At 58.4% G+C, this 52991-nt stretch carries 64 protein-coding genes and 3 tRNA genes (1 of these 67 running past the window's edge); 41 read left to right on the top strand and 26 right to left on the bottom strand.

What is annotated here, in order from left to right:
* The 5 genes from meaB to ACR0D9_RS16670 all read left to right on the top strand — a co-directional run.
* Nucleotides 1-191 carry the 3' portion of a methylmalonyl Co-A mutase-associated GTPase MeaB gene (meaB, locus tag ACR0D9_RS16690; protein WP_209598140.1) on the top strand. 781 nt of this gene lie to the left of the window's left edge, so only the last 191 of its 972 coding nucleotides appear in the window; the start codon falls outside the window, past its left edge; the stop codon is at nucleotides 189-191.
* Nucleotides 192-423: 232 nt separating this feature from the next.
* A complete protein-coding gene (gene rpmB, locus ACR0D9_RS16685) occupies nucleotides 424-711 on the top strand; it encodes a 50S ribosomal protein L28 (protein ID WP_008756960.1) in 288 nt (95 codons plus the stop codon).
* A gap of 189 nt (nucleotides 712-900) precedes the next feature.
* Complete coding sequence (locus ACR0D9_RS16680) at nucleotides 901-1050, top strand: hypothetical protein (protein ID WP_209505706.1); 150 nt, start codon at nucleotides 901-903, stop codon at nucleotides 1048-1050.
* 69 nt (nucleotides 1051-1119) lie between these two features.
* Entirely contained in the window at nucleotides 1120-1470 is a 351-nt protein-coding gene (locus ACR0D9_RS16675) for a hypothetical protein (protein ID WP_480539525.1), read from the top strand.
* Between the two features lie 38 nt (nucleotides 1471-1508).
* Nucleotides 1509-1982 (top strand): copper chaperone PCu(A)C, encoded by a 474-nt coding sequence (locus ACR0D9_RS16670; RefSeq protein WP_209505710.1) that lies wholly within the window; start codon nucleotides 1509-1511, stop codon nucleotides 1980-1982.
* Nucleotides 1983-2074: 92 nt separating this feature from the next.
* Here the strand turns inward: ACR0D9_RS16670 and ACR0D9_RS16665 are convergent, their stop codons facing one another.
* The gene (locus ACR0D9_RS16665) at nucleotides 2075-2683 is read right to left on the bottom strand and encodes an HdeD family acid-resistance protein (protein ID WP_209505712.1); all 609 of its coding nucleotides are present in this window, start codon (nucleotides 2681-2683) and stop codon (nucleotides 2075-2077) included.
* Between the two features lie 62 nt (nucleotides 2684-2745).
* Nucleotides 2746-3444, bottom strand: a complete 699-nt coding sequence (locus tag ACR0D9_RS16660; protein WP_209505714.1) for an NAD-dependent deacylase — start codon at nucleotides 3442-3444, stop codon at nucleotides 2746-2748.
* Between the two features lie 27 nt (nucleotides 3445-3471).
* Between ACR0D9_RS16660 and ACR0D9_RS16655 the strand changes: the two genes are divergently transcribed.
* Complete coding sequence (locus ACR0D9_RS16655; RefSeq protein WP_480539524.1) at nucleotides 3472-3915, top strand: low molecular weight protein-tyrosine-phosphatase; 444 nt, start codon at nucleotides 3472-3474, stop codon at nucleotides 3913-3915.
* On the opposite strand, the gene ACR0D9_RS16650 is transcribed toward ACR0D9_RS16655, so the two are convergent.
* A complete protein-coding gene (locus ACR0D9_RS16650; protein ID WP_480484520.1) occupies nucleotides 3912-4865 on the bottom strand; it encodes a LysR family transcriptional regulator in 954 nt (317 codons plus the stop codon). The two genes, ACR0D9_RS16655 and ACR0D9_RS16650, sit on opposite strands and share 4 nt — an antisense overlap.
* Before the next feature lie 65 nt (nucleotides 4866-4930).
* The gene (locus tag ACR0D9_RS16645) at nucleotides 4931-5239 is read right to left on the bottom strand and encodes a hypothetical protein (RefSeq protein ID WP_209598134.1); all 309 of its coding nucleotides are present in this window, start codon (nucleotides 5237-5239) and stop codon (nucleotides 4931-4933) included.
* A gap of 193 nt (nucleotides 5240-5432) precedes the next feature.
* Between ACR0D9_RS16645 and ACR0D9_RS16640 the strand changes: the two genes are divergently transcribed.
* Nucleotides 5433-6446 carry a hypothetical protein gene (locus ACR0D9_RS16640; protein WP_480484519.1) on the top strand — a complete coding sequence of 338 codons (1014 nt, stop codon included), beginning with the start codon at nucleotides 5433-5435 and terminating at the stop codon, nucleotides 6444-6446.
* Between the two features lie 163 nt (nucleotides 6447-6609).
* A complete protein-coding gene (lepA, locus tag ACR0D9_RS16635; RefSeq protein WP_480539522.1) occupies nucleotides 6610-8409 on the top strand; it encodes a translation elongation factor 4 in 1800 nt (599 codons plus the stop codon).
* A gap of 125 nt (nucleotides 8410-8534) precedes the next feature.
* On the opposite strand, the gene ACR0D9_RS16630 is transcribed toward lepA, so the two are convergent.
* The 5 genes from ACR0D9_RS16630 to ACR0D9_RS16610 form a co-directional block, all read right to left on the bottom strand.
* Nucleotides 8535-9497 carry a restriction endonuclease gene (locus tag ACR0D9_RS16630; RefSeq protein WP_480539520.1) on the bottom strand — a complete coding sequence of 321 codons (963 nt, stop codon included), beginning with the start codon at nucleotides 9495-9497 and terminating at the stop codon, nucleotides 8535-8537.
* A 508-nt stretch (nucleotides 9498-10005) separates the two neighbouring features.
* Nucleotides 10006-10770: an SAM-dependent methyltransferase gene (locus ACR0D9_RS16625; protein ID WP_480539518.1), complete on the bottom strand. Its 765-nt coding sequence runs from the start codon at nucleotides 10768-10770 to the stop codon at nucleotides 10006-10008.
* 437 nt (nucleotides 10771-11207) lie between these two features.
* Nucleotides 11208-11624 carry a type II toxin-antitoxin system Phd/YefM family antitoxin gene (locus ACR0D9_RS16620; RefSeq protein ID WP_480539516.1) on the bottom strand — a complete coding sequence of 139 codons (417 nt, stop codon included), beginning with the start codon at nucleotides 11622-11624 and terminating at the stop codon, nucleotides 11208-11210.
* An 831-nt stretch (nucleotides 11625-12455) separates the two neighbouring features.
* Nucleotides 12456-12593, bottom strand: a complete 138-nt coding sequence (locus tag ACR0D9_RS16615; protein WP_209505735.1) for an entericidin A/B family lipoprotein — start codon at nucleotides 12591-12593, stop codon at nucleotides 12456-12458.
* 60 nt (nucleotides 12594-12653) lie between these two features.
* Nucleotides 12654-12995, bottom strand: coding sequence for an ArsR/SmtB family transcription factor (locus tag ACR0D9_RS16610; RefSeq protein ID WP_480473625.1), 342 nt, complete (start codon nucleotides 12993-12995; stop codon nucleotides 12654-12656).
* Between the two features lie 359 nt (nucleotides 12996-13354).
* On the opposite strand from ACR0D9_RS16610, the gene ACR0D9_RS16605 reads away from it, so the two are divergent.
* The 6 genes from ACR0D9_RS16605 to ACR0D9_RS16580 all read left to right on the top strand — a co-directional run bounded on the left by ACR0D9_RS16605 (nucleotide 13355) and on the right by ACR0D9_RS16580 (nucleotide 17239).
* Nucleotides 13355-13987, top strand: coding sequence for an ATP-dependent Clp protease proteolytic subunit (locus tag ACR0D9_RS16605; RefSeq protein ID WP_480484514.1), 633 nt, complete (start codon nucleotides 13355-13357; stop codon nucleotides 13985-13987).
* Nucleotides 13988-14119: 132 nt separating this feature from the next.
* Nucleotides 14120-15388, top strand: coding sequence for an ATP-dependent Clp protease ATP-binding subunit ClpX (gene clpX, locus ACR0D9_RS16600; RefSeq protein WP_209505741.1), 1269 nt, complete (start codon nucleotides 14120-14122; stop codon nucleotides 15386-15388).
* A gap of 195 nt (nucleotides 15389-15583) precedes the next feature.
* Nucleotides 15584-15946 carry a RidA family protein gene (locus ACR0D9_RS16595; RefSeq protein WP_480539515.1) on the top strand — a complete coding sequence of 121 codons (363 nt, stop codon included), beginning with the start codon at nucleotides 15584-15586 and terminating at the stop codon, nucleotides 15944-15946.
* Between the two features lie 80 nt (nucleotides 15947-16026).
* Nucleotides 16027-16410, top strand: coding sequence for an NADH:ubiquinone oxidoreductase subunit NDUFA12 (locus tag ACR0D9_RS16590; RefSeq protein ID WP_480539514.1), 384 nt, complete (start codon nucleotides 16027-16029; stop codon nucleotides 16408-16410).
* Nucleotides 16411-16421: 11 nt separating this feature from the next.
* Entirely contained in the window at nucleotides 16422-16874 is a 453-nt protein-coding gene (mlaD, locus tag ACR0D9_RS16585) for an outer membrane lipid asymmetry maintenance protein MlaD (protein ID WP_480507449.1), read from the top strand.
* On the top strand, nucleotides 16871-17239 hold the full coding sequence (locus tag ACR0D9_RS16580; protein ID WP_480484511.1) for a DUF2155 domain-containing protein: 369 nt from the start codon (nucleotides 16871-16873) through the stop codon (nucleotides 17237-17239). Before mlaD ends, ACR0D9_RS16580 begins: the two co-directional genes overlap by 4 nt.
* Here ACR0D9_RS16580 and aat read toward each other — a convergent pair.
* The 4 genes from aat to ACR0D9_RS16560 all read right to left on the bottom strand — a co-directional run bounded on the left by aat (nucleotide 17185) and on the right by ACR0D9_RS16560 (nucleotide 20416).
* On the bottom strand, nucleotides 17185-17826 hold the full coding sequence (gene aat, locus ACR0D9_RS16575; protein WP_480539512.1) for a leucyl/phenylalanyl-tRNA--protein transferase: 642 nt from the start codon (nucleotides 17824-17826) through the stop codon (nucleotides 17185-17187). The two genes, ACR0D9_RS16580 and aat, sit on opposite strands and share 55 nt — an antisense overlap.
* Nucleotides 17827-17874: 48 nt before the next feature.
* Nucleotides 17875-19224, bottom strand: a complete 1350-nt coding sequence (gene accC / locus ACR0D9_RS16570) for an acetyl-CoA carboxylase biotin carboxylase subunit (RefSeq protein WP_480539510.1) — start codon at nucleotides 19222-19224, stop codon at nucleotides 17875-17877.
* Between the two features lie 9 nt (nucleotides 19225-19233).
* On the bottom strand, nucleotides 19234-19728 hold the full coding sequence (gene accB / locus ACR0D9_RS16565; protein WP_480539508.1) for an acetyl-CoA carboxylase biotin carboxyl carrier protein: 495 nt from the start codon (nucleotides 19726-19728) through the stop codon (nucleotides 19234-19236).
* A 151-nt stretch (nucleotides 19729-19879) separates the two neighbouring features.
* Nucleotides 19880-20416, bottom strand: coding sequence for a LuxR C-terminal-related transcriptional regulator (locus tag ACR0D9_RS16560; protein ID WP_209505755.1), 537 nt, complete (start codon nucleotides 20414-20416; stop codon nucleotides 19880-19882).
* A gap of 209 nt (nucleotides 20417-20625) precedes the next feature.
* On the opposite strand from ACR0D9_RS16560, the gene ACR0D9_RS16555 reads away from it, so the two are divergent.
* The 5 genes from ACR0D9_RS16555 (at nucleotide 20626) to ACR0D9_RS16535 (ending at nucleotide 26526) form a co-directional block, all read left to right on the top strand.
* On the top strand, nucleotides 20626-21918 hold the full coding sequence (locus tag ACR0D9_RS16555; RefSeq protein WP_480539506.1) for a helix-turn-helix domain-containing protein: 1293 nt from the start codon (nucleotides 20626-20628) through the stop codon (nucleotides 21916-21918).
* 77 nt (nucleotides 21919-21995) lie between these two features.
* Nucleotides 21996-22376: a response regulator transcription factor gene (locus ACR0D9_RS16550; protein ID WP_480473617.1), complete on the top strand. Its 381-nt coding sequence runs from the start codon at nucleotides 21996-21998 to the stop codon at nucleotides 22374-22376.
* Entirely contained in the window at nucleotides 22373-22681 is a 309-nt protein-coding gene (locus ACR0D9_RS16545) for a hypothetical protein (protein ID WP_480495074.1), read from the top strand. The genes ACR0D9_RS16550 and ACR0D9_RS16545 overlap by 4 nt, the downstream gene beginning before the upstream one ends.
* Nucleotides 22681-25359 (top strand): ATP-binding protein, encoded by a 2679-nt coding sequence (locus ACR0D9_RS16540; protein ID WP_480539504.1) that lies wholly within the window; start codon nucleotides 22681-22683, stop codon nucleotides 25357-25359. Before ACR0D9_RS16545 ends, ACR0D9_RS16540 begins: the two co-directional genes overlap by 1 nt.
* 78 nt (nucleotides 25360-25437) lie before the next feature.
* A complete protein-coding gene (locus ACR0D9_RS16535; protein ID WP_480539503.1) occupies nucleotides 25438-26526 on the top strand; it encodes a FliM/FliN family flagellar motor C-terminal domain-containing protein in 1089 nt (362 codons plus the stop codon).
* Between the two features lie 12 nt (nucleotides 26527-26538).
* Here ACR0D9_RS16535 and ACR0D9_RS16530 read toward each other — a convergent pair whose 3' ends face one another.
* Genes ACR0D9_RS16530 through ACR0D9_RS16515 form a run of 4 tightly spaced genes read right to left on the bottom strand, consistent with a single transcriptional unit; the run spans nucleotide 26539 to nucleotide 28740 of the window.
* On the bottom strand, nucleotides 26539-26970 hold the full coding sequence (locus ACR0D9_RS16530) for a protein tyrosine phosphatase family protein (protein WP_267366616.1): 432 nt from the start codon (nucleotides 26968-26970) through the stop codon (nucleotides 26539-26541).
* Between the two features lie 9 nt (nucleotides 26971-26979).
* Entirely contained in the window at nucleotides 26980-27414 is a 435-nt protein-coding gene (locus tag ACR0D9_RS16525) for a DUF6691 family protein (RefSeq protein ID WP_209505770.1), read from the bottom strand.
* The gene (locus ACR0D9_RS16520) at nucleotides 27414-27842 is read right to left on the bottom strand and encodes a YeeE/YedE family protein (RefSeq protein ID WP_480539501.1); all 429 of its coding nucleotides are present in this window, start codon (nucleotides 27840-27842) and stop codon (nucleotides 27414-27416) included. Before ACR0D9_RS16520 ends, ACR0D9_RS16525 begins: the two co-directional genes overlap by 1 nt.
* 34 nt (nucleotides 27843-27876) lie before the next feature.
* Nucleotides 27877-28740, bottom strand: coding sequence for an MBL fold metallo-hydrolase (locus ACR0D9_RS16515; protein ID WP_480495066.1), 864 nt, complete (start codon nucleotides 28738-28740; stop codon nucleotides 27877-27879).
* Between the two features lie 244 nt (nucleotides 28741-28984).
* Between ACR0D9_RS16515 and ACR0D9_RS16510 the strand changes: the two genes are divergently transcribed.
* Nucleotides 28985-29200, top strand: a complete 216-nt coding sequence (locus tag ACR0D9_RS16510; protein WP_209505776.1) for a hypothetical protein — start codon at nucleotides 28985-28987, stop codon at nucleotides 29198-29200.
* Nucleotides 29201-29209: 9 nt separating this feature from the next.
* On the opposite strand, the gene ACR0D9_RS16505 is transcribed toward ACR0D9_RS16510, so the two are convergent.
* Nucleotides 29210-29428 (bottom strand): hypothetical protein, encoded by a 219-nt coding sequence (locus ACR0D9_RS16505; protein ID WP_209505778.1) that lies wholly within the window; start codon nucleotides 29426-29428, stop codon nucleotides 29210-29212.
* Nucleotides 29429-29674: 246 nt separating this feature from the next.
* Here ACR0D9_RS16505 and ACR0D9_RS16500 point away from each other — a divergent pair, with 246 nt between their 5' ends.
* The 3 genes from ACR0D9_RS16500 to ACR0D9_RS16490 all read left to right on the top strand — a co-directional run bounded on the left by ACR0D9_RS16500 (nucleotide 29675) and on the right by ACR0D9_RS16490 (nucleotide 32579).
* Entirely contained in the window at nucleotides 29675-29938 is a 264-nt protein-coding gene (locus ACR0D9_RS16500) for a DUF2312 domain-containing protein (protein WP_267366625.1), read from the top strand.
* A 723-nt stretch (nucleotides 29939-30661) separates the two neighbouring features.
* Nucleotides 30662-31234 carry an SLATT domain-containing protein gene (locus tag ACR0D9_RS16495; protein WP_480539499.1) on the top strand — a complete coding sequence of 191 codons (573 nt, stop codon included), beginning with the start codon at nucleotides 30662-30664 and terminating at the stop codon, nucleotides 31232-31234.
* Nucleotide 31235: 1 nt separating this feature from the next.
* The gene (locus ACR0D9_RS16490) at nucleotides 31236-32579 is read left to right on the top strand and encodes a reverse transcriptase domain-containing protein (protein ID WP_480539497.1); all 1344 of its coding nucleotides are present in this window, start codon (nucleotides 31236-31238) and stop codon (nucleotides 32577-32579) included.
* Between the two features lie 43 nt (nucleotides 32580-32622).
* On the opposite strand, the gene ACR0D9_RS16485 is transcribed toward ACR0D9_RS16490, so the two are convergent.
* Both ACR0D9_RS16485 and ACR0D9_RS16480 read right to left on the bottom strand, forming a co-directional pair.
* Nucleotides 32623-33183 carry an HNH endonuclease gene (locus ACR0D9_RS16485; RefSeq protein WP_480539495.1) on the bottom strand — a complete coding sequence of 187 codons (561 nt, stop codon included), beginning with the start codon at nucleotides 33181-33183 and terminating at the stop codon, nucleotides 32623-32625.
* 395 nt (nucleotides 33184-33578) lie between these two features.
* A tRNA-Thr gene (locus ACR0D9_RS16480) sits at nucleotides 33579-33653 on the bottom strand.
* Nucleotides 33654-33736: 83 nt separating this feature from the next.
* On the opposite strand from ACR0D9_RS16480, the gene ACR0D9_RS16475 reads away from it, so the two are divergent.
* The 9 genes from ACR0D9_RS16475 to ACR0D9_RS16435 all read left to right on the top strand — a co-directional run bounded on the left by ACR0D9_RS16475 (nucleotide 33737) and on the right by ACR0D9_RS16435 (nucleotide 39546).
* Nucleotides 33737-33892 (top strand): hypothetical protein, encoded by a 156-nt coding sequence (locus ACR0D9_RS16475; RefSeq protein WP_209505784.1) that lies wholly within the window; start codon nucleotides 33737-33739, stop codon nucleotides 33890-33892.
* Between the two features lie 6 nt (nucleotides 33893-33898).
* A complete protein-coding gene (gene murA / locus ACR0D9_RS16470; RefSeq protein ID WP_480539493.1) occupies nucleotides 33899-35167 on the top strand; it encodes a UDP-N-acetylglucosamine 1-carboxyvinyltransferase in 1269 nt (422 codons plus the stop codon).
* Nucleotides 35164-35640: a DUF2948 family protein gene (locus ACR0D9_RS16465; RefSeq protein WP_480539491.1), complete on the top strand. Its 477-nt coding sequence runs from the start codon at nucleotides 35164-35166 to the stop codon at nucleotides 35638-35640. Before murA ends, ACR0D9_RS16465 begins: the two co-directional genes overlap by 4 nt.
* Complete coding sequence (locus ACR0D9_RS16460; RefSeq protein ID WP_480495062.1) at nucleotides 35641-36162, top strand: GNAT family N-acetyltransferase; 522 nt, start codon at nucleotides 35641-35643, stop codon at nucleotides 36160-36162.
* Nucleotides 36163-36223: 61 nt separating this feature from the next.
* Nucleotides 36224-37525, top strand: a complete 1302-nt coding sequence (gene hisD, locus ACR0D9_RS16455) for a histidinol dehydrogenase (RefSeq protein WP_480539489.1) — start codon at nucleotides 36224-36226, stop codon at nucleotides 37523-37525.
* Between the two features lie 98 nt (nucleotides 37526-37623).
* Nucleotides 37624-38103 carry a UPF0262 family protein gene (locus ACR0D9_RS16450; protein WP_171722821.1) on the top strand — a complete coding sequence of 160 codons (480 nt, stop codon included), beginning with the start codon at nucleotides 37624-37626 and terminating at the stop codon, nucleotides 38101-38103.
* Nucleotides 38104-38106: 3 nt separating this feature from the next.
* Nucleotides 38107-38565, top strand: coding sequence for an arsenate-mycothiol transferase ArsC (locus ACR0D9_RS16445; protein WP_209505795.1), 459 nt, complete (start codon nucleotides 38107-38109; stop codon nucleotides 38563-38565).
* Nucleotides 38562-38960: a ketosteroid isomerase-related protein gene (locus ACR0D9_RS16440; RefSeq protein WP_480488382.1), complete on the top strand. Its 399-nt coding sequence runs from the start codon at nucleotides 38562-38564 to the stop codon at nucleotides 38958-38960. The genes ACR0D9_RS16445 and ACR0D9_RS16440 overlap by 4 nt, the downstream gene beginning before the upstream one ends.
* Nucleotides 38953-39546, top strand: coding sequence for a GNAT family N-acetyltransferase (locus tag ACR0D9_RS16435; protein WP_480539487.1), 594 nt, complete (start codon nucleotides 38953-38955; stop codon nucleotides 39544-39546). Before ACR0D9_RS16440 ends, ACR0D9_RS16435 begins: the two co-directional genes overlap by 8 nt.
* 167 nt (nucleotides 39547-39713) lie before the next feature.
* Here the strand turns inward: ACR0D9_RS16435 and ACR0D9_RS16430 are convergent, their stop codons facing one another.
* Nucleotides 39714-40520, bottom strand: a complete 807-nt coding sequence (locus ACR0D9_RS16430; RefSeq protein WP_480539485.1) for a hypothetical protein — start codon at nucleotides 40518-40520, stop codon at nucleotides 39714-39716.
* A 498-nt stretch (nucleotides 40521-41018) separates the two neighbouring features.
* On the opposite strand from ACR0D9_RS16430, the gene ACR0D9_RS16425 reads away from it, so the two are divergent.
* The 6 genes from ACR0D9_RS16425 (at nucleotide 41019) to ACR0D9_RS16400 (ending at nucleotide 44146) form a co-directional block, all read left to right on the top strand.
* Entirely contained in the window at nucleotides 41019-41894 is an 876-nt protein-coding gene (locus ACR0D9_RS16425; RefSeq protein ID WP_480539484.1) for a carbon-nitrogen hydrolase family protein, read from the top strand.
* A 91-nt stretch (nucleotides 41895-41985) separates the two neighbouring features.
* Nucleotides 41986-42204, top strand: coding sequence for a translation initiation factor IF-1 (infA, locus tag ACR0D9_RS16420; protein ID WP_005978431.1), 219 nt, complete (start codon nucleotides 41986-41988; stop codon nucleotides 42202-42204).
* 11 nt (nucleotides 42205-42215) lie between these two features.
* Nucleotides 42216-42794, top strand: a complete 579-nt coding sequence (locus tag ACR0D9_RS16415) for a Maf family protein (protein ID WP_480539482.1) — start codon at nucleotides 42216-42218, stop codon at nucleotides 42792-42794.
* The gene (locus tag ACR0D9_RS16410) at nucleotides 42791-43813 is read left to right on the top strand and encodes a ribonuclease E/G (RefSeq protein WP_480539480.1); all 1023 of its coding nucleotides are present in this window, start codon (nucleotides 42791-42793) and stop codon (nucleotides 43811-43813) included. Before ACR0D9_RS16415 ends, ACR0D9_RS16410 begins: the two co-directional genes overlap by 4 nt.
* The gene (locus ACR0D9_RS16405) at nucleotides 43810-43992 is read left to right on the top strand and encodes a DNA gyrase inhibitor YacG (protein WP_480488370.1); all 183 of its coding nucleotides are present in this window, start codon (nucleotides 43810-43812) and stop codon (nucleotides 43990-43992) included. Before ACR0D9_RS16410 ends, ACR0D9_RS16405 begins: the two co-directional genes overlap by 4 nt.
* Nucleotides 43993-44071: 79 nt before the next feature.
* A tRNA-Phe gene (locus ACR0D9_RS16400) sits at nucleotides 44072-44146 on the top strand.
* A gap of 309 nt (nucleotides 44147-44455) precedes the next feature.
* On the opposite strand, the gene ACR0D9_RS16395 is transcribed toward ACR0D9_RS16400, so the two are convergent.
* From ACR0D9_RS16395 to ACR0D9_RS16380, 4 genes are read right to left on the bottom strand one after another with little or no spacing between them, the layout of a single operon-like run.
* Nucleotides 44456-45493 (bottom strand): ACP S-malonyltransferase, encoded by a 1038-nt coding sequence (locus ACR0D9_RS16395; protein ID WP_480539478.1) that lies wholly within the window; start codon nucleotides 45491-45493, stop codon nucleotides 44456-44458.
* Nucleotides 45490-47679, bottom strand: a complete 2190-nt coding sequence (locus ACR0D9_RS16390) for a dehydrogenase E1 component subunit alpha/beta (protein ID WP_480539476.1) — start codon at nucleotides 47677-47679, stop codon at nucleotides 45490-45492. The genes ACR0D9_RS16395 and ACR0D9_RS16390 overlap by 4 nt, the downstream gene beginning before the upstream one ends.
* A gap of 11 nt (nucleotides 47680-47690) precedes the next feature.
* Complete coding sequence (locus ACR0D9_RS16385; protein ID WP_209508024.1) at nucleotides 47691-48893, bottom strand: acyl-CoA dehydrogenase; 1203 nt, start codon at nucleotides 48891-48893, stop codon at nucleotides 47691-47693.
* Nucleotides 48890-50062: a pyridoxal phosphate-dependent aminotransferase gene (locus ACR0D9_RS16380; RefSeq protein ID WP_480539474.1), complete on the bottom strand. Its 1173-nt coding sequence runs from the start codon at nucleotides 50060-50062 to the stop codon at nucleotides 48890-48892. The genes ACR0D9_RS16385 and ACR0D9_RS16380 overlap by 4 nt, the downstream gene beginning before the upstream one ends.
* A gap of 101 nt (nucleotides 50063-50163) precedes the next feature.
* On the opposite strand from ACR0D9_RS16380, the gene ACR0D9_RS16375 reads away from it, so the two are divergent.
* Nucleotides 50164-51060 carry a LysR substrate-binding domain-containing protein gene (locus ACR0D9_RS16375; protein WP_480488363.1) on the top strand — a complete coding sequence of 299 codons (897 nt, stop codon included), beginning with the start codon at nucleotides 50164-50166 and terminating at the stop codon, nucleotides 51058-51060.
* Nucleotides 51061-51082: 22 nt separating this feature from the next.
* On the opposite strand, the gene ACR0D9_RS16370 is transcribed toward ACR0D9_RS16375, so the two are convergent.
* Entirely contained in the window at nucleotides 51083-51952 is an 870-nt protein-coding gene (locus ACR0D9_RS16370; RefSeq protein ID WP_480539472.1) for a hypothetical protein, read from the bottom strand.
* 181 nt (nucleotides 51953-52133) lie between these two features.
* Here ACR0D9_RS16370 and ACR0D9_RS16365 point away from each other — a divergent pair.
* Both ACR0D9_RS16365 and ACR0D9_RS16360 read left to right on the top strand, forming a co-directional pair.
* Nucleotides 52134-52209: transfer RNA gene (locus tag ACR0D9_RS16365), tRNA-Thr, on the top strand.
* A gap of 99 nt (nucleotides 52210-52308) precedes the next feature.
* Nucleotides 52309-52452, top strand: a complete 144-nt coding sequence (locus ACR0D9_RS16360; protein ID WP_480484539.1) for a DUF6538 domain-containing protein — start codon at nucleotides 52309-52311, stop codon at nucleotides 52450-52452.
* Nucleotides 52453-52991: the final 539 nt, after the last annotated feature.

Below are 52991 nucleotides of genomic sequence, written 5' to 3'. Positions count from 1 at the left end.
CCGGTATCTGGGAGGCCAACCGCGCTGCCCAGGCCCGCTACTGGTTCGATCAGGAGGTCCGCCACGCCCTTCTCGCCCGCCTCGACACACCGCAGGCCCGCGCCGAGATGGAGCGCCTGAACGACGAAGTCTCGCAAGGGCGACTCAGCCCGGCGGTCGCTGCCGGTCAGCTTCTGGACACGCTCGGCTGAAGGGCCGTCATGGCCGTTTCACCTTTTGCCAAATACTCTTGCCAACGGCATGGCCCATCCGGGCCATTCCTGCATGGCAGGCAAATTGAAAGATTTCGCGCAGCCCGTCTTGACCCCCCGCGCGATTCCCACTACACGCATCCAACCAGTTTTCGGGCGCGACTTCGGGTTGCGCCCCTTGTGATTTGGCCGCGGGTATCCAGCCCGGCCTCCAGAAACAAAGGAAGAAACCATGTCGCGCCGTTGCGAACTGACCGGAAAAGGCCCGATGACTGGCAACAATGTCAGCCACGCCAAAAACAGAACTCGTCGTCGTTTTCTGCCGAACCTGAATGACGTTACCCTGCAGTCCGAAACTCTGGGCCGTGGCGTCAAGCTGCGCATCTCGGCGGCTGCGCTGCGTTCGGTTGACCACCGCGGTGGTCTGGACGCGTTCCTAGCCAAAGCCAAGGATGATGAGCTGTCGGCAAACGCTCTGAAAGTGAAGAAAGAAATCGCCAAGGCGCAAGCTTCGGCCTAAGGTCTTTCAACCAACAGAATTTCAGGCCCTGCACCCTCTCGGTGCGGGGCCTTTTCTGTTGGGCCAGCCCCTTTCGGCCCCCATTGTTCTCAATCTGGAACTAATTTTTCGCCATTGGTGAACTTCTTCACATACAGGTTTCCGAATCTGACCTAACGTCACTGTCATTCATCAGGCGGGGGCCACATTATGACGTTAAAAAGTTTTTATCTTTTCCTGTTTCTGGCCGCGGTATTCCGCAAGGCGATTGCAACCTGCACGCGGATGCAGCGCTGGGTGAACCGGTCTCATACCAGCTTCACGGCAGACACGGTAAAAAGACCCGGACTGGATTACTGAAAAACAGCTTCAAGCGCGACCCTTTGGCGCTTGAAGCTTTTCCCGCTGCTGACCTATAGCTGGGTCAGGATGAGACCTGTTGTTACCAGATTTCTGCCTTATGCGCTGTCCCTGCTGCTGGTTCTGACCGGGCAGGGGCTGGCCATGTCGCGCGGCATGGACAAGGCCGTGGGTCAGATGGTGCTGTGTACGGGCACCGGACCGGTCGTCGTCTATATTGACGAAAACGGGCAACCCACTGCACCGCCGCATTTTTGCCCGGACTATGCAATATCCCTGCTGGGGGCCGTGGCTGTCGCGCAACCAGCACTGCCAGCCGCGCCGGAACGGGCGCAGCCAGCTCCGCTGCGGCATCTGGGCAACCAGATCGCCCTGCCGGTTCCCGCAACCCCGGCCCGCGCGCCTCCTGTCAGCGTTTGAAAACCACCCTTTTCAAACCTTTATACAGGAGAGGCACGATGTCCCTCAAAACCACTCTGCTTGCAACTCTGGCCGCCGTGTCGCTGGCCATCCCCGCCTTTGCCGAAGGCCCCATCAAGGTTGACGACGCCTATGCCCGGTCCTCGGGCAAGACCGCCATCGCCGGTGCCGCGTTCATGATGATCCACAATCAGGGCGACGCCGATGACCGGCTGATCGGTGCAACCTCGGACGCGGCAGCGCGTGTGGAATTGCACACCCACAAGGTCGATGAAAACGGCGTGGCCAAGATGGTGCATGTCGAAGAAGGCTTTGCAATTCCGGCCGGTGAAACCCACATGCTGAAACGCGGCGGCGACCATGTGATGTTCATGGGTCTGACGGCCCCGTTCGAACAGGACGCCATGGTGCCGGTCACGCTGATCTTTGAAAAGGCAGGCGAGGTCGAGATCGAGATCCCCGTCGATCTGGAGCGTCAGGACAAAGGCGGCCACGGATCACATTCGAACTAGGGCAGCGCCTGTCTTCGGGCCGCGCTGCGGCCCTCATCCATGCGTCAGGCCGGGCTCTGCCCGGCCTGTTTTCCACGCGGCTGCGGACAGTGCTATTTGTTGATGGTTTTCATACCGACGCGGTCGCCCGCCTGCCGGAATCGCGAAGCCAGCCAGAACATCACAGCGGCCATGGCCAGCGCCGAGAATGCGATACCCCATCCCAGCGCAACCAGCGCCACCGCCGGCCAGATCATCAGGACAAGCCCGACGACAAGCGCGACAAATCCCGAGACGCGCATGGAACCGCGTTGCGGGTCACTTGGATGCATCTGCCCGGCAGCCGCCAGGGATCCGATCCCGATGATCAGCGCCCATGCGCCCAACAGGAAAAACGCCAGTTTCACCGTGCCTTCCGGCCAGATCAGCAAGATAAGCCCGATCAGAAGCGCGCCGATCGCGGCACCACCCAGCACCCCGCGACGGCCAACACCCAAAAGCGTCAGCCCACCGTCGAGGATCAGCAAAACACCGACCAGCCGCAGCAGCAGCGCGATGCTGCCCGATGGCCAGAACAGCGCCGCGATGCCCACAAGCCCGGCCAGCACCCCGCGCAGCAGAAAAGTCCACCACAGGCTGGAAAGCTGTTCCCCCAGCATGTCGCGCCCGGCCATGCTGCCGTCATCCAGGATTTCACCGGTGCGGGGGTCTTGATCAGTCATGGCGCATCCTCCAGTCGCTATCGCAGATAGTGTACACAAATTAAGCCAGCGTTGTCTGTAGCTTAAGAATTTTCCGCAAGAAGCTGACCGACCCATCGCGGAACCGTTTCGGATGCCCTGCCGACAATGCGCTCGTCAAAGCCCGAGGGCCCGGTCGTCGGTTCCAGATTGATCTCGACCGTCCGCGCACCCGCCGCCTGCGCCTCGTGGACAAAGGCCGCCGCCGGATAGACCTGACCCGAGGTGCCGATGGCGGCAAAGATCGATGCGCTGGCAAGGTGGTCGTAGATGTCGTCCATGTAATAAGGCATCTCACCGAACCAGACCACATCGGGCCGGGCGGTGGGCTGGCCGCAGGCGGGGCAGGGCTCGGCAACGGCCATCTCGGGCGGTGCCGGCCAGCGATGATCACACCCGGAACACAAGGCACCCGCCAATGTGCCATGCATGTGGATGACACCCGTCGCACCGCCCGCTTCATGCAGGCTGTCGACGTTCTGGGTCACGATCACGACCTCTGCGGGCCAGCCCTGCTGCAATCGGGCCAGCGCCATGTGGGCCGCGTTGGGCTGCACAGCGGCGGCCTGAACGCGGCGCGCATTGTAAAACCCCTGCACCAAGGCGGGATCGCGGGCAAAGCCCTCGGGCGTGGCCACATCCTCGATCCGGTGCTGCGCCCACAGCCCGCCTTCGTCGCGGAAGGTGCTCAGCCCGCTTTCAGCCGAAATCCCGGCCCCGGTCAGAATGACGATCTTTCCCATATCCCCTCCGCGCGTTACACCTTGGCCATGACACACCGTATCCTCTTTGTCTGCCTGGGCAATATCTGCCGCTCTCCCGCGGCCGAAGGCGTCTTTCGCGCCCGCGCGCCGCATCATGCAACCGACAGTGCAGGAACCATGGGCTGGCACGCGGGCAATCCGCCCTATGGCCCGATGCAGAAGGCCGCAAACCGCAGAGGCATCGACCTCGGCGACCTGCGCGCGCGCCAGTTCACCGTCGCGGATTTCAACCGGTTCGACCTGATCATCGGCATGGATGCCCAAAACATCGCTGATATCGAAGACCTGCGCCCACCGGGCAACGGCACACCGGTTCGCCTGTTAACGGATTTCGCCCCTCAGACCGGTGCCGATCACGTACCCGATCCGTATTACACGCGGGATTTCGACGGCGCGCTGGACCTGATCGAGGCAGCGGTTGACGGGCTTGCCGCCCATCTGGACACCTAGCCGCCGGTCACCCGCAACTGGCCGCTCAGCCAGGGCAGCTTGGCAACCGCCGGGTCCACGATCTGGTTCTGCATCAGACGCCGGGTCATGCCCGCAACCTCCTGCGGGACCTGATCGGACCACTCGGTGCGCGCCAGCAGCGATATGTTGCGCGAGAACTCTCCGAACGGGGCAGGGTGCGCCTCCAGCCCCTCATGGAACCGCGCCGCGCGCATGAAGCCCAGCGGCGTGGTGATCGCCCAGCCCAGACCCCGCGCCACCATGGCCATCAGCGCCATGTGCGAGCCGATCTCGAACCGTTCCTCGAACACCTGCGAGCGGCGCGCCAGATGCGCCTCGATCTGGCGGCTGATCAGCTGCTCGCGGGCATAGCGCAGAAACGGCAGCCGCTCCTGCACGGCCTCGACGCCCCCCGATCCCTGTGGGGCCACCAGAATGAACGGATCGTGGACCAGCGGGTATTCGACCACCCCCTCCAGCACTTCGCCGCTATGGGCGGTGACCGCCATATGCAGGCGCTGCTCGGCCAGCGCCTCGAACAGATCAAGGCTCGACAGGGTGATCAGCTTGAATTTCGACCGGGTCAGGCTGTCGGCCAGCAAGGTGGCCAGCCGCGGCGTCAGATCATTGTCGAAATCGTCGATCAGCCCGATCGACAGCGTGGTCAGATGGCCCAGATCCATGACCGACAGCTCGCTCTGGGCCATGTGCAGCTCGGACAGAACCGCCTCGGCCCGCGCAAGGAAACTGCGCCCCGCCTGCGTCAGCCGCATCGGTCGCCGCCCGTGATCGACCAGTTCGGTCCCCAGCGCGTTTTCCAGATTGCGCAATTGCTGCGAAACGGATGGCTGGCTGAGCCCCGTGATCTCGGCAGCCTGCGCCACCGATCCCGTCCGCGCCAATGCCTCGAACACTTCAAGGCCCCGCAGGGTCAGCCCTTTCATTACCATGCAATACACCTTTCGCTGCGCCTTTCTGGGACGCAGCGTGGATCAGGTCAAGCATTCTGAACGGGTTAGCTGCAGATCGCCTGCGCCATCTGGCCAAAGTTCTGGTACCGATCCCACAGCGCATCATCGCGCGCGGTTTTCGACATCTTCAACACCTGCGCCTGATGGGGGTCCTTGAACCATTTCGCCACGGTTTTCTGATCGCTGCGCGTCAACGCCTGATCCGCCACGCGCTGAATGCAGCTGCACCGGTCCCGCGTCGCCGCCGAGCGGTCCGACGCCATGCACGCCTGCCTGATCTGCGCCGCATCCGCGACCTGAGCCACCGCCGTCAGCGATGCCGCACAAAATGCGATAATGAGGAACTGTTTCATACTCGAGCCTCGTTTTTGCCTGCCCGGACGGGTCTTGCGCCCCTCTCGGTCTGCGGCGGAGTATGAATCAAACGGGCCCGCGGATCAATTGTTTTGACAGGCAAATCAAACGGTGTTGATTTGACGAGGACAAAAGCCGCGCATCGGGAAATGCCGGAAGCGAATTTGAGCGGCGAATACAAGGGGTAGGGCAGTGATTTCGATAAAAAAGCTGATTCTGTCAGCCGCAGTTTGGTTTTATCCAATGGTGGCTTTGTCGGAAGTGCCCTCTTTGCAAGGTCAAGACGCGCCGGAATTCAGAGAAGCGGTTCTAGCTTGGTTGGGTGGCGAAGATCTGGCTGCATTGCAAAGCCTTTCTGCTCAGGCCCAAAATGGAAACGCTGCAGCTCAAATATTGCTGGCGAACATCGCAAGTCGAAGTAGTTTTCATGCGCATGTGACGTCCGAAATGGATCGCAAGGATCGCATAGCTCTACTGCGAAAACCTGGTGGTCTGTCGGGCAAATCATGGCTAACGGAAGTGCAAAACTCCGAGCCTCTGGCCCTTGCCCTGCTACAAGTTGCCAAATTCGAGAATAAAGCTCCTGCGATTGCAGTGTTGGTCGAACTTGGTGAACCAATTACCGCGATGCTTGCAGCGCAATCTATGCTCTACGATGGTGAAGGGGCTGATTTGGTTGAGGTTTTGCAAGGCCTCGACCACAAACTACCCCAAGACGCCAGTGTCTTTTTGTTCTGGGCATTGTACCTGCAGAAACATAATTCGGAGGGTTCCAATCTGGGAGGTTCGGCATCGCTCGCTTGGCTGAATACTGGAGATGATCGCTTCTTATCTTCCGAACTAGCTTGGGGCCTATTTACTCCAAGAGAATTGATTAGTGACGCCGGCATCAGGGAAAAAGCAACGAAACTTAGCTCAGAGATAGTGGCCTGGACCCCCATTCGTAACTTTTGTAGCATTTACTGTGCGGATGAGGTCGCCGATTGTACGGTAACTGCTGCTGCGTTGCTCGCCTCACCTTATTCTCCAAGAAGCCCGCTACAGAGCTTGATCGCCAATGAAGACTATTGGTCGAGTGATCGCATTGAAGGCGACGTTGCGCGTTCAATTCTTGACATCCGGGATGTGGAGTTTGCTTCAGAGTATACGTACAATCAGTGCTTTACATCCAACATGCAGGCCCTTCAGCGAGCGCATTGGCCTTGAAACGGTGTTTCGCCGCAATGCAAGTTTATCTCCTGCATCAAGTTTGGTGCTAAGTACATTCCTTGAAGCGATTTGTATGCGATTGGCAATGAAGTTGTATTGGTCGCGGCAGATCATCTTGAACCATTGACCACAGCCCATTTCCGACGCATATCCCCACTCCATGACAGACCTCGCTCATATCCGCAATTTCTCCATCGTCGCGCATATCGACCATGGCAAATCCACCCTTGCTGACCGGCTCATCCAGGAGACCGGGACAGTGCAGGATCGTGACATGAAGGAACAGCTGCTCGACAGCATGGATATCGAGCGCGAGCGTGGCATTACCATCAAGGCCAACACGGTTCGCATCGACTATACCGCCGAAAATGGCGAGACATATGTGCTGAACCTGATCGACACCCCCGGCCACGTGGATTTCGCCTATGAGGTCAGCCGGTCGATGCGCGCCGTCGAAGGCTCGCTGCTGGTCGTGGACAGCACCCAGGGGGTCGAGGCGCAGACGCTGGCGAACGTGTATCAGGCCATCGACGCCGATCATGAGATCGTGCCGGTCCTCAACAAGATCGACCTGCCCGCCTCCGATTGTGACCGCGTGGCCGAACAGATCGAGGACGTGATCGGCATCGACGCAAGCGACGCCATCCGGGTCAGTGCCAAGACCGGGCAGGGCATCCACGAGACGCTGGAAGCGATCGTGCACAAATTGCCCGCGCCGCAGGGCACTCTGGACGCGCCGCTCAAGGCGATGCTGGTGGATTCGTGGTACGACGCCTATCTGGGCGTCATCGTTCTGGTCCGCATCATGGACGGCACGCTGAAAAAGGGGATGCGGGTCAAGTTCATGTCGAACGGCACTCTGCACCATGTCGACCGCGTCGGTGTCTTCCGCCCGGAAATGCAGATGATCGACAGTCTCGGCCCGGGTGAGATCGGGTTTCTCACCGCCTCGATCAAGCAGGTCCGCGACACCCGTGTCGGCGACACCATCACCAATGACCGGGGTGGCGCCGAAGTCGCCCTGCCGGGCTTCAAACCCGCGCAGCCGGTGGTGTTCTGCGGCCTCTTCCCGGTGGATTCAGCCGAATTCGAAGACCTGCGCGACGCGATCGAAAAGCTGGCGCTGAACGACGCCTCATTCTCGTATGAGATGGAAACCTCGGCCGCGCTTGGCTTTGGTTTCCGCTGCGGTTTCCTTGGCCTGCTGCACCTCGAGGTCATCCGCGACCGGATCGAGCGTGAATATGATATCGACCTCATCACCACCGCGCCCAGCGTGATCTATCACGTCTACATGAAAGACGGCGTGATGATCGAGCTGCACAACCCCGCCGACATGCCCGACCTGTCCAAGGTCGACCATCTTGAGGAACCGCGCATCAAGGCGACCATTCTGGTGCCCGACGAATATCTCGGCGACGTGCTCAAACTCTGCCAGGACCGCCGCGGCATCCAGATGGACCTGACCTATGCGGGCCAGCGCGCCATGGTCGTCTATGACCTGCCCCTGAACGAGGTTGTCTTTGACTTCTACGACCGCCTGAAATCGGTGACCAAGGGCTATGCCAGCTTCGACTACCAGATGACCGGCTACCGTCAGGACGCGCTGGTCAAGATGTCGATCCTTGTGAATGACGAACCGGTTGATGCGCTGTCGACCATGGTTCACCGCGACCGGGCCGAGATGCGGGGCCGCGCGATGTGCGAAAAGCTAAAGGACCTGATCCCGCGCCACATGTTCAAAATCCCGATCCAGGCCGCCATCGGAGGCAAGGTCATCGCCCGCGAGACCCTGTCCGCCCTGCGCAAGGACGTGACCGCGAAATGTTATGGCGGCGATGCCACCCGGAAACGCAAACTGCTGGACAAGCAGAAGGCGGGGAAAAAGAAGATGCGCCAGTTCGGGAAGGTGGATATCCCGCAGGAGGCGTTTATTTCCGCACTTAAGATGGATTCCTAATCCATCTTAAGTGCGCGTGCGCGAAAGCGTTTGGCAAAGCCAAACGCGTGCGGCACCCGGTGCAGTTTTAGTGCAGATGGACAGCTGAGGCTGTCCATAAACTAATTCGGCAACTTTCACGAATCTTACGTATTAGATGTCAAAGTACCTTTTCCAAAATTGACAACCTGACCAATATTTGGATCGAATGCCGAAATAGAAAAGCTTGCGCTTTTATAGCTTCTGGGAATGCTTAAGACTTGAATGTGAAAATCTTTGATATTCTGAGGTAGCGCGTCAATTTTTTCATACTTTATGAAGTAATTCTGAGAAGCATGTAGCTCATCGTTTTCAAAGATGAGGTCCGTAATATTCTCTCCTAACGTCTCTTTTATGAATGTTGATGGGAGGTCCGAGGCGAATCCGAAAAATACTTCCGGCGATACATTCATTGACAAGTCGCATTTTGAAATCGGAATAATATCCCCATCGGCACCGTCAATCCAGAGTGGCTGCCCCACTTCTTCTTTTGTGATCTCCTTAGTTACTTTGCTATTATAGAAAATCTCATTGAAGGGTAGGAGCGAGAGTAAGTCTTTCACGCTCATTCCGCATAGATAACGATCTAACGAAGCTCTTATCCTTTTGTGCGATTGGTTCTCTTGGAAAGTATAATTTAAACTGAGGTTTTCGATTGCGAAGAATTTCACAATAATTGGCAGGCTGGCAAGTGGGTTGCTGAGATTGTTAGATAACTTGTCGATCGTACAAAGGTCGATTCCCAATCGGCGAGCTTTTTGGATAGCGTTTTTGCTAAAGCCGGATCGGGAAACTAAAATGCCTTTGTTTGCTCGGACGTCGTCTAAAAGTGAGTGAAATGCGTCTACAGTTGGCAAATCTACTCTTCGAAGCTTGTCCTTGCACTCAACTATAGTGAGGAGTTCATGCCCTGCCACATGTGTCTTGATCAGAAGGTCTATTTGTCTTGGACCTTCCGGGGATTCAAGTCGAGCATCTTTTTCAATAACAGACACCCCTTCTAGAGCGGAAATGGTTTTAAAAACATCTTCGACCTCGTTCTCAAATTTTTTCCCATCGTTTTCGTTCATCTTTTAATCTCTTTTGAACTCCGGAAATTTTTTAATTGTAGTTTTGCGATTCTGGGGTGTGTTGAACGGAAAAACGGTAATCTTTTTTAACTTAGTTTAGGTCAATAAAGCCATCAACCCGCATGTTTCCGCTTTCAACCAACCCGCCCGGCGGCACCGCCGGGCCGCGTCATGCTGAAAGCATGCCTCCGGCATGACCCGCCCGTCGAACCGAAGGTTCGCCTTTGGCGAAACAAACCGAAGGTTTGCCTCCGGCAAAACGGGCGGCGTGTTTGCGCCCCTCTTCGGTTCCATTGAACACCCGTAGGGCGGGCTTCAGCCCGCCAATCCTCCACTCCCCCATTTCCCCGACCCCAAACCAACGCACATGGATCAGCTGTGTCCGGTGGCGGGCTGAAGCCCGCCCTACGGGGTGGGGTTGGTTTGGCGGTTGTATCTGCGCTTGCGTCCTTGGGGCTTTGGCCATTTGGGGCCCTCGGGTCTGCGGGTCAACCGTCTGACCCGCACCTCACCCGCGCGGCACCAAATGCAACCATTGCATCGGAAAACCGCGCCCTTCGGACAGGATCGGCCATTTGAAATCATCCCCCAACCGGATAATCTCATCCATCTCGGACGTGTCGCGCACGCTTCCGTCCACATAGGCGATATCAAAATACCCGGCGCAGAACGCTTCGATCGCTTTCAGTTTCGCATCGCCATCCTCCACCATTTGGGGGTGCAGTTCGATCAGGAATTCCGATCTGCGGAAATGCGTCAGAAAATCTTCGGTCAACAGGCTGAATTCAACGCCCTCGATATCGATCAGAAAGAAGATGTCCGCCGGGTCAGGGGCCACGCTTGCGATGTTTTCAACCGTGTCCGTCAGCGCATCCCCAAACACCGTCACACGGTCGCCCACGCCGTTATGTTCCGCCGTTTCCCGGATGACATCCCGGCCTTTTGCCGAAACCTCAAAGCACACGCTTTTTTCGAACTGCCCGGCGGCCACCAGCCCGACGCCCCAAAAGCCGTCCGCCGCCCCGATATCCACCAGCACCGGCTTGTCCGAGCTGCTCAGCACCTTCAGGTTCTGCTGCTCATACAGGCCAAAGATTTTCGTGGCCGTATCCGAATGCCCGCCCCAGAATGCGTTTTCGACAAAGCGAAATCCCTTCATCGGTCCGCACAGCACCTGTCCGCGGCTTTGTTCCAGCACGAACAGTGAAAACTCGTTGCGGAACCTGCGCACAACGCTCTTGAACTCTCGATGTTGTCGTTTTGGAAATCGCATGTTCTGTCTGGGGCTTTTCATGTTGGGTCGGACGCCCCGGATGAGGGGCAGTTGCCTGAAATCCCTGTTTAAGTTGTGACGGGCGGTGTTGGAAGGAAAAACGCAATGCGCAATACCGGGCAGGATGGGGTTTTCTCCTTGTCCACCTTTCCCGCGCATGAACCCTTGATGAAGTTTCCTTCAGGCAGGTTGCAACCGCCGCGTGCCCTTCCAATCTCAGTCACAGGCCAGCACGGCCCGCACCCAAAGGAGGGTGCCGATCATCAGATCAGAGATTTCCGTAGCCTGCGCACCGGGACTGTTTTCGACCCCGTTCCGGCCCGTCAGGTGAACCGAAGCGTTTCCGGCCCGGTCGGGTTGTTAAGGGGTATAAGCCGCCGTTGCTCACGGATTGCGGCGGAGGGGGTGTTGGTACCACCGCCGGGCCGGAACGCTTCTCAGAAACGGAACCAGCGTCTCCATCGTGCGGAGACAGGCCGGGCGGCCAGTTCACCGCCTGCGACAGGGTCCAGACCGCCCCGCGCAAGAATGCGGCGTTCCTCGGCGCGGGTCATCTGGATCTCGCGGACCTTCAGCGCGGCCTCGCGCGCGGTGACATAGCGGCCGTCCGGTCCCGGTTCCATGCCGGGGATGTTGCGCCCCTTCGACCACATCCCGCGCAGCCCCGACAGCGGGTGTTTCCATCCGATCTCCTCATCATCCTGCAACTGCCAGATCCGGTTGGCCTCGGTCATCGAGACCAGCGCGGCCAGCGGCTTGCCGTGCCGGGTCAGGATGATCACTTCACGCGGGTCCTGGGCGCGGGTGATCAGCGGCCCCAGATGGGCGCGGGCATAGGAAATGGTGCAGCGCATCGGCGAATCTCCGTCTGTACGATTCGTAAGATTGGAGGTCCGAGCGTTGTACAAATCGCACAATTTTGGCCTAACGGCCCGCGCGGAGCGTTTTGCACCCGCAGCATCGCAGGAATTTCGGGCGCCGGGGTCATGTCCGGTTTTTTCCGCCCTCAACCCTTCGCGGGATCGGGGATTCTCGGGTTATCCACAAAACTCTCCCGCCGGATATCAACATCTTATCCCCGTCTAATTTTCATGCTGCAGTGCTATTTTCTTGTCGGATGCAGGGCGTGGTGCAACAGTCATCTCACCGCACAGGGTCTTCGGAACCGGGGCGGGACGCAAAGGCCAAGGGGGTCTGGGCAGAGGAAGGCGGATCTTAGGATTTGCGTTTGACTGCAAAGGCTTACCGGTGGGTGATCAACCAGATATGGGTCTCAGACCCAGGTCGGGTGGCCATCTTCTCAGACGGCCAATGCATGTCGCGATGAACCTTAGGGGACAAAGCGGCGGCTACAGTCTCTCAGGGGGCTGGGGCGACTGGATCGGAGTGCTCCTCGGGGTACGTCGACCCGGTAAGGCGTCAGGGCGTATCCGAAAGGGTACATGCAAAGACCGCGTCTGCGCACCTGACGCCTTTTCCTTTGCCGAAATTCGGTTTCATACAGGCTACCACTCACCCCTGCCGAATGGGAACGGGGCTCTTCTGCGTGCGCGAAAGAGCCCCGATTTAGTGTCAGATATGCAATGCCGCGTCTATGCACCTGTAGGGCTAGACTACTGCGTATGGGCGCACTCTTCAACCATATATTGCGTTTATGTTCGGGTTGCCCGCAAGATAAGCGCGTTTTACAGGCTTTCCTGCACGTCCGAAGCTGCGTTCTGGATTGCATCCCCGGCCTTTTCGATATCTTTGCCCGCGCCTTTGGCGGTTTCGCAGGCGGTCAGTGCAAACAGGCTCAGGCCAATCAGAATTACGCGGATCATGTGTGTCTCCTCAGTGCTCGATACGGATTCGGTAGCACCTTTCTCGACACCAAGCCAGAGCTAGCCTTTGTCCTCACCGCAGAACAGCTCGTACACCACCTCAAGCATCCGGCGCGGGCGGTCATCGGCCAACCGGTAGAAGATGGTTTTGCCCTCTCTGCGCGGTATCACAAGCCCCTCCAGCCGCAGGCGGGAAAGCTGTTGTGAAACAGCGGCTTGTCTGGCGGACAACAGCTCCTCCAGCTCGGTAACCGACTTCTCACCTGATACCAGGTGGCACAGGATCATCAGCCGGCCTTCGTGACTGATTGCCTTGAGGAAGTTGGACGCGCGTGTCGCATTATCGACCATACGATCCAGGTCGTGTTGCGACATGTCCTGAGACAGCTGTGGAAGTGCCATCGAATGTGTTCCTTGTGAACCCGTTGACCGGGCGTAGTTTCCGTTACGTAAAGCTCGTCGCCTGCGAGCCACTTCAGTACATGTTTCGATCAATTATTGCTATATGTATGAATCAAAAAACCGTGATGAAAAAAGGGGAACCCGCAGCCGTTTTCCCCGCAGCCCCTTTAGCGGGGCGCAATCATGGATAGGGTACTGCTGCGGGACAGCGGCAGGTGTGACAATCTTATTGACGGCGATCCACATTCATTCCGCGTTCTCACCGACACCCCCTTGCAGCCCCCCGGAGCCAACACTAAGACTCAGGTAACACTTGTTGGGATAATGTCCCGATCCACAGCAAAACAGGCAGGTTACGAATGTTCGATCCCGTAGATACCTACATGAATACGCTTGTTCCCATGGTCGTTGAACAGACCAGCCGGGGCGAGCGCGCGTATGATATTTTCTCCCGCCTGCTGAAAGAGCGGATCATCTTCATCAACGGCCCGATTCACGATGGCATGAGCCATCTGATTGTGGCGCAGCTGCTGCACCTTGAGGCGGAAAACCCCAACAAGGAAATCTCGATCTACATCAACTCGCCCGGTGGCGTGGTGACCAGCGGTTTGTCGATTTACGATACAATGCAGTATATCAAGCCGAAATGTTCCACGTTGGTGATCGGTCAGGCGGCCTCGATGGGATCGGTTCTGCTGGCCGGCGGCGAGAAAGGGATGCGCTTTTCGCTGCCCAACAGCCGGATCATGGTGCACCAGCCCAGCGGCGGATATCAGGGTCAGGCCAGCGATATCATGATCCACGCAGCCGAGACGCAAAAGCTCAAGGATCGCCTTTATGATATCTATGTGCGTCATACCGGGCAGACAAAAAAGGCGGTTGAAAAAGCGCTGGACCGTGACAATTTCATGAGCCCGGAAGAGGCCAAGGAATGGGGTCACATCGACGAGATCGTGGAAAACCGCGCAAAAATGGACGCGGATGAGGTCTGAGTTTCGGAGCCTGCACCACCAGTGCAGGAACCATTTTGAGATTGTAGCGGCCAAAGCGCTGGCCTAAGCTGCACGAACAGGCGAAAACGCATTCCCGCCGGGGGTGCTGGGATGAGGCCCGAAAGGTAGATCATGGCGACGAATTCAGGCGGTGACGGGAAAAACACGCTCTACTGCAGCTTCTGCGGCAAAAGCCAGCATGAGGTGCGCAAGCTGATCGCAGGCCCGACCGTTTTCATCTGTGATGAATGTGTCGAACTTTGCATGGACATCATCCGCGAAGAGACAAAGGCCAGCGGGCTGAAATCTTCGGACGGCGTTCCGACGCCCAAGGATATCTGTGAGGTGCTGGACGATTATGTGATCGGTCAAGCCACCGCAAAACGCGTCCTGTCGGTCGCGGTCCACAACCACTACAAACGTCTGAACCACGCCCAGAAAGCGGGCAATGATATCGAACTGGCGAAATCCAATATTCTGCTGATCGGCCCCACCGGCTGTGGCAAGACATTGCTTGCGCAAACGCTGGCCCGGATACTGGATGTTCCCTTTACCATGGCCGATGCCACCACGCTGACCGAAGCCGGTTACGTGGGCGAGGATGTTGAAAACATCATTCTCAAGCTGTTGCAGGCCAGCGAATACAATGTCGAACGCGCGCAGCGCGGCATCGTCTATATCGACGAAGTCGACAAGATCACCCGCAAATCCGAGAATCCGTCGATCACGCGCGACGTGTCCGGTGAAGGTGTACAGCAAGCGCTGCTGAAACTGATGGAAGGCACCGTGGCCAGCGTTCCGCCGCAGGGCGGCCGCAAACACCCGCAGCAGGAATTCCTGCAGGTGGACACCACGAACATCCTGTTCATCTGTGGCGGCGCTTTTGCGGGTCTGGACAGGATCATTGCGCAACGCGGCAAGGGCTCGGCCATGGGTTTTGGCGCCGATGTGCGCGACAATGACGAGCGCGGCGTGGGCGAGATATTCAAAGATCTGGAACCTGAAGATCTGCTGAAATTTGGCCTGATCCCCGAATTCGTCGGTCGTCTGCCGGTTCTGGCAACGCTGGAGGATCTGGACGAGGAAGCACTGGTCACCATCCTGACCAAGCCAAAGAACGCCCTGGTCAAGCAATACCAGCGCCTGTTCGAGCTGGAAGATGTTGAGCTGGGCTTCACCGATGACGCGCTGAAGGCAATTGCCAAGAAAGCCATCGAGCGCAAAACCGGTGCACGTGGTTTGCGGTCTATTCTCGAGGATATCCTGCTGGATACCATGTTCGAACTGCCGGGCATGAAAAACGTCAGCGAGGTTGTGGTGAACGAAGAGGCGGTAATGTCCGACGCGCAGCCGCTGTTCATCTATGCCGATGCGGCCAAGGAATCGGCCTCGGCGGGTTGAGGCCGGGCTTTTTACCGCGACGGTGGAACTTCAGTTGAACCGGTTCAGGGGGCTCTGCCCCCGCTGCCCTTCGGGCATCTCCCCCGGGATATTTATAGCCAGATGAAGCTGGGGATCCGTTACTCGCACATGAGGGTCGGTGCGGTCAGGCGGTGGGAGCTTAAGCAAGTTTTCGAACGACAAAGGTGACGGATTATGACGGTGAAGCGCATTTCTTCGGGCGGTGAGTTTGAGGCAAAAGTCGGCTATTGCCGCGCAGTAGTTGCGGGCGGCTGGGTTCATGTCGCCGGGACCGTCGGGCAGGGCGAGGACGTGGTGGCGCAATGCCGGTCTGCGCTGGATGTCATCGGCAATGCCCTGGCTGAGGCGGGCGCGGGTTTTGAAGATGTGGTTCGGGTCACCTACATGTTGCCGGACCGCAATGAGTTCGCGCCGTGCTGGCCGGTTCTGGCCGAGACGTTTGGCGCCAACCCACCGGCTGCGACGATGATCGAATGCGGTTTGATTGATCCGAAGTACCGGATCGAGATCGAAGTGACCGCCTTCCTGCCGCAGTGACGCTGGAAGCCCAAGGGGCACTGGACCTTGGCGAGCCTTTGGTCCATACCTTCTCTCGACCGAAATGCCGGAGGCAGCCGATGGGAATCCTGAACAGTCTTTTACGAGCCGTGACCTGGTGGAACGGGTCAACACTGAACACGCAGCTCTATACGGCGCGCAAGGGTGTGAAAGTGGGCGAAGACAATGAAGGCAATGTGTTTTATCGCACCGCCGACGACAGCAAGCGCTGGGTGATTTTCAATGGCGAGGCCGAAGCCAGCCGGGTTGACCCGGAATGGCACGGCTGGTTGCACCGCACCTGGGACGAACCCCCGACCGACAAACCGCTGCCGCACAAAGCCTGGGAAAAACCGCATCAGGAGAACCTGACAGGTACGGCGCTGGCCTATGCGCCTGCCGGGTCGCTGCGGCGGGCCCAGCCGGTTGAGCGCAAGGATTACGAGGCCTGGAGCCCGGAATAAACGAGGCGAAGATGTCGACCCATAACTGGACCGAAGTTGTTGTTGGAGGCGTCGTATTAGCCGGTGCCCTTGCTTTTGGTGTTTATGCCAGCCAATCAACCGGCCTGTCGCAAGGTGCTGCGGGCTATGAGCTGGGCGCCTCGTTCCGGTCGCTGGAAGGGGTTGGCGTCGGCACGGATGTCCGTCTTGCCGGTGTGAAAATCGGCACCGTTACCGGGGTCAAGCTGAACCCGGATACTTATCGTGCTGACACGACTTTCTCTGTTGCCGAAGGCGTTCTTGTGCCCGATGACAGCGCCATCGTGATCTCGTCCGAAGGGTTGCTGGGTGGAAACTTTGTCGAAGTTATGCCCGGCGGTTCGCCCTTCTTTTTTGAACCCGGAGACGAGATTCAGGATACCCAGGGTGCGGTCAGCCTGATCTCGCTGCTGGTCAAGTTCGTGGCCGGAGATGGCGGCGAATGATGCGCGCCGCCCTGATTGCCCTGTTGCTGACTGGAACCGGCGCCGCCGCGCAGCAGAAAGTCAACTCTGGCCCCGGCGCCATGCTGCGGGGGCTCGACAAAGTTAGTGGCCAGACGGTTGATATCGAATTGCAGACAGGTCAGACCGAACCTGTGTTCGGGCTGGATGTGGCGCTGGGGGATTGCCGGTATCCGGTGGATAACCCGACAGGCGATGCCTTCGCCTATCTGACCATTTGGGAAACGGGCAAAGCGGATCAGCTATTTGATGGCTGGATGATCGCGACCTCTCCGGCGCTGAATGCGCTGGATCACGCGCGGTATGACGTTTGGGTCATCCGTTGTATCACGCCTTCTGCGGACTGAGTGATCGGCGCAGCAAAGTCGGCGCTCTGGTTCAGGGCTTCTTCCAGTTCTTTCTTGTAAGCGCCACGCGGGATTTCGATCGCCCCAAGGGATGCCAGATGCGCGGTCAGGAACTGCGTGTCAAACAGGTGAAAGCCGGTTTGCCGCAACCGGTCCACAAGATAGGCGAGCGCGATTTTCGAGGCATCCGTGCGGCGCGAAAACATGCTTTCGCCAAAGAACGCGGCCCCCAGCGTCACACCATATACGCCGCCCACCAGCGCCGCTCCGTCCCAGACTTCCAGTGAATGCGCATGACCGGATTGGTGCAACTGGCGATAAAGGACGTGCAGTTCCGCGTTGATCCAGGTGTCGGACCGGTCAGCGCACCCATCAACAACGCCGGAGAAATCCCGATTGATTGAAATCTCGAACCCGCAGTTCCGGATGCGGCGCGCAAGGCTGCGCGAGATGTGGAACCCGTCCAGCGGAAATATCCCGCGAAACTTGGGATCAACCCAGAACAGTTCAGGATCGTCGCGGTGTTCGGCCATCGGGAAGATACCGATGGAATATCCGTGCAGCAGCAGTTCGGGGGTCAGGCTCATGCCGGTGATAGGGCGACCAGAGGGCGCGGGCCCTCTGGCACATGGCCCTTATTTTTCCATGTTCTCCGCAAGCCAGCGCTCCAGCCAGTGGATGTTGTACTCGCCGCTGTGCAGATCGGGCTCCTGCAACAGGGCGTGGAAAAGGGGTACGGTGGTGTCGATACCGTCGACGATCAACTCTCCCAGCGCGCGTTGCAGACGCGCCAGCGCCTCGGCCCGGTCGCGGCCCTGCACGATCAGCTTGCCAATCAGCGAGTCGTAATAGGGCGGGATCGAATAGCCGTCATAAAGCGCCGAGTCCATCCGCACGCCCAGGCCGCCCGGCGCGTGATAGGCCGTGATCTTGCCGGGGCAGGGCGAAAAGTTCGGCAGCTTCTCCGCGTTGATCCGGACCTCGATGGCATGGCCGTTGATCTCAAGATCGTCCTGACCGAATGACATCGGTTCACCCGCTGCGACAAGGATTTGCTCGCGCACCAGATCGACGCCGAAAATTCCTTCGGTGACAGGGTGTTCCACCTGCAGGCGGGTGTTCATTTCGATGAAATAGAACTCGCCCTTTTCATACAGGAACTCGATGGTGCCTGCGCCGATATAGTTGATCTTGGCCACCGCGTCGGCGCAGATCTTGCCGATCCGGGCGCGCTCTTCGGCGGTAATGCAGGGGCCGGGGGCCTCTTCAAAGACCTTCTGGTGACGGCGCTGCAACGAACAATCGCGCTCGCCCAGATGCACCGCATTGCCCTTGCCGTCGCCAAAGACCTGAATCTCGATATGGCGCGGCGTGGTCAGATATTTCTCGATATAGACCTCGTCATTGCCAAAGGCGGCCTTGCCTTCGGCGCGTGCGGTCATGAAGGCGCTTTCCATCTCGTTCGCGTTCATCGCGACTTTCATGCCGCGCCCACCGCCGCCAGCCGTGGCCTTGATGATGACGGGATAGCCGAATTCCTCACCGATGCGCTTGGCGTCGGCCAGCGTGGGAACGCCACCGTCCGAACCGGGAACGCAAGGCACACCCAGCGCCTTCATCGTGTCCTTGGCGGTGATCTTGTCGCCCATGACGCGGATATGTTCCGCGGTGGGGCCGATGAACGTGATGCCATGATCTTCGACGATCTGCACGAACTCGGCGTTTTCGGACAAAAAGCCATAGCCGGGATGGATCGCCTGCGCGCCGGTGATCTCACAGGCCGAAATGATCGCGGGCACCGACAGATAGCTTTGCGGGCTGGGCGGGGGGCCGATGCAGACCGATTCGTCCGCCATGCGCACATGCATCGCGTCGCTGTCGGCGGTGGAGTGGACGGCAACCGTTTTTATCCCCATCTCGCGCGCGGCGCGGATGACGCGCAGGGCGATCTCGCCTCGGTTGGCAATCAGGATCTTGTCGAACATGGGCCCGCCTTACTCGATGATGACCAGAGGGGTGCCGAACTCAACAGCGTCGCCATCGCCCACCAGCACGCGCTTGACGGTGCCCGATTTGGGGGCGTGGATGTGGTTCATGGTCTTCATCGCTTCGACGATCAGCAGCGTGTCGCCTTCAGACACCGTCGCGCCGACGGAAATGAACGCGGGCGCGCCGGGTTCCGGCTGCATATAGACCGTGCCCACCATGGGCGAGGTGACAGCGCCCGGATGGCTGGCCGGATCTTCGGCAGCAGCAGGGGCCGCCGCGGGGGCCGAAGCCGGTGCCGCAGCAGGGGCGGGCGCTGCCGCAGGAACAGCCATCTGAACCGGAGCGGCCACGGTCTGTGTCATACGGCTGACGCGCACGTTCAGGCTGTCTTCTTCGCCATATTCGCGTTTGACCTGCAACTCGGTCAGATCGTTTTCGCGCAGCAACTCGGCCAGAGCCTTGATGAATGCCACATCCGCTTCGTGTTTGGTGTCTGTCATGAGTATCCTCGACGGTTCCCCTTTGGCCCGTCTGTTTCTTGCGGGCTCTGATCAAATTACGCAGGGTTATAGGCTAAGCGGCGGTGCATGAAAAGCGCCGACTCGCACCATCTGGCATGCGTTTCACGCGTAATTTAAGGGGTCGGACAGGTCACAGGGGCATCCCCGATAATTTGGCGACCAGTTCAGACAGCTTTCGTGCGCCGAATTTTTCAAGCAAACGGGCGCGGTAAGCCTCAATTGTGCGGTAACTCAGGCCCAGCTCTGCTCCGATTTCCTTGGCCGACAGGCCGCGGCAGGACAGGATGGCCACTTCGCGTTCACGGATGGTCAGTTCAACCAGCGGTCGTTCCTCGGATATGTCGGAAAAGCTCCAGATACCGTGGCGGAACGGGTCGTCGGGCGTCAGCGACCGGCCCCGGGCGCGGCACCAGAACAGATCCCCGCTGCGGCGGCGCATGACGCGCTCATCCGTGTAATACCCGGTGCCGCGCATCACCTGCAGGCTGCGTTCACCGATCCTCTCCCAATCCGCGACCGAAGGGTAAAGGTGCAACAGCGGCATGTTGCGATAGTCGTTTTCTTCTCCGCCAAAGGTGCGGGCAAATTGCAGGTTGCAGCGCCGGATGATCCGGTTTTCCAGCTCAACAAGCCCGATCGGCGCATATTCAAAGGCGGGGTCGCTCATGCGTGTATGGTGCCGGGAAAGCGCGCGAAAATGAAGGGGGGATGCGATGTCTTGCGCCAGATTGACGCCCGAAACCGATGCTGTGGTCTGCGCCAAGTTGTCAAAGTTGTAAATGTCATCTGAAAAGAAATGATTAACCTGCGGAAACAGATGCTATAATCTGAAAACGAGCGTGAAATTCGACGGGTCTGAATTCAGGGAAAGTAAACATGCGCGACACGTTGACAGGAAGTCGCATTCGCGAAAGACGGCAGATTGCCGGGCTGCGGCAGGCGGAACTGGCGCGGCAGGCCGGAGTATCGGCGTCTTATCTGAACCTGATCGAACACAATCGCCGCAGGATCGGGGGCAAGTTGCTGGTCGATATCGCGGCGGCGCTGGGCGTTGAACCTTCGGTCCTGACACAGGGGATCGAGGCAACTCTGGTTTCCGCCCTGCGCGAGGCGGCCGAGGATGCGGTCGGGCAGAAGGCCGAGATTGACGGGCTCGAGGAGTTCGCCGGGCGCTTTCCCGGCTGGGCCGGTGTTCTGGCGCAAATGCATCGCCGTGTCGTGTCTTTGGAGCGGAACGTCGAAACCCTGTCCGACCGCCTTACGCACGACCCGCAATTGGCCGCGTCGATGCACGAGGTTCTGTCAACCGCCGCCGCCATACGCTCGACCGCCGCGATCCTAGCGGATACCCAAGATATCGAGGCCGAATGGCGCGAGCGTTTCCACAAGAACCTGCATCAGGATGCCGAACGGCTGGCAGGCAGTTCCAAGGCGCTGGTGACCTTCCTCGACGAAAGCGACTCGGCGGTTGATCCGCGTGCCGTTCCCCTGGAAGAGGTCGAAGCCTTCTTTGAAGCCCGCGCCTACACGATTTCCGAACTGGAAGACGGGGGTGATGTGGACGCGGTTGACCTGAGCGGGCTCAATACCTCGGCGGCGCGCACCGTCGCGCGCGAAGTTCTCAGGATCTATCGCGCAGACGCGCAGGCGCTGCCGCTGGAGGCCGTCAAAGCGGTTGTTCAGCAGGGTGATCCGAACCCCATCGAACTGGCGCAGCGGTTCTCGGTTGATTTTGCCACCGTCCTCAGGCGCCTGGCCTTTCTGCCGGATGGTATCCTGTCGCAACCGGTCGGCATGGTGCTGTGCGACGCGTCCGGAAGTATCCTGTTTCTCAAGCCGATTCAGGGGTTTACCTTGCCCCGACACGGCGATGTCTGCCCGCTTTGGCCGCTGTTTACGGCCCTCAGCCGTCCGCTGGTGCCGGTGCGCAAGCAGGTCGTCCTGACCGGCAGGTCCTCGGCCGTGTTCGAATGCGTCGCTTATGCCTGGCCGCATGCGGTGTCGGGATACGATCAGGACCCGGCCTATCGCTCGGTCATGGTGGTGCGCCCGGTCAGGGACCCGTCAGACGAGGTGCCGGTCACTCAGGTCGGGCCAAATTGCCGTGTCTGCCCAAACCGCGATTGCAAAGCCCGGCGCGAGCCGTCGATTTTGAGCGAAGGTTTTTGACACGTTCATGACAGACCGCTTAATCTGGCGGGAACCGGTCTCGGGATGGAAGACCGGTTATGGGAGGAACTGAACATATGAGCCGAAAGGTTCTGCTGATTGAGGACGAACCGAACATCGCCGAGGCTATCCGGTTCCTGCTGTCGCGCGAGGGATGGCAGGTCGAAACGCATGGCGACGGAACGGATGCGGTTCAGGTGATCCAGGGGGCGCAGCCCGATCTGGTCATTCTGGATGTCATGCTGCCGGGCAAGAACGGCATGGATATCCTGCGGGAACTCAGAAAAATGGAGGAACTGGCAGGCTTGCCGGTTCTGATGCTGACCGCACGGGGTCAGTCGCGCGACCGGGAAATGGCCGAAAACGCAGGCGTCAGCCGCTTCATGACCAAACCGTTTTCCAATGCCGAAGTTCTGACAGCGGTGCGTGATCTTCACGCGCAGGCGACGCGCATATGATGTCCGGCGAGGGCAACAAGACCAAACCACCGGGCGCACGCCCCTCGCTTTTTCTGGAACGTCAAAGCTATCGCCGTCACAGGTTGACGGATGCCGCCCGGATTTTGCCCTTTCTGGGCGCGGCGCTGCTGGCGCTTCCTTTGCTGTGGCCGGACCCGTCTGGCGGGGATGCGGCGGTGCCCTTGTCTTCGGCGATGTATTACATATTCCTCTGCTGGGGCGCGCTGATCCTGGCCGGGTTTGTCTTTGGGCTGGCCGCCCGCCGCATGGCCGCGCGCGAGGGATCGGACACGGGCGCTGAGTGATGGCCACCATAAACGTTCTGATTCTGGTTTGCCTTGCCTATGTCGTGTTCCTGTTTGCGGTGGCCTTTGCCGCGGATCGCATGGCTGCGGCCGGGCGCGGCAAATGGCTGCGTTCACCTGTGATCTACACGTTGTCCCTGTCGATCTATTGCACTGCCTGGACATTTTATGGCGCGGTGGGCAACGCCGCTCGGTCGGGGCTGGAATTTGTCACCATCTACCTCGGTCCGACGCTGGTGATGGTCGGCTGGTGGTGGGGGCTGCGCAAGCTGGTGCGCGTCGGGCGCAGCCAGCGGGTCACCTCGATCGCCGACCTGCTGTCGTCCCGGTATGGCAAGTCGAACACGCTGGCGGTCTGCGTGACCATTCTGGCGGTGCTGGGCGGCACGCCCTATATCGCGCTGCAATTGCAGTCGATTACGCTGTCATTCTCGATCTTTGCCGAGGCTGACCCGTCAGGCCTCTACCGCGAAGGGTCCAGCGTGTTCTGGGTCGCGGCTGGACTGGCCGTTTTTGCCATCCTGTTCGGCACCCGCAATCTGGACGTGAACGAACGTCATCACGGTGTGGTCACGGCCATCGCGGTCGAGGCCGTTGTCAAACTGTTTGCTCTGATCGCCGTGGGCGTTTTCGTGGTGTGGGGGATCGCGGGCGGCATCGGCCCGATGATGGACCGGATCGATGCCTCGGAAATCGGCCAGTGGAACGTCGATGCCGGGCGCTGGACGACGTTCATCTTTCTGTCGGCCGCCGCCTTCATCTGCCTGCCCCGGATGTTTCAGGTGATGGTGGTGGAAAACGATGACGAAGGCCATCTCAGAACCGCTGCCTGGGCTTTCCCGCTCTACCTGCTGTTCATGAGCCTGTTTGTCGTGCCCATCGCCGTGGTCGGACTGGACCTGCTGCCCCAGGGCGCCAACCCCGACCTGTTCGTGCTGACCGTGCCGCTGTCCCAAGGCAATGACTGGCTGGCAATGCTGTCCTTCATCGGCGGGTTTTCCTCGGCAACCTCGATGGTCATCGTCAGTGCGATGGCCCTGTCGACAATGGTGTCGAACCATGTGGTCATGCCCATCTGGCTGAACACGCAGGAAGGCACCGGCTCGGTATCGGGCGATGTGCGCAACATTGTCCTGATGGCACGCCGTGTTTCCATTGCCGCCATCATCGCGTTGGGCTTTTTCTACTACCGGCTGTCCGGGGGCGGTGCGGCGCTGGCCTCGATCGGGTTGATCGCCTTTGCCGGTATCTCGCAGATTCTGCCAGCGCTGGTTGGGGGGCTGTTCTGGCGCAGGGCGACCCGGACCGGGGCGCTGGTCGGGTTGACCGTGGGCTTTGTGCTGTGGATATACACCCTGCTGCTGCCGGGAATGGGCGGCGCGTGGATGCCCGAAACCGTGCTGCAAAACGGCTTGTTCGGCCTTGGCTGGCTGCGCCCTCATGCCCTGTTCGGGATCGAGGGGATCGATCCGATGGTGCATACGGTGATGTGGTCCTTGTCCCTGAACACGCTTGCTTTCTGCGTCGCGTCCCTGCTCAGCTTTCCCAGCCCGTTGGAGCGGTTGCAGGGGGCGCAGTTCGTCAACGTCTTTGATCACTCGGTCGCGCCGCGCGGGTGGTCCGGGTCGGTGGCGCAAAGCGAAGACCTGATGATCATGACGCAGCGCATTCTGGGCACCGGCCCCACGCAGGAATTCTTTCAGGCCGAGGCGCAAAAACAGGGTGGCCGTTCGCACCTGCCGGAACCGACGCCGGGCTTTCTCAACCGTCTGGAACGCGAGCTCAGCGGCTCGGTCGGCGCGGCCATGGCCCATGCGATGATCGGCCAGATCGTGGGCGGATCGTCGGTCTCGGTCGAGGATCTGCTGGCCGTGGCAGACGAATCCGCGCAGCTGCTGGAATATTCCGGCCAGCTCGAGGAAAAGTCCTCCGAACTCAGCCGAACCGCACGCCAGCTGCGCGAAGCCAACGCGAAGCTCACCCAGATTTCCGAACAGAAGGACAGCTTCCTGAGTCAGGTCAGTCATGAATTGCGCACGCCGATGACCTCGATCCGGGCGTTTTCGGAAATCATGCGCGACACCGATGGCCTCAGCCGCCAGGAGCAGACCCGCTATGCCGCGATCATTCATGACGAAGCCTTGCGCCTGACCCGGCTGCTCGATGATCTGCTGGATCTGAGCGTGCTTGAAAACGGGCAGGTCAGCCTCAATCTCAGCGATGACAGCCTGCGCTCGGTCCTGGACCGCGCCGTGCCCAGCGCTCTGGCCGGGGCGGACCGAAAGATCACTGTCCGCCGGACCCGCGCGGCCGAGCGCATCTTTCTGCATACGGATCTGGATCGGTTGGGACAGGTGTTCATCAACCTGATCTCGAATGCGCAGAAATACTGCGACGCGGACGATCCGGTGCTGGTCATTTCTGCCCATGATGTTGGCGGGCGGGTCATCGTCGACTTCATCGACAATGGCAGCGGCATCCCACCGGGCGCGCGTTCGATGGTGTTTGAGAAATTTGCCCGCGTGGGCGGCGACAAGGCTGGCGGAGCGGGGCTTGGTCTGGCCATCTGCCGCGAAATCATGCAGCGGCTGGGGGGTGAGATCACCTATCTGCCGGGGCAGGGCGGCGCGGCCTTCCGGATCAGCCTGCCACAGGCCTACCAGCAGGCGGCGCAGTGACGCGGCCATAAAGAACTTGGTAACGCCCGCGGGTGTAAACCGGTTGCCAGGTTCTGGAACAATTGGTGATCGGGCGTCATGTCACAAGATGTCAATGCCGCGTTGGCGCGCAAACTGTCCGTCGGGCAAAAGGATCTGGGGGATCGCCCGCGCTCGGTTCTGCGGGCGCTGCGCCTTGGGTTCGCAAGGGCGGCGGGCGACCGGCTGAACCTACCTCTGGCAATTATCGGGGCAAAGCAATCCAACCAGTCGCAGGAGGTGCCGGGGGACGCCGCGGGGCAGGATTGGCTGCTGCTGGTGTTTGACGGCCCCGAAGGCCGCGCCGCGACCTGTCTCAACCCGAATGCGGTCTCGGCCATTGTTCAGGCCCAGACCATTGGTCAGGTCCTGTCCGGTGATCCCGGCGCACGCACGTTTACTGATACCGACGCCGCCATCGTGGCCCCCTTGATCGAAGCCGCGTTGACCGGTTCCGCCGCTTTGTTCGACGCCTCAAGCGATCAGATTTGCCTTGCAGGGCTGGAATTTACCTCGCGCGCCAAGGATTTGCGCACCCTGTCGCTGGCGATGACGGAAGAGGTGTATCGCATTTTCGAACTGACCGTCGATCTCGCAAACGGAGAGCAGCAGGGCCGCATATCTGTGTTTCTGCCTGAACATCCCGCCGCCTCGGATGAAGCAGAAGATAACGGGGACAAGGCTGATCTGCGCATGGATCAGTGTTCGGGCGTAATGCGGGCGGAACTGACCGCCGCGCTGTGCCGCATGTCGTTGCCGCTGTCCGACCTCTCGGGACTGCGGATCGGGGACATTCTGCCGTTGCGCGGGGCGCGTCTGGACCGGACCGAGGTTCTGACGATTGACCGGACACGCGCCGGTATCGGTCGCCTTGGCCAATGCGGTGGTCTCCGGGCTGTGCGGCTGAATGAAACCGCTGCATTGCCAGCCCTGACTGGTTCTGACGCGCAGGACTTCATCGCCAGCAAAAGTGGAACACCACCGCAGGATCACCCGATTGAACCGGCTGTGCATGATGCGCACGCCCAGACCGTCCTGGCCGGGGTGTCAGATCTGACAGATAGCGATCTGATCGTGAACGATTCCGAACGGATGGTCGCTGAAATCACGCAGCTGGCGGGGTTGGCACCCCCGGAGTCCACCAGCTAGGTTGAGGGGCACTCAGCCGCCAGTGCCGCGGATCTGGTCCAGCATGGGGCGCAGATTGTCCAGCTGATACCCGGCTTTGCCGGTCGCACTCAGGATGTCGTCTGTGCTCATGTGGTCGCACTGGCCCAGCGCCCAAACCACCGAACACCGCGTGCCCGAGGCGCAATAGGCCAGTACAGGACCACTGCCGTTTTCCGCCATGTCGCGCTGCCGCTTCACGTTCTCAGGCGTCATCGTCTGGTGGGTCAGCTCCAGCACCTCGTATTCCATACCGGCAGCCCGCACCGCTTCGCCGATCGCGTCGGATTGCATGGCCGGGGGAACTTCGGCATTGGGCCGGTTGCAGATCACCTTGGCAAAGCCAGCCTCGGCAATGGCCGGAACATCCTCGACCGTGATCTGCGGCGAGACAGCATAGCGGGGGGTAATCTGTCGAATCTCCATGCCAATTCCTTAGGCCGCGTTTGCCGCCCTGTCCAGTTGCGCGCCCAGCGGTGGTGCCACGAACATCCCGGCCGCCATTGCAACCAGAAAGACCAGCCCGCCCAGCCCGCCATAGCTCAGCGAGGCCATCGCCGGTCCGGGGCACAGTCCGGCCAATCCCCAGCCCATCCCGAACAGAACCGAACCCACGATCAGCCTGCGATCAACCTCGGGCTTGGCAGGGGGTGGAAAGGCTCCGCCGGTCAAGGCGTTTTGGCGACCTGTTGTCATCCGCCATGCCACAAGCATCGGCAGAATGGCACCGCCCATCACAAAGGCCAGCGTCGGGTCCCAGTTGCCAAACACATCCAGCCAGCCCTGAACTTTTGTGGTGTCTGTCATGCCCGAAATCAGCAACCCGGCGCCGAACAGTGACCCGGCAATCAACGCAATGATAAGACGCATCAGATCACTCCCATCACATGACGCAGCAGCACAAGGGTGACGCCCCCGGCAAGGATATAGAAAACGGTGGCCACGATGCCGCGCAGCGAGAACCGAGAGATCCCGCACACCCCGTGCCCCGAGGTGCAGCCATTGGCAATCCGTGTACCGATACCGACCAGCAGACCGGCCAGAATGACAACGCCCAGATTGCTGGTAAGATGCGTCTGGGCCTCGGGCAGGATCAACGGGTGCAGAAGAATGGGCATTCCGACAAGCCCCGCAATAAAGGCCAGCTTTTCGGCCATGCTCCCCTTGGCGCTGCCATCGACAAGGCCGCCCAGAATGCCGCTTGCGCCCATGATCCGGCCGTTGCCCAGCAGGTAGACCGCCCCGGCCAGACCGATCACCAGACCGCCGCACAGCCCCCAGATCCACTCAATATTCATGTGGGAATTCCCTTTGTGATTTGTTGTGACCGCGTCACAGCTTGTTGACCGGCAGTTTCAGGAAAACATCGCCCTGTTCATCCGCCGGGGGCATCTGACCGGCCCGCATGTTGACCTGCAAAGACGGCAGGATCAGGCGCGGCATGGCCAGCGTGGCGTCCCGCGCGTCGCGCATTTCCACGAAGTCTTCGATGCTGCGCCCCTGTCCGATATGGACGTTCAGCGCCTTCTGCTCACCCACCGTCGTTTCCCACGCGTATTCGTCGCGGCCCGGTGCCTTGTAATCATGCCCGACATAGATTCGGGTATTGTCCGGCAGCGACAGAATCTTCTGGATCGACTGGAACAGCGTGGCCGACGATCCTCCGGGAAAATCGCAGCGCGCCGTGCCGAAATCGGGCATGAACAGCGTGTCACCAACAAATGCCGCATCGCCAATCACATAGGTCATGCAGGCCGGTGTATGGCCGGGAGTGTGCAGCACGTCGCCCCGCATCTGGCCGATGTGAAAACTGTCGCCTTCCTTGAACAGCGCGTCAAACTGGCTGCCATCGCGCTGAAATTCGGTTCCTTCGTTGAAAACCTTGCCAAACGTGTCCTGCACGGTGACGATCTGATCGCCAATCCCGATCTTGCCGCCCAGCTCCTGTTGCAGATAGGGGGCCGCGGACAGGTGATCGGCATGGACATGGCTTTCCAGAATCCACTCGACCTTAAGGTCCTGCGCGCGCACAAAATCGATGATCCTGTCCGCCGAGGTTGTCGACGTCCGCCCCGAGGCATGGTCGAAATCCAGCACGCTGTCGATGATGGCACAGGCCCGCCCCTGAGGTTCATGAACCACGTAGGAAACCGTAAAGGTCTGCTCGTCAAAAAACGCTTTCACTTTCGGTGTCATGATCTTCTCCGTTTCGGTCACGCATATCATATATGTGAATTGGAATGTGATGCAATATCGAACCTGCATTTGATGCCGGTCAAAGCAACCGCTGAAATCCTGGCTTAATCTTTAACCTATCCGCGTCAGATTGCCGAAACTTCGACCATGGCAGGCAATTTCCCGCACAAGGCTACGATATTATCTGCGGGTCGTAATCCCGTTACGTATATTGGGGATACTGGCGCCATTTGGGAGGATGGTTATGACACCGACTGGTCTTTATTCCGAAGCCGAGCAGCTTGAACGTAAGCTTGTGAACGCGGGTCTGGAAACGCGTTTGGCGCTTCAGCCGAGTGTGAGTAAGATTGTTGACCGGATGCGGCAGCAGGGGATGGAGGTGCCTTCGCGCCTGCGTCGTCTGGATGCGGCCTTGTGCGAAGATGCGATTGAAGCGCAGTTTGATAACTTGCCGGTGTGAACCGGATGGTCATCCAAGGGAAATCCCGAGGATGACCAGCATCAATCCAAGCACCGACAGAAACAGCGAGGCTAGGTTCCAGGGCAGAACCCCCTGAACCACCGCGCGCAGCTCGTCATCCGACAGACCGGCCTTGCGCGCCCGCATCACGCGAAGAATGCACCAGACCAGACCGGCAAGCCCGGCCACAGACAGGGCCGCACCGCCCCAGGTGATGAATTCAAACATGGTTCCCCGCATATCCTCGTGACCTGATCACGCGCTTAACGGATCGGTTGGGGTCATACAAGTGCGCCGGCCCAATGGGTGCTTGCGACCCGGGCGGCAGCACTGTATCCGGCATTCCACACCAGGGTTTCAGCCTCTGGGACAGGCGTGTTTCGAAGGTGCCCCCGATGATCGGGCCACCGCCGTTCACCGCCAGCCGTAGGCTGACCTCTTCTGGTTGCAGGTCCATAACCGGGAACAAAAAAGATGAGCATGTCTGAAGAAGCAGAAGCAAATTACAAGGTCACCGCGGGCGAGCTGCGCCAGTTTGTGGAACGTATCGAGCGCCTGGAGATGGAAAAGAAAGACATCGCCGACCAGATCAAAGAGGTCTACGCCGAAAGCAAGTCGCGCGGCTATGACGTAAAGGCCCTTCGCAGCATCATTTCCCTCAGAAAAAGGGACAAGGATGACATCGCCGAGCAAGAGGCCGTCATCGAAATGTACAAAGAAGCGCTGGGCATGAACTAAGCCCGACCGCCGCGAAACGATCTATGGCTCTGGAATGGGTTCAAAGCCCGGAAAGAGCCACCGGCCGGGGGGATGCAACGGGCGCGCAGCGGCTCCCCTTGCCAAGCGCATGGTACTACCACGCGCAGCGCTCGACGCCTCCGGGCTGTATCGAACCGCCCATAAACCATACGCGCACCACAAAAGTCTCTGACACGCCAATAGCCAAAGACGCCGGAACACCCAAACCCTTCCGGATAAAAGCGCGCTTTTTCGCAGGAATATGAAGGATGGTGCTGCTGGAGAGAATTGAACTCTCGACCTCTCCCTTACCAAGGGAAAGATCAGATCTAATTTTATGTTTTAAAAACAATGTCTTAATGGGAATTTCGATTTACCTTGCACGGATTTTGCACACATATTGCTAACCTTTTATGGTTAAACAGTACATTTCTAGGTGAAGTTCACCTTGCGGGGTCTGGCCAAAAATGGGTCATGAGCAGAGGCTCTATCGGCAGTTTTTTTCGTGGGATATGGACAAGGTGACGGATCCGGTGCACGTTAAGATTGTGTGCGGGGGAACGGTAATTCCGCCGTTAGCTCTTAGGGGCTGAACTTAGGTAAGCAAGTGGAAACACTTGAGCATTGGGCAACCTTTGCTGCCTTCTTCGGAGGGGATAACGCTTAGAATTTTTTGCTCCGCACACACATTTGGGAAGTGCAAGAATTGAGTGAACAAGATTGATGGCAGTAGATAACGCTGTTGAGAACATAAGAAACCGAATCTGGTTGACCGCAAAGACTAGAATGTGCGCTGAGAAAAGGTTTCGTCGGTATGATATTCTATCCCATTTGGTGCTTTCGCTACTGTCGGTGGTTGTGATCGCCATAGCTTTGCTACGCGATCAACTGCCACCGAATGCACCGTTGGAAGCGTACACGGCGGTTTTCTCAGTATTTATCTTAGCGGCGTCGATTATTGTGTTCGGTTTCCGGTTTGGTGAAACGGCGATCCTTCATCGCGAATGTTACCTGCGTTTGCAAAAGCTGTACGACAGCAATGAACCACTGCAGACACTTGTGGATCGATACCACGACATTCTGTCTTCGTACCCAAATCATTCTGATCTAGACTACGACGCTTTGGTACTTTCTCGAACGTTCCCCAATGGCGAGAAACTGACCTCGCCTAGCGGATCTAAGGTATCATGGACGGTTGTGATGCTAATTAGATTTTGTACTCATTTTCTAATTTTGTGGGCGCTGCCGGTTCTGTTGCTGACAATGAGCGTCGGATCGATTTTCTGGATCTGGTAAATTGAAACCCGCTGAACACTTTCATGAGCGCTTCACAAAAGCGCATTTTGTCGCTCTATATCAAGAATTTATAGAAGATGGCTCTGCTGTTGGGCGTGACGGTATGCGCCCAGCAGCATTTGGTGCGAACCTAGATGCAGAAATCGATATTATATTACGAAAGGTCAAAGCTCGTACTTATAAGTTCACTCCTTACCGCGAAAAACTCATTTCAAAAGGAGCTGACAAGAAACCTCGGCAGATATCCATACCAACTGTTCGCGACAAACTGGTTTTGAAGTTCGCATCTGAACTGCTTGCTACGATATTTCCAGATCATGTTTCGCAGCCCCCACATAAGTTCGTGAAGCAGATACACCAGTCTTCAAAGTCTCGGCCAGGTTCCGATTTCTATCTACGGCTCGATATCGAGAGCTATTTCCCTTCTATTGACCATAAGATTTTAATGCGCGTTCTGCGAAGAACCATACGGCAAAAAAACTTGCTTTATGTTATCGAGCAGGCTCTCAAGACGCCTACTGGTAAGAAGCCTTCCGAAAGTGAGCCGATCACAAAGGGGGTTCCGCAGGGGTTAAGCATCTCAAACATATTGTCTTCACTCTATTTGTCGGAAATCGACAAGAAGTTTTCTGCGTTGAGCGGTGTTGAGTACTGCAGATTTGTTGATGATATTCTTGTTATTGCGGATCATCCAACAACTCTGAAGCTCGCAAACGACATCCCAGTAGCTATGAAGTCTTTACGAAAGATTCACTGCCACACTGTAGGAGCCGGCAGCAAAAGCACAATCGTGTCATTGTCCGAAGGCATCGACTACTTGGGCTACAATTTCAGGCAGTCGAGTGTTCAGGTTCGCAAGTCATCCTTCAAGAGAATGTTCACTAACTTGATGAAGCTATTCTCTGCAATGAAGTACAAAAAGAACAAAGGCCCCCTGATCTGGCGGATGAACCTTAGAATTTCTGGTTGCCTATATTTGGAAAAGCGTGTTGGTTGGCTCTTCTTCTTTTCCCAATCAAATAACAAGCAGCAGCTTAAGCAGCTTGACGCTTTCGTAGCCGCTCAAGCAAGAAAGGTCCTAGAACCTGAAGACTGTGCTCGACTCAAGACTTTTACCCGCGGCTACCACGAGATCAGATACAACTATGAGAAATCTCGGTATTTCCCCAATTTTGATAATTTTCAGGAAGCCGACAAGAAGGCTCAAATTGGTCTATTGCTGCCGAACTATGATCTGGATCGATTGGAAGGAATGTCTCCAGAAGACTTAGATAAACTCTTCCGCAAGTGCATAAGTAAAGAGATCTCTGATCTTGAGAAAGACATGATGGAAGTATTTTCGTAGCTGCCGCTAATAGTAGCTAATGCTACCTGTCGTTAAGGGCACATCATTTCCGTTGTGAGTGAAGCTGTGGTTGCTTGTTTCGAATGTCCGACGCTAGATCGTCAGCCTCAGCCAAAAGCAGAAAAACTTCCTTCCGAATTTCCAGAAACCGCTCCAACTCTGATCCAGCCAACGACCTCATGTCGTCGATCGTAAAAGGAGCTGCTTCCTCGGTACTTAGAAACTTCTCTATGCGAGCAATTCGCTCACTCTTTTGCTCTGGTGCAAGCTGCTCCAAGAAGTTCCTCCAGTGTTTCTTGCCTTTGCGCTCGTTGCAAGTCCGACAACTCGGGACCAAGTTTCTTATTCTGTGGCCATGACCCGAGTATTCACCATCGACGACCAGATTAAATACGTGGTCCCATGTAGCGGCATCGGACCCGCAATAAACGCATTCCAGATCTGCTTCTGGGTCTTGTCCAAGATCCTTGAGTGCTGACGCGACGGCTTCGACTGAATAGTCGTCGTATGAAGCAATTGCCGAGGCAAATGCGCCAGAGAAAGTACTCTTGCGTGACATTATTCTTGAAGCGCGAAGGTATTTTTTTATTTTGTCCGCTTTCATGCACTTACTCTGAATTTTACATCGACGAAGTCTTCTGTTGGCATGTACTAGAGCAGTTTTGTTTAGGATAATTCAAGAAGTTAACCCGGCGTTGTGGTGAACAAACCCTCTAAGTCTGGTTGCTGCAGTTGGTAACTGCTTTCATCAACGAGGTAAGGTGTAATTTTTTGCCTGCCGGTGATGTAAGGTTTTGTATCAGAGGGTTTCGAAGCTTGGGTCCAGAGGGCAAAAGATTGATTCGCAGACTGAAACAGTCCGGATTCAGCCAAGAAACTGTGCACGGATTTTGCACGGATTTTTCAAGATTTCATGCGAGATAGTCGACATTAGATGACATTCCCGGACATTTGGCTCAATCGCACGAGGAGGTTTTATTTATATTTTTCAATGATTTATGGTGCTGCTGGAGAGAATTGAACTCTCGACCTCTCCCTTACCAAGGGAGTGCTCTACCTCTGAGCTACAGCAGCGCTGTGGGCGGGTGATTAGACTCAAACGAAACGCGGCGCAAGGGTGTCTGGACGGTTTTTTTCGCCTCCTGTAGAGAAAGATCATGACGGATAAAAATTCACCCAAAAAACAAGGTAAACCCGGCGATGCGCGCGAGGCGCGGCTGAAGGCGGCGCTGAAGGCCAACATGGCGCGTCGCAAGGCGCAGGCCAAGGCGCGTGCGGCCGCGGGGGACAAGCCTGACAAGGACGAGGGATAAGAGCAGATGGATTCGATTCTGGTAACGGGCAATGGCCCGCTGAACGGTCAGATACCGATTGCGGGGGCCAAGAATGCGTGCCTGACGCTGATGCCCGCAACATTGCTGAGCGAAGAACCGCTGACGCTGACCAATGCGCCGCGGCTGAGCGACATCAAGACCATGACCGCGCTGCTGCAATCGCTGGGGGCCGAGGTGTCGTCGCTGCAGGACGGTCAGGTGATTGCAATGTCCAGCCACAGCCTGACCAGCCAGACCGCCGATTATGACATCGTACGCAAGATGCGCGCCTCGAACCTTGTGCTGGGCCCCTTGCTGGCGCGGTTCGGGCAGGCGGTTGTTTCTCTGCCCGGCGGGTGCGCGATCGGCGCACGGCCGATGGACCTGCATGTCGAAGGGCTCGAGGCGCTGGGCGCCGAGATCGAGCTGAAGGACGGCTATCTGCACGCCAAGGCTCCGGGCGGTCTGAAAGGCGCCGTGCATCAGATGCGCTTTGCCTCTGTCGGAGCAACAGAAAACATCGTCATGGCCGCCACGCTGGCCAAGGGCACCACGGTGCTCAAGAACGCCGCGCGCGAACCCGAGATCGTCGATCTGGTTGAATGCCTGCGCAAGATGGGTGCCCAGATCTCTGGTGAAGGCAGCTCGACCATCGAAATTCAGGGCGTCGATCGGCTGCATGGGGCCACACATCAGGTTGTCACCGACCGGATCGAGCTGGGCACCTATATGCTGGCCCCGGCGATCTGTGGCGGCGAGGTGGAATTGCTGGGCGGGCGCATGTCGCTGGTCGAGTCCTTTGCGGCCAAGCTGGATGCGGCTGGCGTCAGCGTTTCAGAAACCAAAGGCGGTCTGAAAGTGGTCCGCAAAAACGGGCGCGTGCGCGCGGTGGATGTGGTGACCGAACCTTTCCCCGGCTTCCCGACCGACTTGCAGGCGCAGATGATGGCGCTGATGTGCACGGCTGAGGGCACCTCGGTTCTCGAAGAACGCATTTTCGAAAACCGCTTCATGCACGCCCCCGAACTGGTGCGCATGGGCGCGCATATCGAGGTGCATGGCGGCACCGCCACGGTCGCCGGTGTTGAACGCCTGAAAGGGGCGCCGGTGATGGCGACCGATCTGCGGGCTTCGGTCTCGCTGATCCTTGCCGGATTGGCGGCAGAAGGCGAAACAACGGTCAGCCGGGTCTATCATCTGGACCGCGGATATGAACATGTGGTGCGCAAGCTGGAAGGCGTGGGTGCAAAGATTGAACGGATCAAGGGCCAATGACAGACGCAAGTTTTGAAGACGGGCGCGAGGCGCCGCTAAATCTTGGGGCCGAGGATGCAGATGACCTTCAGGTAATCTCGACCCTCGCGCAGGATGCCGTGTTTCCTGTGACCGAGATGAAGTGGCAACCGGCGCAGCGCCGCTTTGGCCTGCTGCTGAACCGCTTCCGCTGGGAAGACAAGGATGCCGCCGCCCGCCGCGACCGCCCGTTTGAACGGGTGCAGTCGGTGCTGGTCTTCGGTTCGGTTCTCTCGGTGTCCAGTCAGGGCATTGATCGCGGTGACACCGACATGATCATGTCGTTGATGTCGGTCGTTTTCGAACCCGGCGAGGATGGCGCGGGCCATGTCCTGCTGACGCTGGCCGGTGACGGCGCGATCCGCCTGACAGTCGAGGCGCTGGATGCCACCCTCAAGGACGTCACGCGCCCCTATCAGGCCCCATCCCGTCAGGCCCCGCATCACCCCGAATAGATGCAGAACAAGCGCGGGATTTCTCAGGCGTTTTCGAAGGTGCCCGAAGGTGTCACTCTGCGTCGCGCCACCGTTTTCGACGTTTTCGACATCAGTCGGGTTCTGATCCGTTCGATCACGCAGCTCTGCGGGGCCGATCATCAGGGTGACCCGCAGGCCATCGCGCAATGGACCGATAACAAGGACCCGGCCTCGATCCGGGGCTGGATCAAACCTGGATCGCAGATCTGGCTGGCTGAACGGGCCGGGCAGGTGGCCGCCGTAGGCGGTTTGTTGGAAACCGGAGAGATCACTCTGCTTTACATCGACCCGGATCATAAGGGCTGTGGTCTGGGGGCGGCGGTTTTGAATCGGCTGGAACGGGAACTGCTCGCGGCGGGATGTTCCTCAGCCTCGCTTGAGGCAACAAAAACCGCGCAGGATTTCTATCTGCGCCACGGCTGGCAGGCTACCGGCCGGTGCTGCGGCCACGGGGATCTGTCCTGCTTTGCCATGCACAAATCGCTGCACCCCGTGGGCTGAGGGTTGAGGCCGCGCGCTCCGGGCGATATGTCCCAATGCGCAACGCCCGGAGTGCCAGATCATGCCCGTTTTCCTTGATACCAAATCGCCCGATTTCGAACCCGCCTTCCGGACCCTGCTCTCGGCCAAGCGCGAGGACAGCCCGGATGTGGATGCGGTTGTGGCGCAGATCATCGACGACGTGCGCAACCGGGGCGATGCGGCGGTGATCGAACTGACGGCCAAATTCGACCGGCTGGCGCTGACGCCCGAAACGCTGGCCTTCAGCGCACAGGAGATCGCGGATGCGGTGGCGCAGGTCGGGGCCGACGATCGCGCGGCGCTGGAACTGGCCGCTTCCCGTATCCGGGCCTATCACGAAAGGCAATTGCCCGAGGATCAGGAATGGACGGATGCGACGGGCGCAACACTCGGCTGGCGCTGGTCTGCTGTCTCGGCCGCAGGGCTTTACGTGCCGGGTGGGCTGGCCTCGTACCCGTCATCGGTGCTGATGAACGCCATCCCGGCCAAGGTGGCCGGTGTGGAACGGCTGGCCATCGTGGTGCCCACGCCCGAAGGGCAGGTGAACCCGCTGGTGCTGCTGGCGGCACAGCTGTCGGGTGTGGACGAGGTCTATCGCATCGGCGGCGCGCAGGCCGTGGCGGCGCTTGCCTACGGCACCGACACCATCGCGCCGGTCGACAAGATCACCGGACCGGGCAACGCCTTTGTCGCCGCCGCCAAGCGGCGCGTCTTTGGCAAGGTCGGCATCGACATGATTGCCGGCCCCTCGGAAATTCTGGTCATCGCCGACAAGAACAACGACCCTGACTGGATCGCGCTGGACCTGCTCAGCCAGGCCGAGCATGACGAAAGCGCGCAGTCCATCCTGATCACCGATGACGCCGCATTCGGCCAATCCGTCGCGCAGGCGGTCGAAAAACGGCTGGAAACCCTGCAACGCCGCGCCATCGCTGGGGCCAGTTGGCGTGACTACGGCGCGGTGATCACCGTGCGCAACCTGGACGAGGCCGCCGCCCTGTCCAACCGCATTGCCCCGGAACATCTGGAACTTTGCGTGGCCGACCCGCGCGCGCTGAGCGAAAAAACCATCCACGCCGGAGCCATCTTTCTGGGTCAGTACACACCCGAAGCCATCGGCGACTACGTCGGCGGTCCCAACCACGTGTTGCCCACCGCCCGCTCGGCACGGTTTTCGTCTGGCCTCAGCGTGATGGATTTCCTCAAACGCACCACGCTTAGTCAGATGACTCCCGAAGCCCTGCGTGCCATCGGCCCTGCTGCCGAACAGCTGGCGCAATCGGAAAGCCTCGAGGCGCATGGCCTCTCGGTCACCGCGCGCCTGAACGGCCTGAATGGCTGAAATGACGCAAAGACCGGGCGCATATGGCGTTTCTGTGCGTTGCCCGTTGAATATCATTGTTATAGGTCTGTGCTGACGCAAGGAATGTGACTGTAAAGATGACCCGCATCTCGCATATCGAACTGGATGATAGAAATCTGCCGCCGCCCACGCCCGAGATCGAGCAGGAGCGCAAGGTCGCCATCTATGATCTGCTTGAAGAAAACAGCTTCTCGCTGCCCAAACGCGACGACCGCGTTGTGCCCGAAGGCCCCTATCGCCTTCAGCTTTCGATCCGCGACAAACGGCTTGTCTTCGACATTGAAACCGAGGCCAACGAAAAAGCGGCCGAGTTTCACCTGTCGCTCGGTCCCTTCCGGCAGGTGGTCAAGGATTACTTCCAGATCTGCGAAAGCTATTTTGACGCGGTGAAATCGCTGCCGCCCAGCCAGATCGAAACCATCGACATGGCCCGCCGGGGTATCCACAACGAAGGCAGCCGTGTTTTGCAGGAACGGCTGGAAGGCAAGGCAGATGTCGACACCGACACCGCCCGTCGCCTGTTCACGCTGATCTGCGTTCTGCATTTTGGGGGCTGACGCGTGAAGCCTCTGCCGCAGTCGGTCTTGTTCTGTTGCGACCACAACGCGGTTCGGTCCCCGATGGCCGAGGGGCTGATGAAGAAATTCTATGGCACCGGCACCTATGTTCAGTCCGCCGGTGTGCATAACGATCTGGAAATCGACGGCTTCAGCATCGCTGTCTGCCACGAGGTCGGCGTGGAACTGTCCCGCCACCGCTCGCGCTCCTTTGACGAGATGCAGGAATGGGGCGATGACCTCAGCTCGTTCGATCTGGTCGTGGCGCTGTCGCCCGCCAGCCAGCGGCAGGCGCTGGAACTGACCCGTGTTTTTCACCTCGATGTCGATTATTGGCCAATAATGGACCCTACCGGGATGGGCGAGACCCGCGAACAAAAGCTACATCACTACCGACAGACCCGCGACCAGATCATTCAGCATCTGAAAGACCGCTGGGGCGAACCAACGGAGGGGACATGAACCAGACCGTCAAAACCTATTTCGATGCCTTCAACGCCGGTGACGTCGATGGCATGCTGGCCTGCCTGTCCGATGACGTGGCCCATCACGTGAACGAAGGCCAGATTCGTGTCGGCAAGGACAAGTTCGCCGCCTTTTGCGCCCATATGAACCGCTGCTACCGCGAAAACCTGACCGACATCGTCGTGTTCGAGGCGCAGGGCGGCACCCGCGCCGCGGCCGAGTTCATCGTCAACGGCACCTATCTGGAAACCGACGAGGGCCTGCCCGACGCGCACGGCCAGACCTATCGCCTGCCTGCCGGGTCGTTCTTTGATCTCAGGGACGGCAAGATCACCCGCGTCACCACCTTCTATAACCTTGCAGACTGGACCAAACAGGTCTCGAATGGCTGACGTCACCGACGTCCGCCCCCTGACCGGAGCGGCACTCGGGGCCGCTCTGGACGATGTCGCCCGCCTGCGGATCAGGGTGTTTCACGCCTGGCCCTACCTCTATGACGGCGATCTGGAATACGAGCGCAAATACCTCCAATCCTACCGCGACAGCGACAAGGCCATCGTGGTCGGCGCCTTCGATGGCGACCGCCTGATCGGCGCCTCGACCGGCGCGCCGCTGACCGATCACGCCGACGATTTCGCCGCGGCTTTCGCAGGCACCGGGCTCGACTTGTCGCAGATCTTCTATTGCGCCGAATCCGTCCTGCTGCCGGACTATCGCGGGCAGGGCGTCGGCCACAAATTCTTCGACACGCGCGAGGGGCACGCCCGCGCTCTGGGCTTTGCCAAATGCGCCTTTTGCAGCGTGCAGCGCCCCACCGACCACCCTCTGCGCCCAGACCACTATCGCCCGCTCGACACCTTCTGGCGCGCCCGCGGATACAAGCCCTTACCCGGCGCAATCGCCCAATTCTCGTGGAAGGATATCGGGGAGGAGGGAGAAACGCTGAAGCCGTTGCAGTTCTGGATCAGGGATTTGTAGGGTTGGGGGCGGTGCAGCGGGGCTTTTCTGTGTGTTGCAAGAAGTGAGGCCACCTTCCGGACATTCTCTGCAAGTGGCAAACCAACTCCTTAGACTCAAATCATCAATGATATCCAGAGCCGACGAATTCTCTTTTGGATTCCCCGAAGCTTGGTTCCCACCTAAAATTATTCATCTGGTTCCTCAGTCAGCGTGGCAGTCCCCTCTACTCCGCGATACCAAGGCGCAACCGTTGTAGACGGGGTTTGCTGTGATTTAGGCTGAATTCCACTTTGGCCCTTGCCACAAAAACCTGTTTTTGAGTTATAGTTTTTCTTGGAAAACTTGATTGTTGCTTTGTTTATGGAAGTGCTCTTCGAGGATGTACCCGCACCAATACTAAATGGAGGAAACTCAAAGCTACCCCCAAATTGAGCGTCATAGATGTATTTGAACTCAAAGTCCGTCGTCAGCCCATCAGTCTTTGTCCTAAGGGCGGCTGGTGTGCCATCGAACACCCTTCGGGCAGCGATAACATCTCGACGTACAAGAAACAGATAGAGGGCCATCTCATTTCCAATGTCGAACAGTTGCAGAGGGATTTCATCTTCGTTGAATCCTTTCCATCCGCTGTCAGACTGGATTTCTCTGCTGTAATCGGGTGTTTTCTCGATAACAACAAGGTTTGTGTTGACGTTGGTTTCCGTGAACTTGGTGGTCAGAGAAAGCCCAGTTGGAAGGCTCGCACCACCCTCGGCGTTGCCACTCCTGGATTCTATCGCACTCATTTTGATAGTGACGTTTTCGAGACAAACCCCGATTGGGTTGGGCTTAATTTCTGGGTTCGCCGCCAACTCATTGATTGCGCTTTGATAAACACTCAAGTTTTTGTCGACCGAGCCGATAAAGTCATTAATGCTAATATTGCTTGATCTTGGAACGACAAACGCACAACCAAAAAGTGCAAGAAAACAAATCAGACTAGGAAATTTCATCAAAGTAATCCCCCAAAAAAACAATAGAATAATCTGGGTACGCTATCCGCAATGCAGGTATTTTGCAACTTCTATCCCAAAAGCAAAAATGCCCAACCGCAAGGGTTGGTTTAGATGATGGGCCGGTATATGGACAAGAAATTCTCGGGTTAAAATCCTTTCCTGATTTGAGAATATCGCGCCCGTCCCCCCAGGGTCAGGATCAAGCACCCTCCAGATCTTCGTAAATACTGATCTGATAAATTTCGGCGGAGCGATTGCGCGGAAGAAGCTTCTACCCGAAGCTTTATAAGTTTCCATTTCGGGGAAAACGCTGGGCAAAAATAGTGCCCACATTCCACAGTGGAATGTAGCCTGAGTGCTTGAATGGAGAAAATGACCATCGGCTGCCTAGGGCTCTTCCTCCCCTTCACCCATCCCCCCGCACCAGATTGATCTGTACACGCGGCGGCTCTCACGGTTTAGTGCCACGACACATCGGCTCAGGGGACTCCATCAATGAAAGTCGCAACCGCAGCGTATGATCTCGACTGGCTCGACAGCTGGGCGCAGTACGAGGACAAGCTGGACCGTTGGGTTGCCGAAGCTGCCGGGCAGGGGGCCGGGCTGCTGGTGTTCCCCGAATACGGCGCGATGGAGGTGTCGACGCTCGATGGTGCCGAGGTGGCGGGTGATCTCGAACGCTCGATCCGCGCGGTTTCGGACCGGTTCGAGGATGTACAAAATTTGCACTCGCGCCTCGCAAGCGCGTACAAAACGTACATTCTGGGCGCATCGGCCCCGGTTGTGGATGGGTCCGGTCGCCCGGTGAACCGCGCCGCGTTCTACGCACCGGACGGTGGCCGCGACCATCAGGACAAGCAGATCATGACCCGCTTTGAACGCGAGGACTGGGACATTGCGCCGGGTGGTCCGCTCAGGCTGTTCGACACCGCGCTGGGTAAAATCGGTGTTCTGATCTGCTATGACAGCGAGTTTCCCCTGCTGGGCCGCGCACTCAGCGAAGCGGATATGATCCTTGTACCGTCCTGCACCGAAGTGCTGTCAGGGTATTGGCGTGTTCGCATCGGGGCAATGTCAAGAGCATTGGAAAATCAATGCGTTACGGTTATGTCGTCACTGGTCGGAGCCAACGACTGGTCCGAGGCAGTGGACATGAACACCGGCATGGGCGGCGTTTTCGGCCCGCCGGACAAGGGGTTTCCGGCCACCGGAGTGCTGGCCGAGGGCACTCTGAACCAGCCCGGATGGACCTATGCGGATGTCGACCTGTCCGCCATCGCCGCGGTCCGCGCCGATGGCCATGTGCTGAACCGGACCCATTGGCCAGAGCAGGACGCCCGAGTCGAAACGGTCACATTATCCACCCTTTAGATGAATCCGCCCTTGAAATAAGGGAAAAATAGGCTCATTTAAGCGCACATCCCCGCAGATTCTGCGGGCGCAACCTAATGATGGAGACAACATGGCCAAGGAAGATACGCTCGAATTTCCCGGTGTCGTGAAGGAACTCCTGCCTAATGCGACGTTTCGGGTCGAGCTGGAAAACGGCCATGAAATCATCGCACATACGGCAGGAAAGATGCGCAAGAACCGCATCCGTGTTCTGGCCGGCGACAAGGTTCAGGTCGAGATGACCCCCTATGATCTGACCAAGGGTCGGATCAACTACCGCTTCAAATAACGCCTGCCGAGATGGCGTTTATCCTGGGATCGGGCAGCCCAAGGCGGCTGGACCTGCTGGCGCAGCTTGGCGTGCAGCCCGACTCCATCCGCCCCCCTGACATCGACGAAACACCGCTGAAGGGTGAGCTGCCGGTTCCGTATTGCAGCCGCATTACGCGTGAAAAAGTAAAGGCAGTTCAATCGGATAGCGGTGACATCACGCTTTGCGCGGACACGACAGTTGCACTGGGGCGGCGTATTCTGGGCAAGCCCGAGGACGAAGGTCAGGCCGCAGGGTTCCTGTACGCTTTGTCCGGTCGCCGCCACCGGGTGATCACTTCGGTCGCCGTTCGGCGCGGGGATCGCATCCTGCAACGCGATGTCGTCTCGCAGGTCAAGGTCAAACGCCTGTCTGACGTTGAAATCAACGCTTACCTGGCGACCGGTGATTGGCAGGGCAAAGCCGGGGCCTACGCGATCCAGGGCCCTGCTGGCGCATTCATCCCATGGATTTCGGGCTCGTTCACTGGCATCGTGGGGCTGCCCCTGTCCGAGACCGCCGCCTTGCTGCAAGGGATCGGCTACCCACTATATCGCGAGGCATCATGAAGGGTCGCACCATCGTTCTGGACCATATCCAAGGCCGCGAGGCCGCGGCATTAATGGTCGACGGAAAGCTTGATGATCTCCTGATTGCCGCCGACGCGCCGGCACCGGGCACCATCTATCGCGCCCGCGCCGATCGTCCGGTCAAGGGGCAGGGCGGCATGTTCCTGACGACACCCGACGGCCCGGCTTTTCTTCGACAGGTCAAAGGGTTAGCGCCGGGTGCCACGCTTCTGGTGCAGGTGGGCGGATATGCCGAGCCCGGCAAGGCCATCCCTGTAACCAACCGAATCCTGTTCAAAAGCCGCTTTGCCATTGTCACACCCGACGCACCGGGCCTGAACATCTCGCGCAGCATCAAGGATGAAGACAAGCGGGATCAACTGCTTGAAATCGCGCATGAACAAATGGGCGACAGCCCCTACGGGTTGATCCTCCGCTCCTGCTGCATGGATGCGGATGCCGGTGACATTGCCGACGACATTTCGGCCATGCTTGCGCAAGCTGAACAAGTGATGACGGACGAAGGGTCCGACGTCGAACTGCTGAGCGAAGGTGACAGCCCGCATATTCTGGCATGGCGCGACTGGACCGATCCTGCCGAGGTTGTGACGAAAACCGGCAGTTTTGAAACCCATGGTGTGCTGGATGCGCTGGATGTCGCCCGTGGCATTTCCGAACCTCTCCCCGGAGGCGGATATCTATTTATCGAACCGACCCGCGCATTGGTGGCCGTTGACGTGAACACAGGCGCGGATACGTCGCTGGCGGCCGGAACAAAAGCCAACTTCGCTTGTGCCAAAGCTTTGCCACGTGCATTGCGTGTGCGCGGGCTGGCAGGGCAGATCACACTGGATCTGGCTCCGATGCCCAAGAAAGACCGCCGAGGGTTCGAATCCGCCCTGCGTGCGGCCTTCAAGTCGGACCCGGACGAGACGATACTGGCGGGATGGACACCTCTGGGGCATTTCGAGTTGCAGCGCAAACGCAGCCGGTTACCTGTCGCAGAGATCCTGAAATGAGCTGTCCGATCTGCGGAGAAGAAACGCAAAAGAAGTTCCGCCCGTTCTGTTCGAAACGCTGCGCAGACATTGATCTGGCCAAGTGGCTGAACGGCTCTTACGCGGTCCCGTCTCAGCGCGAAGACGACCCTGAGTCCGAGGCCGAGGCGGACGAACACAATACAATGCGACCGCACTGAAAAAATGTAAAAAAGCCTCTGGACACTGCCGGTAGCAAGTCATAGAACGCCTCCACCCAACGACAAATGTCGTTCCCGTGCCCGGGTAGCTCAGGGGTAGAGCAGTGGATTGAAAATCCTCGTGTCGGTGGTTCGATTCCGCCCCCGGGCACCATTTAAGTCAGAGAAATGAGTGCTGGATATCAAACGCTTAGGTTCAATGTCTGGGCCTTTGGCTCGTCTGCAAGATGCTTGACCGAAAGTGTCCTGATTTGCGTGAAGATGCCATTTGACCCGGAGCATTCGACAGTAGTTGCCGTCTCAGGCCGAGCGCTCCGTCGCCTTTTCCGGTTCCGGAATCGTGGAATTGAAATGCAGGGCGCTTGCTCGGGTGGGATCTGAACAGATGGTTCGGTGCACAGAGTGGAGCGGAGTGCCCGCGATAGATCGGTTTGCGCCGGGCGAACCGCCAAGGTGTGCAAGATCAAGTCACACGTGTGCGTTGATCCTCGATCCCCATCGAGATTAACGAAGGTTCTTCGCGTTGGATGGTCTGAAAGCTTGCTTTGTCCTGCATCTTATCCCAATTGCTCAGGATCAGGCACTGCGCGACGGCTCCGCCCAGTGTGGTTCCCGGTCCAGTGACGATGAACATGTCGGGTGCAAACTCTTTCGCGGCTTGTGATACGGCCTTTGTGAAATCATAGGTTTCGGTCACCTGATGACCCAAGGTGTAGTCCCAAAGCGCGTCCAGATCACAGGCGCCGGGCCACCAGATCTGACCGCGGCCATCTATCATGGGCAAATTGGGTTGCCGGAACAGATCTGCGGCAAGGCGGGTACGACCGGCTTCGGCAACTGGGCGTTGCAGGTGTGAATGAAACCCTGCGTGGTTGGCCAGCCGCATCGGAAAGCGTTCCTGCACCACAGGCACCCTGTTTTCAAAGGCGGATAACCCAGCTTCATCCCCGGCCAGAACCAACATCCCGCCCAGATCAATTGACAGGGTGAGGGTCGCGCCAGTGCCGTCAATCTCAGCGACCAGAGCCAGCAGTTCGGCCTTGCGTTCCGGGTTCGGCTGCCAGTCGGCATCCATGAACGGATAGATCAACTGGCCGCCAATCAGGCTCTGCTGCATGAGTGTTCCCATGGTGTTGACCACCTCGAACCCTGCCTCGGCGGTCAAGGCACCCCCGCAGGCCAGGGCCGAATACCAGCCCATCGAGTTTCCGGTCACAGCCACCACGTCGATCTTCTCTGGATCAATGGCACGAAAATCGCCCAGCGTCGCGGCATAGATCAGGGCCGAGGCATTGTCGCCGCGCGTGTGCTTTGCCACGGAATACCGCGTTGCGCCGTCCAGTTCGCTTAGGGTTTCCTGACCCTGCGCGCGGCGCATGTCGTCGAATTGTGCCAGCAGGGCCTTGTCGATAAAATGGCGGCCCAGAACCCCCAATTCGGGTTTGTTATAGGTGCCGCGCCCCGGACAGATGACAACAGCGGTTTGTTTTGCTAACCTCATTTGCCCGTCTCCATCAGGGATCTTGCTGCGGCCTCGATGCTGTCTTTCGATGGCATGGTTGCGGCATAGGCCGGGCCGGTGGCGATAAAGCTGTCTTCGGCGGTAATACGTGCCATCGGCACATCTGTGGTTTCGTGGAAATGGGCCATCAGGGCTTCGGCCACGCCACCGTGATGCCGGGTTTCATCGACGATCAATATCCGCTTGGCGCCGCTTACGGCCCGGGTCAGCGCGTCTTTGGGCAGCGGTGACAACCAGCGCATGTCAATGATCCGGGTTTTTATCCCGTCGGCCTCGAGCGGTTTGCGCGCCTGATGGCTGAGGTATACGCCATTGCCAAAGGTGACAATCGCCAGATCGTCGCCATCTCCATCCACGCCGACCTCGCCGAAACCGATCCTTTCGGATGGGTCGGGGTAAGTGTGCATCCAGCCTGCGTCCCCGGCTTCGTGCAGGTCCCGCATCGGATAGAGTGCAATGGGTTCCAGAAACACGACCAACCGCTGTTCTTCCCGGGCCAGCCGCACGCATTCACGCAGCATTCGTGCAGCGTCGGCGCCGTTTGAAGGGCAGGCCAGGATCAACCCCGGAATATCACGCAGAACCGCGACCGAGTTGTCATTGTGGAAATGCCCGCCAAAACCTTTTTGATACCCCAACCCGGCGATGCGCACGACCATCGGGTTGGTGTACTGACCGTTCGAGAAGAAGGGCAGGGTGGCCGCTTCGCCGCGCAACTGGTCTTCGGCGTTATGAAGATAGGCCAGGAACTGGATTTCCGGCATGGGCGTAAACCCGTTTTGGGCCATCCCGATGGCGAGGCCCAGAATCGACTGTTCGTCTAGCAGCGTGTCGATCATCCGGTCGGGTCCGAAACGGGCCTGAAGCTTTTGCGTCACGCCATAGACACCGCCTTTGCGCCCGACATCTTCGCCCATCATCACGATCTCACCGTGTTCAAGCATCAGGTCGCTCAGGGCCCAGTTGATCAGGCGCGACATGATCTGGGGTTCAGCATGTGCTTTGAGGTCGCCGCCGAATACTTCAGCCCGATGTTCGGGTGTCGGGCCATTGGTCGGGGCGCAGGGGCGTGCGGGCGGGATCAGGCTGGCCATCACGTCACCTGCGGTTTTCAGGCGAGGGCGGGTGATCGCCTTGTCGGCGACGCGGGTGACGCGGTCGCAGGTGTCGGTGTATACCTTCAGCGCGTCATCCGCTTGCATCGCACCGGATTGTTCCAGCAGGCGGACGGAGTGCAGAAGGGGGTCGTTCGCCTCTTCGGCTTCGACCTCGGATTTTGGCATATAGGTGGTGGGCATGTCCGCCCCGGCGTGGCCATACAGGCGCACCGTGCGGATGTGCAGAAATGCGGGTTTCTTACGGCTGCGGACATAGGCGGCGGCTTCTTGTGCGACACGGTAGGTTTCGAAAATGTCGAGCCCGTCACACGTGAAATACTTCAGTCCCGGTCGATGAGAGAATGTTGCGGCAATCCAGCCTTGTGGTGTCTTGGTCGAAATTCCGATCCCGTTGTCCTCGCAGCAGAACAGCAGTGGCAGGGGAACCGACTGGTAAGACGTCCACTGCGCGGTGTTGAATGCGCCTTGCGCGGTGGAATGGTTGGCCGAGGCATCACCAAAGGAACAATAGACGATGGCGTCGTCCGGCATTTCCGCATGTTCGGGTTTGTGACGGCGGGCTGCCCCGATTGCATAAGCCGCGCCGACTGCTTTGGGCAGGTGGCTGGCAATGGTCGAGGTCTGCGGCGGGATGCAAAGCGCTTTTGACCCCAACACCTTGTGCCGCCCACCGCTGATCGGATCATCAGAGGATGAAGCGAAGGACAACAGAATATCCCATGTCGGGCTCTGCCCCGGCACCTGATCGGACCGGGCGATCTGAAACGCGGCGTCGCGGTAGTGTAGAAAAGCAGGGTCTGTCGGGCGCAGGGCTGCCGCCACGGCGGCCATCCCCTCGTGACCCGAGGAGCCGATGGTATAGAATCCCTGACCCGCTTTCTGCATTGCCCGGCTTTGGCGGTCCAATGCGCGGCTGAGACATTGCGCGCGATATAGCCCGACCGCTTCGGACGCTGTCAGTGGGCCAGACGGCGTCGCGCCAGCGGGGAAATCCCGTGCCGCAACCCGGCGCAGGAAGTTGTCATGCACAATGGTTGCGCGATCCATTTTTGTCGTCCTCAGGCGAAGGCTTGCAGGCCCGTTTGTGCGCGACCCAAGATCAAGGCATGAACATCATGCGTGCCTTCATAGGTGTTCACGGTTTCCAGATTCACCATGTGGCGGATCACGTGGAAATCCTGGCTGATGCCATTGCCGCCGTGCATGTCACGTGCGTGGCGGGCGACCTCAAGTGCCTTGCCGCAATTGTTGCGCTTGATCAGACTGATCATTTCCGGCGCTGCGCGGGCTTCGTCCATCAGACGACCCACGCGCAGAGCGGCCTGAAGGCCCAAGGCGATTTCGGTCTGCATGTTCGCAAGCTTCAGCTGGAACAGCTGCGTTTGCGCCAAAGGGCGACCGAACTGTTTTCGGTCCAGACCGTATTGCCGCGCGGCGTGCCAGCAGGCCTCGGCTGCGCCCATCGATCCCCAGGCGATACCGTATCGTGCGCGGTTCAGGCAACCAAATGGCCCTTTCAGACCTTCGACACCCGGCAACAGAGCATCTTCCCCGACCTCGACATTGTTCATCACGATCTCACCGGTGATCGAGGCGCGCAGCGACAGTTTGCCTTCGATCTTCGGAGCTGAAAGACCGGGTGTGCCTTTTTCAAGAACGAAACCCTTGATCTTGCCGTCATGCGCGTCTGATTTGGCCCAGACAACAAACACGTCAGCAATGGGCGCGTTCGAGATCCACATCTTTGACCCGTTGAGGACATAGCCCCCATCAGTCTTTTTTGCGACGGTTTTCATGCCGCCGGGGTCCGAGCCTGCATCGGGCTCGGTCAGGCCAAAGCAGCCAATAGACTCACCGCTGGCCAGTTTCGGAAGGTATTTCCGGCGCTGTTCATCCGTTCCGTAGGCATAGATCGGATACATGACGAGGCTGGACTGCACCGACATCATCGAGCGGTAACCGCTGTCGACCCGTTCCACTTCGCGTGCGACCAGACCGTAAGTGACATAGCTGGCACCGATGCCGCCGAATTCTTCGGGGATAGTCGTGCCCAGAAGGCCCATTTGACCCATCTCGCGAAAGATTTCGGGGTCTGTTTCTTCATTGGCGAAAGCCTGGGTCACACGGGGCAGCAGTTTGTCCTGCGCGTAGGCGTTGGCCGCATCGCGCACCATGCGTTCGTCTTCGGCCAGCTGGTCTTCCAGCAGAAAAGGGTCATCCCAAGTGAAAGGGCCAAGCTGGGGGCGGGATTGTGGTTTCATGAGAGTTTCCTTTCTACAGCGGCTTTGAGACGTGCAAGCCCCGCTGCAATTGTATCTTGGGCATAAGCAAAGCTCAGGCGAAAATGTCCGGGCAACCCGAAGGCGCGACCGGGAACCAGAGCGACACCGGCATCTTCCAACAACCAGGTGCAGAAGTCAGCGTCATTTTTGAACGGTCCTCCCTGATCCTCAAGCAGTCCGGCGCAGGAAGGAAAGGCGTAAAACGCCCCGTCGGGAGCCGCGCAGCGCAACCCCGGAACCGTGTTCAACCCTGCAACCACCAGATCACGGCGTTCGGAAAAAATGACCCGGCGTTCTTCCAACAGGTCCGGGCTGCCGGTCAGCGCCGCAAGCGAGGCCCATTGTGCAATCGAACAGGCGCCCGATGTAACCTGCCCCTGAACGGCCACCATCGCCTTGATCAACTCGACCGGCCCGATCCCCCAGCCGATGCGCCAACCGGTCATGGACCATGCTTTGGCGACACCGTCGACGATCAGCAGACGGTCGGCAAGGTCAGGGGCCGCCTCGGCCACTGAAACAAACGGAGTGAAGCTGAGATGGCGATAAATCTCATCCGCAAGAACCCAGACCTGTGGATGCCGAGACAGAACAGGTGCGAGGGCGGCAATTTCATTCTGCGTATAGATTGCCCCCGACGGGTTCGACGGCGTGTTGAGCATCAGCCAGCGCGTGCGCGGTGTGATTGCGGCCTCTAACTGTTCCGGCAGAAGCTTGAATCCCTGATCCATCGGGCATGGCAGAATGACGGGCGTCCCACCCGCCATCCGCACAATGTCAGAATAGCTGGTCCAGTAGGGCGCGGGCATGATGACCTCGTCGCCGGGGTTCAGGCTGGCCAGCATCGCATTGGCAATCACCTGCTTGGCACCGGTGGACACAATGACCTGAGCCACTTCGGCTTTGGCCTGCCGGGCAACTTCGGCGCGCAGGTCGGGCACCCCGGCCGTCGGCGGGTATTTCGTCTTGCCGTCCAGCGCTGCCGCGTGGGCAGCTTCGACCACATGGGGCGGGGTCGGCAGGTCAGGTTCACCGGTCGACAGCGCCAGAACATCGCGCCCTTCCGAACGCAAGCGTGCGGCGGCCTCGGATATCTGCACGATTTCGGACAATTCGATACCGTTTAGTCGGTTTGCGCGGTGAAACACTGTCAATCTTCCTCTGGAGGTGACTGAGGTTCTATCTGCAAAGTAACTTGATAAAAATACGCTGTTTTGTATCGTTTCTGTGACTAAAACTCATAAGTGATATGCCCAGAATCAGCTCCCTCCCGTCTTTTGCCCTCATGCGCAGCTTCGAGGCTGCCGCGCGCCACGAAAGCTATACCATGGCAGCAGAGGAGCTTGGTGTGACGCAGGGCGCGGTTAGCCGCCAGGTGCGTGAACTTGAGGCTGCGCTGGGGGTGACGCTGTTTCGCCGGGTCGGGCGTGCCGTTCGCTTGTCGAAAGCGGGTCGCGCTTTGTTTGAAGAACTTGCAGGCGACCTAGAGCGGCTGAACGGTACGATCAATCGTGCGATCGCGGCCGGTGACGGTGCGTCGTTGCTGACCTTGGCGGTCCTGCCCACCTTTGCTACACGGTGGCTGGTGCCAAGACTGCCGGATTTCAAGCACCTGCATCCGGGGATCGAACTGGATTTGCATTCCTACACAACACCGTTCAGCCTGGAAGAGCGGCGCGTGGACCTTGCCATTCACTTTGGCCACGAAGACTGGCCCGGTGCGCGGCTACGCAAGCTGTTCCCGGAAAAACTTGTCGTGGCAGCCGCGCCCGTGTTGTTGGGCGACCAACGGCCTTTCGAGGAACAGCATGTGTTCGATCTGCCGCTGTTGCATCTGACCTCACGGCCCGGGCTATGGTCCGAGTATCATGCCAGCCTTGGGCTTGACGCCAGAGCGGTTTTTCCAGGGATGCGCTTTGATCAGTTCTCGATGCTGATCGAAGGCGCAGTTGCAGGGCTTGGGGCTGCGATTTTGCCGTCCTACCTGATCGAGGCCGAGTTGGCGTCGGGCGCGCTGGTCCAGACCGGGCAATTGGTGAATGCCTCGGGCAGCGCATATTTCATTGCAACGCCGACCGGGCAGAGGAACGAAGCCGTACAAGCATTTGCGGACTGGATCATCCGGCAAACGAAAAGGCATTTGTAAGGGTGCGGGCGCGACAGAAGGGTTACAGCATCCGGATGCCCTGCATGGTCTGGATGATTGCCAGATCCTGCTCGTAAAGCTCTGTAAATGCGTCAACGATGTCTGCGTTCCAGCCGGGCAGATCAAGTTCTTCTTCGACCTCATCGGGCCGGGCATAGTCTTCCAAAACCAGCGCAAGGTCTTCGCGTTGAGCGTCCTTGTCGAGGCCGACGCCGCCCCGCACGATGTCCAGAACATGCTGTTGACCGGTTTCAGTCAGAAGCGACGACAGCAACGCATATTCATCCACCAGAGGAGCGTCACCGGGCAGGCCCGCCATTGCGCGCGTGATATCCCCCAGAATCAGTGGCAAATGTTCCTTCTTCCACAAAGTGAGCTGCACCTGAGGTGCAAGATCGCGCAGATCTTCGATCATACTCAACCAGCTCAGGCAACTCAGATCGGTGCTGGTCAGAATCTCCTGCCGGTGATCTTCATGGATCGACATAAGGACCTTGGGTATGAAAAAACCGGGGTTCACCAGACCGACAAATATTTCGACCTGAGCATCGTCCAGCAAGGTCTGCACATAGGCTGTCCGCTGCCCGGCAAAAGGGTAAATCTGTCCATGTTGCAGGGCAGAGCGTGTTGGGCCAAAGAACTTGTCGTTCGAGAGGATGACACGATCAACATTTGGATCATCCGGAAGAAGGGCGTGTAGCCCGTCCTGTGTTTCTGCATCAGACAAATCCTGAGCAAGGGCATCAGACAGAACCTTGACAAACTGACGTCCGCCGCGCGGTCCCAAGACCGCAGCACGGCAATCCGCTAAGGCCTGCTTGTTTGCCGAAAGCGAGGACAGCACTTGCCCTTCATCGGCGAAAACGACCCCGGCATGGATTACTACCTGCATCTTTTGTCCTTTTACCCTCAGGGGCTGTGTCCATCCCATTCTATGTCTTTGCGTCGCGTGAAAATCTGCAACGAACCAACCGTGCGGTTTCTGCACTTTCTCAGGAAATCGGGCAATCCCCAAGTTTGAGTTAAAAATGAGGGTTGCAGTCCTCTGTCGGACGAAGTAATCGACTGCCAGTGCCCCTATAGCTCAGCTGGTAGAGCAACTGATTTGTAATCAGTAGGTCCGCGGTTCGAGTCCGTGTGGGGGCACCATTAAATCACTGAAATCTCTTAAATATAAGCGTTTTAAAGCGCATTCTCTGGATTCGAAGGTGACACACGAGGCGACGCTATGCCTCTAGCCATCGCTGAATTTGGAGCGGTTATGATCTCAGCAAATTCTTTTCTCAGAAGAAAGAGGGCGGTGTTTACTATTTTCGGAGGCGAGTTCCCGACGATGTTCGTAAGCATTATCCAAACCTCAGTACCTTAAACCACAGTGATGCTTGGGTTTGATATTCGGCCTGTAGACACTTGTTTAGGACGATTGTTATGGGATTAGCGACTGGAAGCTCCTTGAGCAGCTACCAGATTTGAAAGAAGTGCAGGCTGCTGAAATTGGATTGGTATCAAGCATGAGTGATGAGTTTCAAAGAAAAGTCTTCGTGGACTTGGCCATCACTTTTTGGCTTTTGGCTAAGTCGATGTAAAAAGGCTCAACGAAAGTACTAAAGGAACGTCTGCTGCGGACCAGCCTCTGTAGCTCTATGGTTCACAATCGTTTTGCGGTTCGTTTGCTAAGCTAGAGAAGTGTCTCCGGTGCGCAGTGGCGCATTTCTGTTGTTCACGACGTTAGAACAACAGATTGCGGCGACAAACTTATTCACACGTACTTCGAGCAGCTAAAGAGTATATGATGAAAACTCTAAATCTGTCCGGTAGGCGCTGACTTCAGACACCTTAACATGTCCGTCATCGAATGATTTGGAACACGAGCGTTTGATTGGCTTAGGAGGATCAGGCTCGCCGCAGTTTCAATCTACGCCGCGTTCTGA

It is taken from the genome of Ruegeria sp. AK11 (genome assembly GCF_056541095.1).
This window is presented reverse-complemented; position numbering and strand designations above follow the sequence as displayed.

Bases quoted from the DNA above. Each gene is read 5' to 3' on its own strand.
- rpmB (WP_008756960.1), top strand. From the start codon at position 424: ATGTCGCGCCGTTGCGAACTGACCGGAAAAGGCCCGATGACTGGCAAC.
- ACR0D9_RS16680 (WP_209505706.1), top strand. From the start codon at position 901: ATGACGTTAAAAAGTTTTTATCTTTTCCTGTTTCTGGCCGCGGTATTC.
- ACR0D9_RS16675 (WP_480539525.1), top strand. From the start codon at position 1,120: ATGAGACCTGTTGTTACCAGATTTCTGCCTTATGCGCTGTCCCTGCTG.
- ACR0D9_RS16670 (WP_209505710.1), top strand. From the start codon at position 1,509: ATGTCCCTCAAAACCACTCTGCTTGCAACTCTGGCCGCCGTGTCGCTG.
- ACR0D9_RS16665 (WP_209505712.1), bottom strand. From the start codon at position 2,683: ATGACTGATCAAGACCCCCGCACCGGTGAAATCCTGGATGACGGCAGC.
- ACR0D9_RS16660 (WP_209505714.1), bottom strand. From the start codon at position 3,444: ATGGGAAAGATCGTCATTCTGACCGGGGCCGGGATTTCGGCTGAAAGC.
- ACR0D9_RS16655 (WP_480539524.1), top strand. From the start codon at position 3,472: ATGACACACCGTATCCTCTTTGTCTGCCTGGGCAATATCTGCCGCTCT.
- ACR0D9_RS16650 (WP_480484520.1), bottom strand. From the start codon at position 4,865: ATGGTAATGAAAGGGCTGACCCTGCGGGGCCTTGAAGTGTTCGAGGCA.
- ACR0D9_RS16645 (WP_209598134.1), bottom strand. From the start codon at position 5,239: ATGAAACAGTTCCTCATTATCGCATTTTGTGCGGCATCGCTGACGGCG.
- lepA (WP_480539522.1), top strand. From the start codon at position 6,610: ATGACAGACCTCGCTCATATCCGCAATTTCTCCATCGTCGCGCATATC.
- ACR0D9_RS16630 (WP_480539520.1), bottom strand. From the start codon at position 9,497: ATGAACGAAAACGATGGGAAAAAATTTGAGAACGAGGTCGAAGATGTT.
- ACR0D9_RS16625 (WP_480539518.1), bottom strand. From the start codon at position 10,770: ATGCGATTTCCAAAACGACAACATCGAGAGTTCAAGAGCGTTGTGCGC.
- ACR0D9_RS16620 (WP_480539516.1), bottom strand. From the start codon at position 11,624: ATGCGCTGCACCATTTCCTATGCCCGCGCCCATCTGGGGCCGCTGATC.
- ACR0D9_RS16615 (WP_209505735.1), bottom strand. From the start codon at position 12,593: ATGATCCGCGTAATTCTGATTGGCCTGAGCCTGTTTGCACTGACCGCC.
- ACR0D9_RS16610 (WP_480473625.1), bottom strand. From the start codon at position 12,995: ATGGCACTTCCACAGCTGTCTCAGGACATGTCGCAACACGACCTGGAT.
- ACR0D9_RS16605 (WP_480484514.1), top strand. From the start codon at position 13,355: ATGTTCGATCCCGTAGATACCTACATGAATACGCTTGTTCCCATGGTC.
- clpX (WP_209505741.1), top strand. From the start codon at position 14,120: ATGGCGACGAATTCAGGCGGTGACGGGAAAAACACGCTCTACTGCAGC.
- ACR0D9_RS16595 (WP_480539515.1), top strand. From the start codon at position 15,584: ATGACGGTGAAGCGCATTTCTTCGGGCGGTGAGTTTGAGGCAAAAGTC.
- ACR0D9_RS16590 (WP_480539514.1), top strand. From the start codon at position 16,027: ATGGGAATCCTGAACAGTCTTTTACGAGCCGTGACCTGGTGGAACGGG.
- mlaD (WP_480507449.1), top strand. From the start codon at position 16,422: ATGTCGACCCATAACTGGACCGAAGTTGTTGTTGGAGGCGTCGTATTA.
- ACR0D9_RS16580 (WP_480484511.1), top strand. From the start codon at position 16,871: ATGATGCGCGCCGCCCTGATTGCCCTGTTGCTGACTGGAACCGGCGCC.
- aat (WP_480539512.1), bottom strand. From the start codon at position 17,826: ATGAGCCTGACCCCCGAACTGCTGCTGCACGGATATTCCATCGGTATC.
- accC (WP_480539510.1), bottom strand. From the start codon at position 19,224: ATGTTCGACAAGATCCTGATTGCCAACCGAGGCGAGATCGCCCTGCGC.
- accB (WP_480539508.1), bottom strand. From the start codon at position 19,728: ATGACAGACACCAAACACGAAGCGGATGTGGCATTCATCAAGGCTCTG.
- ACR0D9_RS16560 (WP_209505755.1), bottom strand. From the start codon at position 20,416: ATGAGCGACCCCGCCTTTGAATATGCGCCGATCGGGCTTGTTGAGCTG.
- ACR0D9_RS16555 (WP_480539506.1), top strand. From the start codon at position 20,626: ATGCGCGACACGTTGACAGGAAGTCGCATTCGCGAAAGACGGCAGATT.
- ACR0D9_RS16550 (WP_480473617.1), top strand. From the start codon at position 21,996: ATGAGCCGAAAGGTTCTGCTGATTGAGGACGAACCGAACATCGCCGAG.
- ACR0D9_RS16545 (WP_480495074.1), top strand. From the start codon at position 22,373: ATGATGTCCGGCGAGGGCAACAAGACCAAACCACCGGGCGCACGCCCC.
- ACR0D9_RS16540 (WP_480539504.1), top strand. From the start codon at position 22,681: ATGGCCACCATAAACGTTCTGATTCTGGTTTGCCTTGCCTATGTCGTG.
- ACR0D9_RS16535 (WP_480539503.1), top strand. From the start codon at position 25,438: ATGTCACAAGATGTCAATGCCGCGTTGGCGCGCAAACTGTCCGTCGGG.
- ACR0D9_RS16530 (WP_267366616.1), bottom strand. From the start codon at position 26,970: ATGGAGATTCGACAGATTACCCCCCGCTATGCTGTCTCGCCGCAGATC.
- ACR0D9_RS16525 (WP_209505770.1), bottom strand. From the start codon at position 27,414: ATGCGTCTTATCATTGCGTTGATTGCCGGGTCACTGTTCGGCGCCGGG.
- ACR0D9_RS16520 (WP_480539501.1), bottom strand. From the start codon at position 27,842: ATGAATATTGAGTGGATCTGGGGGCTGTGCGGCGGTCTGGTGATCGGT.
- ACR0D9_RS16515 (WP_480495066.1), bottom strand. From the start codon at position 28,740: ATGACACCGAAAGTGAAAGCGTTTTTTGACGAGCAGACCTTTACGGTT.
- ACR0D9_RS16510 (WP_209505776.1), top strand. From the start codon at position 28,985: ATGACACCGACTGGTCTTTATTCCGAAGCCGAGCAGCTTGAACGTAAG.
- ACR0D9_RS16505 (WP_209505778.1), bottom strand. From the start codon at position 29,428: ATGTTTGAATTCATCACCTGGGGCGGTGCGGCCCTGTCTGTGGCCGGG.
- ACR0D9_RS16500 (WP_267366625.1), top strand. From the start codon at position 29,675: ATGAGCATGTCTGAAGAAGCAGAAGCAAATTACAAGGTCACCGCGGGC.
- ACR0D9_RS16495 (WP_480539499.1), top strand. From the start codon at position 30,662: ATGGCAGTAGATAACGCTGTTGAGAACATAAGAAACCGAATCTGGTTG.
- ACR0D9_RS16485 (WP_480539495.1), bottom strand. From the start codon at position 33,183: ATGAAAGCGGACAAAATAAAAAAATACCTTCGCGCTTCAAGAATAATG.
- ACR0D9_RS16475 (WP_209505784.1), top strand. From the start codon at position 33,737: ATGACGGATAAAAATTCACCCAAAAAACAAGGTAAACCCGGCGATGCG.
- murA (WP_480539493.1), top strand. From the start codon at position 33,899: ATGGATTCGATTCTGGTAACGGGCAATGGCCCGCTGAACGGTCAGATA.
- ACR0D9_RS16465 (WP_480539491.1), top strand. From the start codon at position 35,164: ATGACAGACGCAAGTTTTGAAGACGGGCGCGAGGCGCCGCTAAATCTT.
- ACR0D9_RS16460 (WP_480495062.1), top strand. From the start codon at position 35,641: ATGCAGAACAAGCGCGGGATTTCTCAGGCGTTTTCGAAGGTGCCCGAA.
- hisD (WP_480539489.1), top strand. From the start codon at position 36,224: ATGCCCGTTTTCCTTGATACCAAATCGCCCGATTTCGAACCCGCCTTC.
- ACR0D9_RS16450 (WP_171722821.1), top strand. From the start codon at position 37,624: ATGACCCGCATCTCGCATATCGAACTGGATGATAGAAATCTGCCGCCG.
- ACR0D9_RS16440 (WP_480488382.1), top strand. From the start codon at position 38,562: ATGAACCAGACCGTCAAAACCTATTTCGATGCCTTCAACGCCGGTGAC.
- ACR0D9_RS16435 (WP_480539487.1), top strand. From the start codon at position 38,953: ATGGCTGACGTCACCGACGTCCGCCCCCTGACCGGAGCGGCACTCGGG.
- ACR0D9_RS16430 (WP_480539485.1), bottom strand. From the start codon at position 40,520: ATGAAATTTCCTAGTCTGATTTGTTTTCTTGCACTTTTTGGTTGTGCG.
- ACR0D9_RS16425 (WP_480539484.1), top strand. From the start codon at position 41,019: ATGAAAGTCGCAACCGCAGCGTATGATCTCGACTGGCTCGACAGCTGG.
- infA (WP_005978431.1), top strand. From the start codon at position 41,986: ATGGCCAAGGAAGATACGCTCGAATTTCCCGGTGTCGTGAAGGAACTC.
- ACR0D9_RS16415 (WP_480539482.1), top strand. From the start codon at position 42,216: ATGGCGTTTATCCTGGGATCGGGCAGCCCAAGGCGGCTGGACCTGCTG.
- ACR0D9_RS16410 (WP_480539480.1), top strand. From the start codon at position 42,791: ATGAAGGGTCGCACCATCGTTCTGGACCATATCCAAGGCCGCGAGGCC.
- ACR0D9_RS16405 (WP_480488370.1), top strand. From the start codon at position 43,810: ATGAGCTGTCCGATCTGCGGAGAAGAAACGCAAAAGAAGTTCCGCCCG.
- ACR0D9_RS16395 (WP_480539478.1), bottom strand. From the start codon at position 45,493: ATGAGGTTAGCAAAACAAACCGCTGTTGTCATCTGTCCGGGGCGCGGC.
- ACR0D9_RS16390 (WP_480539476.1), bottom strand. From the start codon at position 47,679: ATGGATCGCGCAACCATTGTGCATGACAACTTCCTGCGCCGGGTTGCG.
- ACR0D9_RS16385 (WP_209508024.1), bottom strand. From the start codon at position 48,893: ATGAAACCACAATCCCGCCCCCAGCTTGGCCCTTTCACTTGGGATGAC.
- ACR0D9_RS16375 (WP_480488363.1), top strand. From the start codon at position 50,164: ATGCCCAGAATCAGCTCCCTCCCGTCTTTTGCCCTCATGCGCAGCTTC.
- ACR0D9_RS16370 (WP_480539472.1), bottom strand. From the start codon at position 51,952: ATGCAGGTAGTAATCCATGCCGGGGTCGTTTTCGCCGATGAAGGGCAA.